This window comes from Synechococcus sp. MIT S9220 (genome assembly GCF_014304815.1).
Classification (GTDB): domain Bacteria; phylum Cyanobacteriota; class Cyanobacteriia; order PCC-6307; family Cyanobiaceae; genus Synechococcus_C.
Map to the genome: position 1 here is coordinate 1,694,128 of NZ_CP047958.1, position 53,435 is coordinate 1,747,562.

Genomic DNA, 53,435 nt, shown 5'->3' on the forward strand with positions numbered 1-53,435 from the left:
TGTTCGGGTCGTAAGTGGGCACCGATGCCAATGCCAGCAACTCACCGTTGGTGACGTCCATGACAATGGCTACTCCTTTCTGGGCTTTCCAGGTTTTGATCTGAGCAGCCAGGGCCTTTGCAGCAACGGCCTGAAGACGCGCATCGAGCGTGAGCTGCAGTCGCAGATCATCCCCAAAGAACACTCCGGCGTCCAGATTGTCGGGCAACGGAGTGCCATCGGCTCCTCGACGAAGACTTCGGGCCTGTTCATGGCGCTGAAGTTCGTCATGTCGGCTTTGTTCAAGCCCTGCCTGAGGCTCACGATCCTGATTGAGAAAGCCGACCACATTGGCGAACAAATCACCCTGGGGATACACGCGGTAGGGATAGGACTCAAGGTCAACGCCGGAGATGCCAGCGGAGCGGATTGTTGATGCAGTTTCTGGATCAAGCCCCTCGATCAACTTGATCCCGGAAGGACGGTCTCCGATTCGCTGAAGGATCTCCGCCTCGGTGAGGGTCAGTAACGGAGCTAAACGTGCCGCAACATCGGCAGGGGGGCGAATCAGAGTCGGGGCATCGCCGGGAAGATTGAAGTAACGCGGATGCAGCCAGAGTCGGTAGCGCTCTTCGTCAAGAGCAACAAGACGCCCGGTGCGATCAACAATGGGGCGACGGGTCCCCAGCGGCTGCGTGCGCTGGGTCTGCACTGAACGCGCACGAGCCTCGAGCTCGCTGGCCTGAAACACCTGCAGCCAGGCCATTCGTCCCATCAAGCCGACAAGGCCTAGACACAGCAGCGCGAAGACAGATCGCATGCGTCCGGCCGGGACTGGCTCCAAAGGCACAACTCTCCTGCGCTGACGGCCGGCTCCTGGCCGTGAAGACTTGGCGGAACGGCCCATGAATCAGTAGCCGTGATGAATGGTGCGCTCCAGGAGCGAACCGAGCATGGCCAGGTGGTCGATCCCTGGCTTGGTGGAAGCCGATGAGGGACGGTCGAGATACACCAGATTGGCCACCGTGGTGGGCACCATCTGCTTGGGGGTCTGAGAGCGCTCCAACAAATGACGTTCGAGCATGGCCGTGGATTCGGTCAGCCGATGGGCCTGCTCCCTGGTCATCTCAAGCTGACGGAAGGCGAGGGTCCACCGATGCTGCCAATGCAGCGTGAGCCCACTGAGGACAAGGACTGCCGCGAAGACTCCAATCAGGCTGCCGTCTGCCGTGCGGTGTAAACCGGCCAGTAGAGGGGACTTGCGTGCAACACGACGTGCGGAGAGCGATCCCTGAATGACCTCGAACGGACGTCTTGAGGCCGGACGTCTTGAGGCAGGACGTTGCGCGGAAGACGGTTGTGACTGCGGAACCGCGACCACGGACAAGGATGATCAATGCGCCAGTGAACCATCTGAGAGAGGACACCGCAAGCCTGAAACCTTGACCAGGACTGAAGATTGGCTCAGCTCCCCAACAACACAAGATTCAGGAAGGTCACGCCGTTCCAGAGTGCGTGCATCACCACGCAAGGAAGCAGCCGGCCGGTGCTGAGACGGAGCAGGCCAAGGCCGAGTCCGAGCACCAAAAGCGGAGCCAGTTCACCGATGCTGAGATGAGCGACTGCAAAGACCAGAGCACTCACCAGCACGCCTCCTAATCGACCGAGAGACTGGCCAAGCACAGGCAACAGCACACCGCGGAAGATGGTTTCTTCAAACAGCGGCGCCAGAACCACAGCCGTGAGAGACAGCAGCAACAAGGCGAGGGGGTCCTGACTATTGAGGACGATCTCAAGCAATGGGTTGCTGCCTCCCTGATCCCCGATCACACGAGTGATCAACCAACCGGTCAGAACAACGGGAGGCAAAACCATCAGCCAGCCTCGGCCCCCCTGAAGCAGGGCCCTAGCAACAGGCTGAATCCGCCACTGCAGCCATCCTTGCGGAGGCCTCTGTGCACGGTCCAGCTGCCCCAGCTGCTGACGCAAGATCAGCAGGGGAGGTGCCGCCAGGGCGACATAACCCAGAAAAACATTGATGCCCTGCGTCAGAGGTGCAGAAAGACCGCGCGTTAATGCCGAGGAGATCGGAATGACCAACAGAGGCATCAACACCTCACCGAGCACCACGAAACCGCCCGCCACCAGCAGAACCATGTCCAGAACACCGAGAGGAGGGGCAAGCAGAGCTGGCCAGGAGGGCAGTCGGCGTCGCAGCAATTGCCATAGATGGCGCAACAGCAAAAGTCCACCGAGCAGCAGGGCCAGCAGGGGAAGCAGCCCACTGATCACCAACCGGCGGGCAGCCCTTGTCGCCAAGGCCTGATCGAGACAGCTCTCCTCGTCACCACCCAGTGCTTCACAGGCGAGTCGACGGGTTAGCGGGTCGGCAGTCAGGAGCAGCAGCCTGGAACGCTCATCCGCTGAGACATTGCGCTTATCGCCTTCCGCGAGCGCTCTCTGAAGCTGCCGCAGATCACTGGATTCGAGATCCAATTGCTGGAGACTGCGCCGATGCTCGGGATCCGTCTCCAGGGCAGTGAACAAAATTTTCTGGCGGTCATCCAACCGCTCCAGCGGAATTTGCCGCAGGCTGTTGAGCAGGGAATCGGAGGCATCTGTTCCAAGCAGAAGGGATCGCAGAGGCGGGGGAATCTGCGGTTCTGCCAGCAACGTCAGTTCCTGTTGCTCCAGCGACAATGCAGGCGCAACAGAGGGTTTAGCGAAACTGTCCACCAGCCCTAGGGCCCAGATCGTGGTAGCCAGGACCAGCGACAAAATGGCAAGCAGCACCTTCCAAGACGAGGCCGCCGTTGATCGTCCGGAAGGTGGGCTGGTCACACAGAGCGGGCAATTGCCTTGAATTCTCGTCGGTAGGGCTGCCACAGCCGATGAAGAGTTCACCCTGGGCACGCTCATACGATGGCGGCGCTCTTTCAGCATGTAGCGGTGCCCCTGCGTCTTCTCCTCGTTCGCCACGGTCTCAGCAGCTTCAATGTGGAGCGGAGGATCCAGGGGCGAGACGATCTCTCCACACTCACTGCTTCAGGACAGGAGCAGGCTCGCCGGCTCGGGCAGGCGCTTGTCGATGTCCCCATTCAGGCGGTTTACAGCTCTCCGCTGAAACGGGCTGCATCCACAGCAGCGGGAATCCTCGAGAGCCGGGACGACAAACTGGAACCAAGCTTCGATGACGGCCTGCTGGAGATTGATCTCGAGCCGTGGAGTGGGCTGACTGCGGCCGAACGATCGGAACGCTTCCCAGAGGACTTCGCCACCTGGAAACAGAAACCGGAAGCTCTGGAGTTAATCAGAAAGGACGGGAGCCGTTATCGCCCTTACGAGGAGTTGATGAAGCAGGCCCGACGATTCCTGGAGGAATTGGTCAGGCGGCATCCCGTGAACAGTGATGACACCGTGCTGCTGGTGGGGCACAACGCCATCCTGCGCTGCCTGATCGTGAGCCTGCTGGAAGATCCGGAACGGGGCTTCCGTCGACTCCGCCTCGACAATGCTTCACTCTCGATTTTCAATCTCAGCCCATGCGAAAACGGCTATCAGGTGCAGATCGAGTGCCTGAACAGCACCGCGCACCTCGACCCTCCACTTCCTGCCAAAGGCGCAGGATCACGACTCATCCTTGTGCGACATGGCGAAACGAACTGGAATCGAGAAGGTCGCTTCCAAGGACAGATCGACATCCCTCTGAACAGCAATGGTCATGCTCAGGCGGAGGCTGCGAGGAGCTTTCTGCAAGACGTGTCCTTGCAAAAGGCCTACAGCAGTTCAATGTCACGCCCACGCGAGACAGCTGAAGGCATCCTGAAATCTCACCCAGGTATCTCCATCACGCTCACGGACGGACTCATGGAAATCGGTCATGGCCTCTGGGAGGGCAAGCTTGAATCGGAAATCAGCGCCGATTGGGGAGATCTGCTGGAGGAGTGGAAACGCTCACCCGACACAGTGCAGATGCCTGAAGGGGAAACAATCCAAGACGTCTGGAATCGCTCCGTTGACAGCTGGAACGCCATTGCATCCAGTCTCGAAGCCACGGAAACCGCCCTGGTGGTGGCCCATGACGCTGTGAATAAAACAATCCTCTGCCACCTGCTGGGGCTCAGTCCTGCTGACATCTGGGCCGTCAAACAGGGCAACGGAGGCGTCACGGTGGTCGACATGCCATCCGAACCAGGCCAGCCTGCAGTGGTTGCCTGCCTGAACCTCACCTCCCACCTCGGCGGTGTGCTCGATCGCACGGCGGCCGGAGCGCTCTAACACTGAATCGATGACCGAGATGATCCTGCTTGACCCCGTGAGGGTGCTGGTCGGGCCCGACCAGCCGCTGCAGGAACAGGGTGCAGCCCTGCTGCGCGAGGGACGTCTCGAGGCATTCGGCGACCAGGCCCGCGAAGCGGCTCGAACAGCGGGAATCGGCTCGACTGCTGCAGGACATCAGCTGCTTGCTCCATGCCTGGTCGATGTTCATTCCCTGCTGCCGGAGCCGTTCCAGGGCCAAGGCGAAACTCTGGAAAGCCTGGTGCGATCGGCCGCTGCAGGCGGTTATGGACAGCTTGCTTTGCTACCTGAGGCATCAGGGAACCGACGGGAACTGCCAGATCGACTTCGCGGATTTCAGCGATCCGACTGTGACGTGACTGTCCATCTCTGGGGAGGCTTCAGCCAGGGCGGGCAGGGCGAACAACTGACTCCCCATGCCGATCTGATCGAGGCAGGTGCCGTTGGCCTCTCGGATGGCAACAACATGCCGCCGGTTCCCTTGCTCGACCGCGCCTTTACCCTCGGAGAATCAGGGTTATCACCTGTTCTGATCCCACCCCTTGATGCCGTTCTGCGCGGGGAGGGCCTGTTGCGGGAAGGCCCCGAAGCACTACGGGCTGGCTGGCCCACCGATCCTCTCAGCAGCGAAACGCTGCCCCTCAGCCAGCTCGCTCAGCTTCAACAGGAGCACCCAGAGCGCAAGCTGACGCTGATGGGTTTGTCCACCGCCGCAGGAGTTGGTCTGCTGAAGCAAATGAGCTTGCGTCCTGCCGCGACCGTGAGCTGGTGGCACGTGCTGACGAGTAACAGTTCCAGTGCAGCCACGGCAGCCTCATGGTTTGTGTCACCGTCCCTGGGCAACAGAACAGATCGTGAGGCATTGGTCGAAGGCCTCAGCGAGGGCCTGATCCAGGCGATCGCTGTCCATGCATCACCGCTTGATGATGAAGAGTGCCTGCTGCCTCCTGATCAGCGCCAACGTGGGATCGCCGGTCATCAACACGTGCTTCCCTCCCTCTGGCAAACGCTTGTGGTGTCGAGCGGCTGGACACCTGAACGGCTCTGGGACGTGCTCAGCTTCGGGCCCTCCCGACTCCTGGGGGTTGAAGAGGAGTGTCTGACACAGGGAAGCAATCGCTGGCTTCTGTTTGACCCCGATTTGACCTGGAGACCCACGCGATCAGATCCATGGGCTTCGAAGGCCGCCAATCAGCCCTGCCTCGACCAGCCGTTAAGTGGACGCGTTGTGCAATGCGGGCTCAGGACCCCAGCGTTCCCAACCGATTGAGAGGCCAGAACCGCCAGAGCGCTCGGCCAATGATTTGGTCTTCAGGCAAGAAAGGACCTCCTGGCCAATAGCGGCCATCCCAGCTGTTGCTGCGGTTGTCACCAAGCGCGAGCACGTGCCCTTCAGGCACCGTCACATTCAGCGTGCGGCAGAGGCTCATCCCTTGTTCATCAACAGGGCAATACTTGGTCACATAGGGCTCATCCACGGGATCTCCATTCACGCGGACTTCACCTCGCGGGTTCACGGAGACCTGGTCTCCACCCACAGCGACAACCCGCTTGATGTAGGCATCGCATGCAGGATGGCTCAGGCCGGGGATCAGTCCCAGAAGAGGAAAGTTGGCCAGGGCACACCGGAACGTGGGGGGAGATCCAGCGGTTTTCAATGCTGGATCAAAAGCATGCGGTGAGTTGAACACCACAATTTCGCCGCGCTTGGGCCCTCGTCTGGCATAGGAGAGTTTTTCCACGAGCAGCCTGTCCTGGATCTGCAGACCAGGCAGCATCGAACCGGAAGGGATGAAGCGTGCTTCAGCCACGTAATGACGGATCCCGAGATACAGGGCCAGAGTGAAGATCACAGGCCCCCAGAAATCCCAGAACGGATGTCCTTTTTGGCCCTGTGACTGGGAGGGAGCCGCAGACGAATCCGATGGAGAATCAGCTTGTGAAGGCGAAGCGTCGTGCTGGGCGTCTGGCAACGGAAACCTTGCTGACCTTGGATCATCCAAGATAGGCCTGATGGCGATGGCCTCCTAGCCTCAGCTGAGAACGCTCACACCCATGGTCAGACCTCGGTGGCAAGGTGTGAAACCCTCCGCAAGCCGTCGCTTCTGGCTTGGCTGGGACCGATTGGTCGCGGGGATTGCAGCTCTGAACCTCGCCTGGGTCGTCTTCGACGTGACCTATGTGCCGCTGCGCAACTTCTGGCTGCAGCGCACTCTGTTTCCCCTGCCTTCGATCAGCCTTGCAGTTCCCCTGCCCTGGCTGCCTGACATCACACCCTTGTATGACCCGGTGAAGGGAATTGAGCCTCATCAGGACACTGAGGCCTACATCCAACATTTTCAGCGCTTGGAACGCACTGCCGCGGCCAGTGGTATCAACAGCCCTGCAGCCAAGCAGCTGCGTTTGGAAATGGTGGTGCGCAACAGTCAGCTGATCGATGAAAACCCTTTTGTCAGCTCCAACAAAACGGGAACGCTGGAGAAACTCAAAAGTCGCCTGAGGGCCAGGGCAGGCATGGATTCAGCCAAACAATCTGCCGCCCATCTGCTGGGAGACCGCTACCTCACGGATGAACGATGGGCAGCGGAACGAAGGTTCTGGCGCAACAGCATTCTTCCCCTTGCTTCCACGAATTACTGGCGCGGCACGGATGAAAACGGGCAGCCGATCGATCTGTCATGGAGGATCGATCTTCCTTTCCAGATTCTCTTCATGCTGGACATCATGCTGCGCGCCATTCGGCTGAAGCAGCGCTATCCCGCCATCGCCTGGAGAGATGCACTGCTGCGTCGATGGATTGATTTGCCACTGCTGATTCCGTTCTGGAGGCTGCTGCGCGTCGTCCCCGTTGCAGAGCGCCTGTCCAGCACACGCATGATCCAACTGGAACCCCTGAGAGCCGCTGTGAGCCGCGGCGTGGTCGCAGTACTCGCTCTCGAGTTGTTCGAAGTGATCACACTGCGCATCCTTGATGCTGCGCAGGATGCGGTGCGCTCACCCCATTGGCCCGACAAGATCCGTCGTCTCTGCAGCCATCAGAGCATCGAATCGGAGGGAGAGAGGGAGCTCGCTGAACTGCTGCGCCTCTGGCTTCCATTGGTGTTGACCCAGGTCGGGCCAGGCATGCGACCCCAGCTGGTTGCCTTGGTGAGTCATGCTCTGCGACGCAACCTTGAAGACAAAGCAATCCCAACGCCGCTGCGAGCACTGCCTGGGATTGACAAAGCCGAACATCAGCTCAGCCTTCAGCTCTCGACAGGCCTCGTTGACTCTCTGTTGAATCTCTCCCGCAACGCAGGCGATCGTTTTGCACAGAAGGATCCGGTGCTTCAGGAACTGGGAATTCAGACCATCGACCGATTCTGGGAGGAACTAGCGAAAACTCTTGAGCAAGGTCCAGTTCTTGAACGCAGCCAGGAACTCGTGGCGGCTTTTCTCGAAGATTTCAAGAGAAGCAGCATGAATCAACTGCGATTCCAGAAGGATGTCGATGAACTGATCACGGAGCTCGATGGATTGAACTTCAGTTCAGAAGCAGCTCAGACCAAGCCTCGGGCTTGAAGCCAACCAGAAATCGACCGTCCGGGCATTGCACAAAAGGACGCTTGATCAGCTTTCCATCGGCAGCCAATGCTTGAAGGGCCTGATCATCGGTCATGGCTTTGACCGCATCAGCACCAAGGGCCCTGTAGCTCTGTCCACTGGTGTTGAACAAGGGCTTGACCTGGCCAAACTGCCGATAAGCCTGATGCAGAAGATCAGATGAAGGAGGAACGAGCGTGATGTCGATCACCTCGTAATTGAGCCCTTCATTTTCAAGCCACAAAAGCGCTTTGCGGCAAGTGCTGCAACGGGAATAACTGAAGACTGTGAAACCGGCCACAATTATTGGTTCAGCAGGCTTTTCACAGCACCAATAAGGCTGTTGGAGCCTTGACCAACTCCATCTCCGGGACGTGAACGGATGGTCACATCGCCGTTCACCGTCGTGCGGCAGCTGAGTCGGTAATTGGCTGGTCGATCCGCCAGATAAACCTCTTCAACATCACTGAGAGGAGAAAGGTTCTGAGCTCCCTCAAGAACTTCGACGACGCAAGTTCCGCATTGACCGACACCACCGCAATTGTTGAGGTTGTTCAGACCTTTGTAAGGGTTGACACCAGCCGAGAGAGCCGCTTTGCGCAGGTTGGCACCCTCAATACAGCCAATTTGCTGGCCTTCCTGCTCAAAACGGATGGTGGGCACGGATCTTTTACATCAAAGTGTTGCTTAATTTACAAGCCTCATGGTTGCAACCGAGGATCTGCCGCCAACTCCTGCAGAGCGAGGTGTTCATTCTGAAGCGATGACTGATCAGGCGGAAGCCGCCTGAACGCAGGTCTCCAGAAGGGGCTGAACCGCATCCACGTCGCGCCAACCGCCGATCTCGGTCACACGACCTTCCATGTTTTTGTAAGTGCGAAAAAATTCAGCGACGTCCTCAAGCTGACTCGGCGCGATCTGAACAATGCTCTGAATGGCCTGCTGACGTGGGTCAGCCACAGGCACACAAAGAATTTTGCCGTCGTAATGGCCCATATCGGTCATATCAAGCACCCCAATCGGTCTTGCCTGAATCAGACATCCAGCGAAGGTGGGTTCCGCCATGATCACCATGGCATCAAGAGGCGATCCATCCTCAGCCAGGGTGTTGGGAATGAAGCCGTAATCAAATGGATATCTGACCGATGAATGCAGAACTCGGTCGAGGGCCATGACCCCAGCTTCTTCGAAGTATTCGTACTTGTTGCTGCTTCCCGCTGGGATCTCAACGATCAGATTCACCAGTCCTGGAGACGGAGATGGGGTAAGAGCCCTGAGATCCATAACTCTCCTGAACAGTGACGGAGGAGTGGGTGGGGCGATCGGTCAGCACAGCGGCCAATGGAATGCCTAGCCCTGTAACGGCGAGAGTGAACCCGAGAACAGCAAGAGCAGGGATGGCCACGAACTGCGCTGCATGCGCAGGGTGTCTGGGGGCAGGCTCAGGGTCCATTCAGTGGTGGTCGGGGACATCCCAGACTTCATGCGAAGTGCTCAGAAGTCGTTCAGGACGTCCGAAGACGGCCTTAAGGGAGATTGAGCTGTGAATCCGAAGAATCAAAACTCATCTGCATTCTGACACCACTGCAAGTCTTATGCAGCAGGACGTTCCTGCCGATCACGACGGGAGGCAAGATCAGATGGAGCTTCAGGGAGGCCATCAAGGCGGGCCCTGATCAGTCGCAACTCATCGAGAATTGCTCCAAGCACTTGCTGCGTAGCCGTGGAGGGTGAGTTGAGAACCTCAACGGTGACCTCCTTGATCCGCAAGACATCCTTGGCAAATCGAGCAACCTCGTTGGGATGGAACAGAAGCGGATCTTTCTGATCGCTTCTGTATTCAGGATTGAGCTTGCGGGGATTAAAAACAGGGTTGAGGTTGCGCGGATCGGTGTTGGTGTAGCGATACACAGATGCACGCGATCGATTCAACGACTTCTGAACATCGTCGATTCCAACCAACGCATCCGACTGAGAAAGAACAGCGGCAGCATCACTCCGAAAATCCGAAGATTCACTCACGGCCGGTACTGAAACGTCTAACGACCGAGGAAACATGAGACAGCGCTGGGACAGCTTGGATTTGGCAGACCATAGCAGCTGAGACTCAGGACGCCAGCATCGATCACAGCAAAAGTGACAGTTCCCCGATCGACCGTTTTCTTGGCGGTGATAGCTTCCTGACCCCCTCTATAAATTCCTGTCATGCGCGTCTCCCGCCTGTCGCTGGTGACGTTAAGGAACGTACCCGCTGACGCTGAAATCCCGTCTCATCAACTGCTTGTTCGAGGTGGTTACATCAGACGCGTTGGACCAGGCATCTATGCCTACCTCCCCTTGATGTGGCGGGTGCTGCGCAAAATCAGCACGATTGTTCGTGACGAGCTTGACAGCCTCGGTGCACTTGAAACGCTGCTTCCCCAGCTCCAACCCGCCGAACCATGGGAACGCAGCGGTCGATGGCAGGGCTACACCGCTGGCGAGGGCATCATGTTCCACCTGGAGGATCGCCAGGGCCGACGCGTGGGCCTTGGCCCCACCCATGAGGAGGTCGTCACGGAGCTCGCTGGGGAGCTGCTGCGCTCCTACAAACAACTGCCCGTCACGCTTTATCAGATTCAGACCAAATTCCGCGACGAGATCAGGCCTCGTTTCGGGCTGATGCGCAGTCGGGAATTCATCATGAAGGACGCCTACTCCTTCCATGCCGACGAAGCGGATCTGGAGCAGACCTATGCACTGATGGCCGGGGCCTATGCCCGCATCTTCAAGCGGTGCGGCCTCAACGCCGTGGGAGTGGATGCCGACAGCGGCGCTATTGGAGGAGCTGCGTCCCAGGAATTCATGGTGATGGCGAATGCAGGCGAGGACCTGATTCTCTCCACGCCAGATGGGAGCTATGCCGCCAATCAAGAGAAAGCGGTGTCACATCCGTGCCCAGCAGAAGCACTGCCTCCTGGCGAGGAACGAAGCCTTGACACGCCTGGACAGGCAACGATTGAGGACCTCTGCTCTGCCAACGACCTCTCCCCATCTCAGACCGTCAAGGTGCTGGTGCTGCTGGCCCGCCTCGACGATGGTCGAGAGCAACCGTTGCTGGTCAGCCTGCGAGGAGACCAGGAGCTGAATGACGTCAAGTTGACGAATGCCGTGACCCAGCGGATGGGGTCCTCCGCACTGGAGATTGCACCGATCAACTCAGAGCAACTCCGGAAGCAGGGTCTTGCATCCCTGCCCTTCGGCTCGATCGGGCCCGATCTTTCCGACAGCACACTGAAGGAGTCGCGAAGCTGGGAAACCCGATTTGAACGCCTGGCGGACCCAACCGCCCTGGATCTTGAGCGCTTCGTCTGTGGTGCCAACAACGCCGATCAGCATCGCTGGGGAGCGACGTGGAGCTCCATGCCCGCTCAGATCCAAGCTGATCTGCGCAATGCCAGAGCCGGAGATCGGTCTCTCCACAACCAGGAGCAGATCCTTGAGGAGCGGAGGGGCATTGAGGTGGGCCACATCTTCCAGCTCGGCAGCAAATACTCCGACGCACTCGAGGCTCGCTTCACCGACAAGGAAGGCAAACAAGCGTCGCTGCTGATGGGCTGCTACGGCATCGGCATCTCCCGCCTCGCCCAAGCGGCAGTGGAACAGCATCACGATGACGCGGGGATCTGCTGGCCAGTGAGCATTGCGCCCTTCCAGGTCATCGTTGTTGTCGCGAACGTGCAGGACGCGACACAGCTGGCCCTTGGAGAGTCTCTCTACGGATCGCTGCAATCCGCAGGAGTTGATGTCCTCCTGGATGACCGCAGCGAACGTGCCGGAGTCAAATTCAAAGACGCCGATCTGATTGGAATCCCCTGGCGGGTCGTTGTCGGTCGCGAAGCCGAAGCCGGACGGGTCGAAGTGGTGGAGCGCTCCACCCGCTCAAACAGCACCATGTCGCATCAGGACGCATTGACCCAAGTGCTCAAGGCCGTCCAAGCTCGCCCCATGGTCTAGCGAGCGATGCTTCGCCTTAAAGTTCATCAAAATTTTCCTGTTATGCGAATAGAGCTGCAACGCCTCAGCCGCCAACTCAGGGGGTTCACCTTGGCCCTATGCCTTGGCCTGACCCTGATGCTCTCCGCCTGTGGCGACAGCATTTCAACGATGACTGGCGATTACGTCGAAGACACAGTGGCCGTTGTTCAGTCGCTGCAGACCACGCTTGCACTCCCCTCTGATGCTGAAGGATTACAGGAGTCGGAGCAGGCAGCCCATGACCTCATTAATGACTACATGTCGAGGTATCGACCAAGGCCCCGGATCAATGGCCTCAGCTCCTTTACCACCATGCAGACAGCCCTGAATTCTCTGCAAGGTCACTACAACACCTACACCAACCGTCCGGTACCGGAAGCACTGCGGACTCGTGTTGAAAAGGAGTTGAGCAAAGCCGAGAAATCCGCTCTCCGAGGCACCTGACCAGCTCAATCCGGGAGGCGTTTCAGAATCCAATCACAATTTCGCAACTCTCTTTGACCTCAGGCAGGTGAATCTGAGAGAGTTCCGGATTGTGCAGAATGGCGGCTTCGGGCCGCGGTGTCTTTGGCCAATGTTGTCGTCATCGGTGCGCAGTGGGGTGACGAAGGGAAGGGAAAGATCACAGATCTCCTCAGCCGTTCCGCTGATGTCGTTGTTCGCTATCAGGGCGGAGTCAACGCTGGCCACACCATCGTTGTGGACGATCAGGTTCTGAAGCTTCACCTGATTCCCTCTGGAATTCTTTATCCCGACACCGTTTGTCTGATCGGTTCAGGAACCGTCGTCGATCCCAAAGTGATGCTTGGCGAACTCGACATGTTGATCGAGAACGGGATCGACATCGCTGGGCTGAAGCTGTCCTCCACGGCGCATGTGACCATGCCCTACCACCGCCTGCTCGACCAGGCGATGGAGAAGCAGCGCGGCGATCGACGCATCGGCACCACGGGACGGGGCATCGGTCCCACCTACGCGGATAAATCTCAGAGAAGCGGCATTCGGGTCATCGATCTTCTCGACGAAGCACGTCTGCGTGACCGCCTTGAAGGCCCACTGAAGGAGAAGAACCAGCTTCTGCAGACCATCTATGACATGGAACCGCTCGATGCGGAAGCGGTGATCAGTGAATATCTGGCCTACGGCAAACGGCTGGCTCCCCATGTGGTGGACTGCACCCGCGAGATTCACAAGGCAGCACGCGGTCGCAAAAACATTCTCTTCGAGGGCGCACAGGGAACCCTGCTCGACCTTGACCACGGCACTTATCCCTATGTGACGTCTTCCAACCCTGTGTCAGGCGGCGCCTGCATTGGGGCTGGCGTGGGTCCGACCCTGATCGACCGAGTGATCGGTGTGGCCAAGGCCTACACAACCAGAGTTGGGGAAGGGCCATTCCCCACCGAACTCGATGGCAGCCTCAATGATCATCTCTGCGACCGAGGTGGTGAGTTCGGCACCACCACCGGCCGCCGCCGCCGCTGCGGTTGGTTTGACGGTGTGATCGGACGGTACGCCGTTGGCGTGAACGGCCTGGATTGCCTGGCCGTCACCAAGCTCGATGTGCTGGACGAACTCGACGAACTTCAGGTTTGTGTGGCCTATGAACTGGATGGGGAAAGGATCGAATACTTCCCCTCCTGCGCAGAGGCGTTCGCACGCTGTCAACCGATTTTCGAAACGCTCCCGGGCTGGCAGTGTTCAACCGCTGAATGCCGCACGCTTGAGGATCTCCCCGAGAAAGCCATGGCGTACCTGCGCTTCCTGGCCGATCTGATGGAGGTTCCGATCGCCATCGTGTCACTGGGTGCCGGTCGCGATCAGACCATCGTTGTTGAGGATCCAATCCACGGTCCAAAACGGGCACTGCTCAGTGCCTGATTCCGGCAGAGCCCATCAGGCGTAAGACTGCCGCAGTCAACACCATTTTGTTCATGGCCGATTCCTCCCGTTTCCAGCCCAACGCGTCCCTGGATGTGGTGGGAATCGGCAACGCCATCGTGGATGTACTGGTCCAGACAAAAGACGGTTTTCTCAGTGAGCACGGACTGCAGAAAGGAGGAATGTGCCTGATCGATGAACAGCAGGCAGAAGCTCTTTACAAGTCCAGTGGTCCTGGACTGGAAACCTCCGGCGGATCGGTCGCCAACACCATGGTCGGCATCGCTCAGCTTGGCGGCCGAACCGGGTTCATCGGTCGGGTGCGAGATGACCAGCTTGGATCGATCTTCAGCCACGACATTCGTGCCGTAGGAACTCGATTTGAGACCCCCTCCGCCACCACAGGCGCGACCACCGCACGCTGTCTCATTTATGTGACACCGGACGCAGAGCGCACGATGTGCACCTTCCTCGGTGCATCAACTCAGCTTGAGCCGGAGGATCTCGACCTTTCCATGGTCAAGGAGACGAAAGTGCTCTACCTCGAGGGCTACCTCTGGGATAGCCCTGCTGCCAAAAGGGCCTTCATTGCGGCCGCGGAGGCTTGCCGTGCCGCCGGCGGGAAAGTCGCGCTATCCCTCTCCGATGGCTTCTGCGTGGATCGCCACAGAGAAAGCTTTCTCGAGCTGGTGAACGGTCATGTCGATGTGCTGTTCGCCAATGAAGTGGAGATCAAATCCCTCTACCAAACCGAAGACTTCGACACCGCAATCGAGAAGGTCCGCGGTTGTTGCTCGGTGACGGCGGTGACACGCGGAAGCGACGGTTCCGTTGTTCTCAGCGGCGATCAGCGCTGGGACATCGGAACCTACGGTCTCGGCGAACTGGTTGACACCACTGGTGCCGGTGATCTCTACGCCGGAGGATTTCTGCATGCCTTCACCCAGGGCCATTCACTGGAGCGCTGCGGTCAGCTGGGAGCACTGTGTGCCGGTCAGATCGTCACCCAGCTGGGAGCTCGTTCCCAGGTCTCGCTTCCAGAGCTGCAGAAGCAGCATCTGGACTGAGAGCACCCAGCGCCCACGCCGCATAGGCTGCTCCAGCCTGTGCGGCCATCAGGAGAATTTCGGGAGTGTCGTAGCTGTGCAGTGCCTCCAGAGCTGAAAGCAGCTCTTCCAGTCGATCAGAGCTTGTCTTGATCAGCAACTGCACTTCCTCCGCACGCTCAATCTTCCCCTGCCAGCGGTAGCAGGACTGCACTGTCATCGAGGTGATACAAGCAGCCAACCGACGGGTGATCAATTGCTCAGCAAGCGCATCGGCCTTGATCTGATCAGCCTCCGTGGTGAGGACCACTCTCAGGTCCGTTGACATGGGCATCCAGCTGTCGACACAACTGCTTCACGCTATGAACCACGTCAACTCCGGGCATCGGGTTGGGTCGTTTCAGCTTCCAGAGACGAATGGACTGGCGACGGGCCAGATCACTCCAGAGTTGATCCGCAGCTCCACCCGACTGACGACAAAGCACATCGCTGATCTGCCAGCGACGGCAGAGTGCCGCTTCCAACCCCCCAGTGCGATCACCGGTCCCAGGCCTCAACACAGCCAGCCGTTCGCCAGACAAGCCCGCAAGACCAGCCTGGCGGATGGCTTCAGGTGTGGGCAGGACCCTGGCATGAACCAAGGCTCCTGCCAGCCTGGCTGCCGTCGCTGCGGCGGCCAGCTGCCGCGCGCCGACGGCAAGAAGCAGATGGTGGCCCGCAAGAGCACAGTCCGAGAGATCACTAACTGTTGCGAGCAGTGATTCATCCGACACGGCGTGGTCAGGCCGTTCGAACCGAAGCAGCGGCAGATTGCACCTGGAGCAGGCCAACTGGAGTTGAGCACTGATCTGCAGAGCGAAGGGATGGGTCGCGTCCAGGACCAATGTCACACCCCTCGCCGCCAGATGTTGCTCGAGAGGGTCTTGAGATGGGAATGGCCCCACATGCAGGTCATCCAGATGCATACCGGCATAAGCCCTTGCCGCAGCTGCACTGACAACACTGATACTGACGCGGTGACCAGACTCCAGCAGAGTCCTCGCGATTCCTGGTCCCTCGCCGGTTCCGGCAAAGACCAGCACATGGTTCTGGCGATTCCGCCAGCGGTGCATCAGGATGGCGCTCACCGACCAGGCCGAGGATGAATCACTGCGTACTTGAGGTGGATGTTCTTCAGGCTCCCACCCTGCGATACACCCAAGACAATCAGACGCCAATCGCTGAAATGGAGGTTGGTTTTGATGCGTTGCGTCCCGATGATCCCAGAGGTCAACTGAAGGTGGTGGGATGGGGCAATCTTGCCCAGGATCTGCAAAATCGCGTGCAGGTGGGCCAGCGCCTACTTATCGAGGGCAGGCTTCGGATGAACACGGTGCCCCGTCAGGACGGCACCAAGGAAAAACGCGCTGAATTCACGCTCGCCCGGATGCACCCGGTCTCGGCTGGTGCAGGCTCCACAGCTCCAGCCCAACCTGCAGCGTCAGCTCCTGCGAAACGGACTGAAGCTGCTGCTGCGCCCGCAGCTGCGCAAGAGCCTGCAGCGCAGTGGAATACCGCGCCGTTGGTTCCAGACACGGATGACATCCCGTTCTGAACCACAGCAAATTCTGTTCAGCGCTGATCGGCGCCGTAGCTGAAATGCTCTGAGGCACGCTGTAACAGCTGGCCCAGCTCACGCTCGAGTGCGGCAAGGTCCAGGCGGAATTCCTGCCATCGCCCCCGGTCAATCTGTTCCAGCAACCAGGCCCTGTCCTGCTCAAGCTGCTGAATCAGCGCCGTTGCATCCTCCATTGCGTTCTGATCCTGGTCTTGCGCTCGGGTGCTGTCCATCAACTGCGGCCGCAGGCCCATCCATCCTGAACCCCGCACGGTCAGAATGGCGCCACTTCCAATGCCGCATGAACGATCTGCTCTCGCCAGGAAGCCTGGTCACCATCGCCGGAGGTGTGCTCACCGTGGTGGGTGCTGTGGCCTACGGGACCGGCGCCGCCAACTTGAGCCTTCCGACAATTTTTTACGGCATTCCGATCCTGCTTGGTGGACTGGCCTTGAAGTCATCGGAATTACCACCGGCCAAGCGCGTCACGCCAAAAGCGCAATTCAAAGGAGAACGTGAGGCTGCCACTCCAGAACTGGGAAAACTTCTCGGCGATGTCACGCGTTGGCGCTATGGCCAGAAAGCCCATCTGGAAAGCTCTCTGGAATCTCTCAAGCTCTGGGATGAAGACAACCCTCCTCAGCTGCTGGAGATTGAGGAGATCATTCAAAGCGGCCATTACGGACTGCGATTGCGTTTCGCCTGCGAGGCCGTTCCTCTTGAGATCTGGCAGGAGCGAAGAGACCGACTGAGCCGCTTTTTTGCCAAGGGCCTCGAGGCAACCATCAAACCTCTGAGTGGAGACCGACTGGATTTGCTGCTTCTGCCAGTGGGTGTGTCGACATCGGATCAGCAAGGTGAATCCGGAGAAGTAGCGAATGGATGATGCCCTCAGGGTCTCTGTTCTGAGTGAGGCTCTTCCGTATATCCAGCGATTCGCAGGCCGCAGGATCGTGGTCAAGTACGGCGGTGCAGCCATGGCCCATGCCGAACTGCAATCCGCCGTATTCAGAGACCTGGCGTTGCTCTGCAGTGTCGGAGTTCAGCCGGTTGTTGTGCACGGCGGTGGGCCAGAGATCAATCACTGGTTGAAGCGACTGGCCATCGCGCCGGAATTCAGAGACGGTTTGCGTGTGACCGACCCTGAAACGATGGACGTGGTGGAAATGGTCCTGGTCGGGCGAGTCAACAAACAGATCGTGAACGGACTCAACCGACTTGGCGCCAAAGCGGTCGGCCTGAGCGGCAGTGACGACAGTCTGGTTGAAGCCCGCGCCTGGGGAGATGGCAGCCACGGGATGGTCGGCGATGTGGCCAAGGTCAACCCCGACGTGCTCGAAGCCCTGCTGGAACGCGGTTATGTGCCCGTGATCTCCAGCGTGGCCGCCAATCCCGATGGAGTGGCCCACAACATCAACGCCGACACGGTGGCTGGCGAAGTTGCTGCCTCCCTGCAAGCCGAAAAGCTGATCTTGCTGACCGATACTCCAGGCATCCTGCGCAACCGAGAGGATCCAGGGTCTCTGATCCGTCAGCTGAAGCTTTCAGAAGCCAGGCAGTTGATTCACGAGGGCGTAGTGGCCGGGGGGATGACACCTAAGACCGAATGCTGCATCAGAGCTCTCGCCCAGGGAGTTTCCGCTGCCCACATCGTGGATGGGCGCGTTGCCCATGCCCTGCTGCTGGAAGTGTTCACCGATGCAGGCATCGGCACCATGGTGGTGGGACGCAGCTGAGGGATGAGCACAGGGCTTGCGGCAGCCGAACGGGCACTCGAACGGGGTGATTACGGCCTGTGCCTACGCCTGCTGGAACCGCTCGCCGCCGCCAACCCGATCACTGAACCCGAAGGAGCTGCCATCCGCATGGTGATGGTGACGGCCTGGATGGGACAGGGCGATGAACGCAAAGCGATCGCCACCTGTCGTCTGCTCACACGCTGCAAGGATCCTGATCTACGCAACCGGGCTCGTCAGTTGCTGAGTGTGCTCGAGGCTCCAAGCCTTGAGCGTCCTGCTCGCTGGTCGATGCAGTTACCGACGCTGGACATGGCTCCCCGCATGGGGAAAGGGAGCCCCAGCAGCAGCCGACGGCGCAAGCCCACTCCACCCCCTCCTCCACCAACCGGTCCCACCCAGGCCCCATCAGCAGGTTTTGCCGTGCTGGTTCTGACAGTGCTGCTCGGGCTGACCTTGTTGCTCAGCGGATGCGTGCGCGTCAAAGCAGAGATTGATCTGGCGGGTCCCGATCGCCTGGCGATGAGCTGGCGGATCAACAGCCTCAGTGGCCACAGTCTTCCCTGGCAGCAGAACTTCGCCAAGGCGCTGCGTACCGAAGGCCTGAACTGGACAGTGCAGAAAGACCGAACGGGCTCTCTCAACCTGATCAGCCCCACCCTGGGATCCGACCAGGCCGCCAGGCTGATGCGCAGCAGTGTGGAGCTGGCTGGACGCAGCGCGGGCGTGACCCTTCCCAAACCCGACCTGTCAATCGTGGAGAGAAACTGGTTGATCGGAGTGCAGCAGCAACTGAATCTGCGCCTGGACCTCTCACCCCTCGGCGAGTTCCCCGCAGGAGATCTGCAGGTCAGCATCACCCCTGTCCATGACCTCCAACAGGTCAACAGCAGTCCCATGACCGGTCGGTTGAAGGGGGATGTTCTGCTCTGGGTCCTCGACAGCGGCAGCGTCAATCAACTGCAGATCCGCCGCTGGCAGTGGAGCCCGCTCGGGCTTGGCACTGTGCTGATCGGACTGCTGCTGCTGCTGAGTTTTCTGCTGCAGTCCATGCGCGTGCGACTCGGCTTCGGCTATCCCGAGCTGCCGTCCTGATTCAAAGCTGCAGAGGATCCGGGTCAACGGCAAGGGAAACATCTTTGGGGAGCCCTTCCCAAAGACCGGTACCGGGGGGCAGGGGGATCTCACTGTCCTGGGGACCATGGAGAAGCAGCTGCCAGCGACTGCGGCCCGCCACCCGAGCCACAGGCGCAGGTGCAGGACCCAGCAGTTGCCAGCCTGCAGCGGCACAGCCTGCACGGATCCGTTCAGCCAGCAGGGTTCCCGCAGTCGCCGTATCGCTCGCGGACTCTCCCGAAAGGCGAATCAGGCAAGCCCGCGCGAAGGGAACCAATCCGGCTTCGCGGCGCAGGGTCGATTCCTCCTCCAGAAAACGTTCGTAACGACCATCCACCAGGTGTCGGATCACTGGGTGGTCAGGGCTGTAGGTCTGAACCAGCACCTCACCGGGCTTTTCCGCGCGCCCAGCCCGGCCAGCGAGTTGAAGCAGAAGTTGCAGGCACTGCTCTCCAGCCCTCAGATCGGGTCGATGCAAAAGACCATCGGCGGCAAGCACTGCTGCCAGAGTCACGCGTGGCAGGTCCATCCCCTTGGCCAGCATCTGCGTTCCGACCAGCACATCGGCCTCACCCTCCGCAAACTGGTCCAGCAGTCTGCGGTGGCCATCACGACCGCCTGTGGTGTCGCGATCGAACCGCAGCAGTCGCAGGTCACTGAGTTCCTCGCCAAGACGCTCCAACACCCGTTGTGTGCCTGCACCAAAGGGTTTGAACGCCAGGGAACCGCATGACGAGCATGCGGGTGTTATGGGTGCTCGATGGTCACACCAATGACAGCGCAGCCACTGCTGCGCGCCCCGACTGCCGTGAACCGTGAGAGGAACGTCGCAATGGGGACACATCACCACCTCTCCGCAGCTGCGACAGCTCAGAAAGGTGCTGTATCCACGCCTCGGCACCAGCACGACAGCCTGCTCCCCTTTCTCTGGGAGCTGTGCCAGCCGATCCATCAGGGCACGACTGATCAAGCGTTTATTGCCCTCTGCTAATTCATGCCGCATATCGATGATCCGGACAGGTGGCAGTGGCTGGCTGGAAATCCGCGAGCGCAGCCGTGCAAGAACCAAAGATCCGTGAGGCTGGAGACGACTCCAACTCTCGAGCGAAGGTGTCGCGCTGCCAAGCAGCAGACGGCCGCCCTGCAGCTTGACCCGCTCTGAAGCCATGACCCTGGCGTGATAGCAGGGCATGGGTGAGTCCTGCTTGTAGGAGTTGTCATGTTCTTCATCCAGCACCAAAAGGCCTAGCGGGCGCAGGGGAAGAAACACAGCGGAGCGCGTGCCCACCACCACCACGGGATCGCCGCTCTCGAGACAGCGACGCCAGGTGCGAACCCGCTCACGGGGGGTACAACCGCTGTGATATTCCAGAACCCTCTCTCCGAAACGATGACGGCAACGATCCACGAGCTGGGGAATCAGGCCGATCTCGGGAGTGAGCAGCAGAACGTGACGGCCAGCCACCAGCTCTGCTGCTGCCAGCTGCAAGTAGACCTCGGTCTTGCCGGAGCCGGTGATGCCCCAGAGCAGCAGACCTCCACCCTCAGGAAGTGATTGAAACCTGTCGACCACAGACTGTTGCTCATCGGTTAGCGAGCGCGGTGACTCCAGCTCAGCAGCCCTGGCTGCTGACTGGTCTGATGCACGAGGGCCGCTCTCCGATTTGCGTTGCCGGCGGATCAGGCCCTTGCTCTCCAGGCTCTTGACCGTGCCCGACTGAAACCCCTCCGCCAGCAGGTCACGCTGCCAGGCGCCACCGCCTCGGCGTTCGAGCTCTGTAAGCAGTGCGCTCTGCCTGGTGGCCTTCGGAAGAGCAGAGGGATCAGCAGCCTCAAGCCGCTCAATCCACCAGAGCTGGCGCAAGGCAGGGGCAGAACCGGGCCGTTGGCCCAGCCATCCCGGAGGCAATGCCGCCTTGAGCATGCGAAAGGGACTGGTATGACAAAGGACCGCCATCGCATCGAGCCATGACCGCCAGGATGGGTCGACTGCAGCGCGCTGCACCAGCTCTTCAACGGGGTTGAGCTGTAGACCATCGCTGTCAGCAGAATTCGCCTCTGCTGTGATCAATCGGCAGCCCGTGACCAACCCCTGCAGTCGACGACCTCGCAGCCGGACCGCCACAAGATCACCCAATCCCACGCCGAGACTCAGGCTGTCGCAATAGCTAAAAGTACGCCCGTCACGACCGGCCTCCAGCCAGACATCGACTTCCGAGAATGACTGCGCGGCAGGAGGACTGGAGGATTGGTTAACAGGGGTTGCCGACATCACATGTTTTTCTTAAGATACAGATGTTGGACAGCTCAACAGCTGTTGTCGGAACAGAGCAGAGTTCCGTCCAGTGGGAAGACACGAAGCTCGAGCCAGGGTTCATCCCGTCGGCCGACCGGTCTGCGAACGCCCCTGACAGCCCTGCCCCAGCCCAAAGCCCACCAATTGATTCTCGATCACTTCTTAGTCGTCTACCCCTCTGTTTGGGGCAGATCTGTAAGCCGTGATGCGCCTCCAGGCCGAGCTTGGTTGCGTTTTAGTTGACTGCGTTAGTTCCGTACACCCTCACCATCCCAATCCCCATGAGTCCTGCTGCGAGCAAGTCAGCTCAGCCCACCGCTGCAGCGCCCAAGACGGCCTCTTCCAAAGCGGCGGCGTCCAAGGCGGCTCCATCCATCGTGATGCTGGCGGATTCCAAAGGTCTGGCGAAGGGTGTGAGCAAGAAGACCAAGTCGGAGTCCAAGACTTCAACTGCAAAGTCGTCTGCAACGAAGGCCGCCGCGAAATCGAAACCGGCCACCAAGAGCAGCGCAGCCAAGAGCGGGACAGCAGCCAAAAGCACAACAGCTGCCAAGACGACCAAGACAACGAAAAGCGCAAAAACCTCTGCTGCGGCAACTAGTGCCAAGAGCAAGGCCGCTGTCAAGCCCGCTGATCTTGATGCTGCCGCTGATCAGTTGCTGGCCAAGACCTCCGGCAACCCTTCTGCAAGCAAGGAGGAGAAAGCCAAAGCAGACGCCAAGGCAAAGGTTTTGGCGAGCATCAAAGTTGGCCCCAAAGGGGTCTACACCGAAGATTCCATCAGGGTTTACCTGCAGGAGATCGGCAGGATCCGCCTGTTGCGCCCAGACGAAGAAATCGAACTGGCCAGAAAAATCGCCGATCTTCTCTACCTCGAGGAGCTGGCGGCTCAGTTCGAAAGCGACAACGGCCGCGAACCTGACAACAAGGAGTGGGCGGCATTGGTGGAGATGCCGTTGATTCGTTTCCGCCGCCGACTGATGCTCGGCCGTCGGGCCAAGGAAAAAATGGTTCAGTCGAACCTGCGTCTTGTGGTGTCAATCGCCAAGAAATACATGAATCGGGGCCTGAGCTTCCAGGACCTCATCCAGGAAGGCAGTCTGGGCCTGATTCGTGCCGCGGAGAAATTTGACCACGAGAAGGGCTACAAATTCTCCACTTACGCCACTTGGTGGATTCGCCAGGCCATCACACGGGCCATCGCTGATCAGAGTCGAACGATTCGCCTCCCGGTTCACCTCTACGAGACCATTTCCCGCATCAAGAAGACCACCAAAGTCCTCAGCCAGGAGTTTGGCCGCAAACCGACGGAAGAAGAGATCGCAGAATCAATGGAAATGACCATTGAAAAGCTGCGCTTCATCGCCAAGAGCGCCCAGCTTCCGATCTCCCTTGAGACTCCCATTGGCAAAGAAGAGGATTCCCGCCTTGGCGACTTCATCGAAGCCGACATCGAGAATCCGGAGCAGGACGTCGCCAAAAACCTCTTACGTGAGGATCTGGAAGGCGTGCTGGCCACCCTCAGTCCGAGAGAGCGCGACGTTCTACGCCTGCGTTATGGCCTTGATGATGGACGCATGAAAACCCTTGAGGAGATCGGCCAGATCTTTGATGTCACCCGTGAGCGGATCCGCCAGATCGAAGCCAAGGCATTGCGCAAGCTGAGGCATCCCAACCGGAACGGGGTCCTGAAGGAATACATCAAGTGATTGCATCACAGCAGCTCTCAGATCAATAAAAAAGGAGGCCATTGGCCTCCTTTTTTATTGGAATCTTCCTCAGGCCTCAACCATTCAGTGCGACTCAATGCTGTCGGTAAATTCCTGAAATGCCTTCTTCAAGCGCTCAACGGGCGTTTCCGATGGAGGACATTCCTGGTTCGTGGAACGGGTATAGGCCTGAAGAATGCGTGCTTCAGGTTCTAGCAGTGCTGCGACTGCAGCCTTAAGCATCACAACATTGCGCTGAGGCGTTAAGCCAGCCAGATAGGAGTGCAGGGACCACGGTCCTGAGTCATCCTGCTTTTCCAGCCGCAGGGGCCGGATCAACTGATAAGCCCGATCGCCATCGGAATCAGTGGTCTGCCTGAGGCGTGCCACCAGCATCACCCCGCTCGTTAGCAAGACCAGTCGAATCGATCCCTCACTCAACAAAGGCAAGAAAGGTACCGATTCATCCGCCTGAGCCAAAGAGGAGCCGGCGGATGACTGGCTCAGCTTCACCCCGTTGACCACAGGACCAGGCATTGCGACCCTCGAAAACGCCTAGATCGTAAAGCTGCTCGCCTTGGAGAGTGGGCGATGCCGCTGAGCTGGAAGGCCTGGAAGCGACCGCGGGCCTGCATTCTGTGAAATCTTGAACGGAACTGGGCCTTCGACTCCGTAGGCTGAATGGCTGTTTCAACGTGCCCATGGCTCTCGAGCAACTGCGCATCGCCTCCCGCCGCAGCCAGCTGGCCATGGTGCAGACCAACTGGGTGAAAGCCGAACTAGAGAAAGCACACCCAGGCCTGGCGATCTCGGTGGAGGCCATGGCCACTCAGGGCGACAAAATCCTGGATGTGGCCCTGGCGAAAATCGGCGACAAGGGCCTGTTCACCAAGGAACTGGAGGCCCAGATGCTGGTGGGTCGAGCGGAGATCGCCGTGCATTCGCTCAAGGATCTACCCACCAACCTGCCCGATGGTCTGATGCTCGGTTGCATCACAGAGCGGGAAGATCCCGCGGATGCCCTGGTTGTGAACAGCAAGAACGCTGATTACACCCTGGAAACACTGCCGGAGGGATCCGTCGTCGGCACCAGCTCATTGCGCAGATTGGCTCAGCTGCGGTACCACTTCCCCCATCTTCAGTTCAAGGACGTTCGCGGCAACGTCATTACCCGACTCGAGAAACTGGATGCTGGTGGCTACGACTGCCTGATCCTCGCGGCGGCAGGCCTGAGTCGACTCGGATTCGGAGATCGGATCCACCAAATCATTCCTGGCCACATCTCACTCCATGCCGTGGGACAGGGAGCACTGGGCATTGAATGTGTCACAGACAACAAAGATGTTCTCAACATCATTCAAGTGCTTGAGCATGGCCCCACCAGCGGACGATGCCTGGCGGAGCGGGCTTTCCTCCGGGAACTTGAAGGCGGCTGCCAGGTGCCGATCGGAGTGAACAGCCGCATTGATGGCCATGAACTGGTGCTCACCGGGATGGTGGCCAGCTTGGATGGCAAGCGAATGATCCGTGATGAACGCCGTGGCCCCCTCGGCAATCCTGAGGATGTGGGCCTGAAGCTCGCAGCAGACCTGAAATCTCAAGGTGCAGGCGAGATCCTGAAGGAAATCTTTGCCTCGGTTCGCCCCGAAGCCTGACAAAAATCAGCGGGTGATCATCACTGGCGTGCCCACGTCCACCAGCTCGTAAAGCTTCTGGACGTGGGCATTGAGCATGCGGACGCAGCCATTAGACACCGCCGCGCGGATTTTCACCCAATGAGGCCAGGGGGTTCCATGAATTCCGAATTGGTTGGGTCCCTGCTGTAGGAAGCCGATCCAGCGATGCCCAAGTGGGCTCGCAGGCCCTGTCACAGGATGAACCCGGCCGGATTTCGTGCTTTCGTACTGAGGATTGACAAGCTTGGTCTCGACCCGGAACACACCCGTCGGAGTTGGAGTCTTGGGATCACCAATCGCCACAGGCCAGCGCCCGATGGACTCACCAGCGCGGATCACACTGATGCGTCGCTGCTTGAGATCGAGGTGAATGCTGGTCTCAGCATTCACGGAATGCACTGTCGCTGAAGCAAACAACGGTGTCTGCAGCTGAGGCGAAGCAACCGCTGGACCCGATGCAGCCAGAGCCAAGGAAACGGCCCCAAAAGCCGCCAGGGAAGAACAGCCAACGCACTTGAGACGCATTACTAGACAGCCAAGACTCACTGGTCTCAACGTATCCACTGGTCGGAGGAAAAACCGCACACCAGTGGAGGACTTTCTGAAGAAACCTCTTCAATCCATCACTGACTGCAGCAAAGCCTGCGGCGTCCCGCCTCTTCAGGGCAGCACCGAAAAGGCAAACCAGAGCAGACAAACAGCAAAGGCAAGATTGATGAGATGGCGTCCTGCTCTCAGATGCTGAGGATTGCGCTCACGGTCAAAAAGATGCAACACCGCGGCCTGCAGCATGTAGATGCCGAACACCAGGATGAGCGAACCAAGAGTCATGGTTCCCCAGTCCAGACACGAGGCGACCAAAGCGACCACACCCCAGGCGAGATTGGCGAATCCCACCTCGATCTGGAAATCATTGCGCTTGCCGAGATCCCAGCCCATCCGCACCGCATCGCTGCGATGAAACACGGCATGACGGACGAATGACAACAGCCCCACACCACCAACTGACCAGAGCGCTACCCACTGAACGGCAGCAGCAATCTGGCCTGAAGACAGGGCATTAAATCCAAAGAAGAGACCGATGCCACCCACAATCCAGGTGACTTGCATCAGCACCTTGGCAATCCGGGGATGGGTGGGCAGCATCATGTTGAACTCGCAGAACGCGTAGATCAATCCACGAGCTTGGGATCGATCTCAGCCAGATAACGAGCCTCACAGGTCTTGATGATCTCAATGGCTTTGTCGGTACCGAAGAATCCGTTCACGGTGCAGGTTCCTGGCTTCTTCAGATCCTTGTAATGCTCCCAGTAATAGGTGGTTTCCTTTTTCCAGTGATCACCAAGATCCTCAAAGCTCTTGATGTGATCCATGCGCTTGTCATCAGCCAGCACAGCGATGACTTTGTCATCAACCTCACCACCATCATCAAAGGTCATGATGCCGATGATTCGAGCTTCAACGATCGAACCTGGCACCAGAGGCTCAGTGACATTGACGATCTCAATATCAAGTGGATCTCCGTCCTCATCCCAGGTCCGAGGAATGCAGCCGTAAGCGAAGGGATAGGCCAGAGAGGAATAACCAACCCGATCCAACTTCAGATGACCGGTCTCGGTGATCAGCTCGTACTTGTTGATCGTGTTCGAGTTGAGCTCCACGATCGTGTTCAGACGCAACTCGGATTCGTCAGCAAAGGCCGGCAGCACATGCAGCAGGTTCGGCATGCTGCGGCTCGGAGCCTGGTCGAGATTGGCCATGGAAGACGGCGTTCGGAGCGGTGATATTACGAGCACGTCTCAACGCAGGCTGATTCAGCACAAAGCTCGGGCCAGAGGGTTAAGCCCGGATGGTGAACAACCGCTCCAGCTTCGCTTCCAGGTAGTTCAAGAAGGGATCACTTGAGAGAGATCGGCCGGAGACCTGCTCGACGAGCTGTTCAGCATTGAGGGCTCGCCCGATGGGATGGACGTTGTCTCGAAGCCAACCGAGCATGACACTGAGATCACCACGGCGAACATGCTCTTCGGGAGACCCAATCGCCGACGTCATTGCCTCGCTCAACTGCGCGCTCACCAGGTGCCCAAGCAGATAGGAGGGGAAATAACCAAACAGACCTTCGCTCCAGTGCACATCCTGGAGGCAGCCCTGCGCATCATCTGCAGGGGTGACCCCCAGCAATTCGCGATAACGACGGTTCCATTCGCTCGGGAGATCCTCCACCGGCAGACCCTCTTCCAGCAGAGCCAGCTCAAGATCGGTTCGCACAAGGATGTGAAGTCCGTAGCTGAGTTCATCCGCTTCCACCCGGTTGCAACCGGGTGCCACCGGATTCATCGCCTTCCACAGATCCGACGACGATCCCAGAGGTGCACCCGCAGCGGCAAAGCGTTCCCACCAGAGTTCTGCAAAGGGTTGACTGCGGGCTACCCGGTTTTCCCAGAACAGCGACTGACTTTCATGCACGGCCATCGACGTGGCCTGACCGAGAGGCCAGGCGAACCACTGATGCGCAGAGGTCGGCAGTCCCTGCTCGTACAACGAATGGCCCCACTCATGGGCTGTGGCCAGAAAACAGGACAAAGGCTGACCAGCCACCACACGCGTGGTGATGCGGAAGTCACGAGGACCCAATGTGATTGAAAAGGGGTGTGGCGACGCCGCGACGCATGTGATCCCTTTGTCCCTGCCCCAGTCGCTGAGGAGCTGATCACAGAGTTGCTGCTGAGTCGATGCGGGCAAGTCCCAGCTGAGAGACGACGGTCTTGGACTGCCCTTGAGTTGCTCCAACAACTCAGGCAAACGTCTACGCAGCGGCGCGAACAGATCCCGAAGCCGCTGAAGCGTGAGGTCAGGCTCAAACGGCTGCGCGAGGGTTTCCCAGCAACTTCGCGGTTCTGCCAGCTGACGGGCCTGTTCCTGCCGCAGCTCCACCATCAGACGAAGAGCTGGTGCAAACAGACCAAAGTCAGAAGTCCTGCGGGCCTGTTGCCAAAGGTCGTAACCCTGGGATTTTGCAGTGGCCAGAGCACTGACAAGATCAGGATCCAGTGCCTGCTGCCGCTGGAGATCCTGCTCAAGCAGATCCAGGTTGCGGGCCTGGCCAGTGACAATCTCAGGGGGATCTCCACTGTTGGAGCGGGTTCGCCACTCATCACGGGCTTCCGCGATCAGCTCCGCATAGTGCTCAGAGCTCTGGCGTGCATGGAGCTGGCGAGCCAGCAGAGCCAGTTGCTCACCCCGCCAAGCTGCACCACCGCTTGGCATTCGGGTGTTTTGATCCCAGTAGAGCGTCCTGGTTATGGAATCCATAACCTGGGTTTCGTGAAGGTGCGAGCCAAGACGATCCCAAGCCGTTGTCCCGGCAGCCATTGGCTTCATCGATCTAAAAAGACCTTAACCAGCTTCCAGATCGGAGCACAGAGACCAGAACGGAAATGCCTGATCGATCTGGCTTCAAGCCATCAACCGTCAGGACAACTCCTGATCTTCACTTGCACTGGAATCAGGTTCCCCACCTTCAGCTCGCAGAGCCCTCTCGAGGGCATTGACCTGGGCTGTTCGTTCAGGGGATTCAACAATGACGTTGACTTTTCGGACAGCGACGAGCTTGCGCCATAGCAGAGCGATCAGCCAGGAGGCCGTAGCGAAAACTGCTGCGAAATACAGGAGTCGCATGATCTCCCAAGATCCGGCGGGAACGCTGTTCTAATTGAAACGGCGGTTCAAGGGCGGAGTCGAGATCGACAGTCCGCTTATGGCAGCTCTCCATCGTCTTCAGGAGAGCTGCTCTCCTGATCCCTTTGTTCCTCGAGCGTTAGCCGTTTCAACTGGCGCTGGGCATCCTGGCGCCTGAACAGCTCGTGAAATCGATTGATCAGATAGTCGACGTCTGTCATGAACCAAGCCCTGCTTCGCAAGCTGACCGCACACTCAACACATTGTCCCGCGGATCTGGCGATTGGTTCAGTCCTTGCGGCAATAGCCACCGCCCATGGGGTTCCAACCAGACGGACAGTTCTCATCCATCGCCGGGCGCAGGGTGTAGCTCATCAATCCAAGAGCGCTGCACTTGCCGTTTGACATATCGATGTAACCCATCGGGCACTCAGCAGTGAGTTTCTTGACCACGCGTTGCGCCCTTGCCGGAAGCGGTGAAACGCTGACCATGGGAACAAGAATCAGCAGAGGCCAGGCCAGTCTGTTGAACATCGAATGACCAGAACCGCTGCTCACGCTCCAGGCTAGAGCTGAAGTTCAACGATGATGTCCAATGGCAGCACTGCTCAGCCTTCAGGAACGCGAAGACCTTCGCGCCAATCTGACGCAGTGGCAGGTGGGGGATGAGCGCCTCAAGCGCCAGTGGCAGTTCAGCGATTTCAGTGAGGCATTCGCCTTCATGACCAGAGTTGCCCTGCTGGCGGAATCGATGCAGCACCATCCCAACTGGAGCAACGTCTACAACCGGGTGACGATCGAACTGACCACGCACGACCTGGGAGGGCTCAGCAATCTGGATGCCGAGCTGGCGCGATCCATCGACGCCTTGCTGTAAGCCGCTGCCAGAATGATTTTTAGGCAGGTACTTTTCCTATGACATCCAGCGTGAAACGAGCCGCTGTGCCGGTAACGATTCTCACTGGCTTTCTTGGAGCAGGGAAAACGACGCTTTTGAACCACATCCTGAGCAATCAGGAGGGTCTGAAAACAGCTGTTCTCGTGAATGAATTCGGGGAGATCGGCATCGACAACGAGTTGGTGGTGAGCACCAACGAAGACATGGTCGAACTGAGCAACGGTTGCATCTGCTGCTCCATTAACGGCGAGCTACTCGAGGCCGTTGACCGCATCCTCAACAGACCCAAACCGGTCGAGTACCTGGTGGTGGAAACCACAGGCCTGGCTGATCCGCTGCCCGTTGCCATGACGTTCCTAGGCAGCGAGCTGCGTGATTTGACGAGGCTCGACTCGATCATCACCTTGATTGATGCTGAGAACTTCGGAGCAGAGGCCATTGCCAGTGAAGTCGGCCGATCACAAGTGATCTATGGCGACATCCTGATGCTCAACAAGACCGATCTTGTCGATGAAGGGCGCGTGAAGGATGTCGAACAACAGCTGCGCGACGTCAAAAAGGATGCACGCATCCTGCACTCAGTACAGGGGGATGTACCGCTGCCCCTTCTCCTGAGCGTGGGTCTGTTCGAATCCGACCGAGTGGTGAACGAAAGCCATGACCATGAGCATGACCACGGTCACAGCCACCATGACCATGACCACGGCCACAGTCACCACGACCATGGGCACAGCCATGACCACGACCACGACCATGACCATGGGCACAGTCACCACGACCATGGGCACAGCCATGACCACGGATCCGCGGATCATCTGGCCATCGAAGGCTTCACGTCACTGTCCTTCTCAAGCAGTGATCCCTTTGATCTAAGAGCCTTTCAGAATTTTCTCGACAACCAGCTGCCTGAAAGCGTTTTTAGAGCCAAAGGAATCCTCTGGTTCAAGGAAAGCGAACGACGTCACGTATTCCATCTAGCAGGCAAACGCTTCTCAATCGACGACAGCGACTGGACCGGAACCCGCAAGAACCAACTGGTGCTGATCGGCCGTGGACTCGACCATGACGCCCTGAGACATCAGCTTCAAGAATGCGTTGTCGTGCCTGTTGATCAGTAAGTGCAGGCGAAGTTGCCCCGTATTCAGCAAACACGATTAGGGTGGCATGCAATGAGGAGAGGGCATGGTTGAAGTTCTCGCGGCAGGTGGTCTGTTAATGGCTCTGGCGCTTGCCTTCTGGCTGCTGCTCGATTCCGATGACGACAACGGTGGTGGTGGCTTGATGGAACCCGCCCTTGTTCCGATCCCAGTACGTCGCAGTGATCGCTGAACAGCACGTTTGAATTTGATTCACTGCTCAAACCCTCGCTTTGCTGAGGGTTTTTTTATGCATGCAGCCAAGTTATTGAATACCCTTCTCAAAAATGCAGCTGCGCCTGTTTTGCCAGCCTTCCTTCCTCGACGCATCAGATTCGGTCTGGATGGAAATCCCCACCCTGGCTGGATTCAAGCAACAGACCCGAAAGCGTGCTCAGCCCCTGAACACCCGTCGTTGCCAGTAATTAAAACGTGAACAGCGACAGATCTTCCACGGCAGACCCTCTGGATCAAGGAGTTCTCGCCAGGACACGCCGCATGGTGTCAGGCCGCTTTTTGCTGGTCGCGGGAGCCGTTGCGATTGCGTTCCTTGCCCTGCTGCCGGTCATCGGTTTGCTGGGCGAAGGCCTGCGAGGCTTCAGCACGGGAAACGCCAGTCTGGGCCCAGACGGACTGCTTCAAATCCGTGGAACGGTCGTGCTCCTGCTCGGCACGAGCCTTGTGGGAGGGGTGATCGGTACCGCCAACGGCTGGCTGCTGGCGAACTGTCGTTTCCCAGGTCGCCGCTGGCTGCGGATCGCCCAGCTGCTACCGCTGGCCAATCCGTCGTATCTACTGGCGGCGACTCTGGTGGATATCGGCAGTCTGGAGGGAATCACCATCAACGGGATGGGATGGGGAATCGCGGTGATGGCGCTCACCACCTACCCCTATGTGTTCTTGCTCAGCACCGAAAGCTTCACCATCTGTGGACGCCGGCAGCTGGAAGCCTGCCGCTCACTAGGAGTGGGGCCATGGAACAGTTTCCGCCGGATTGCACTACCCATGGCCCTACCAGCAATCGGAGCCGGCATTGCCCTGATGGGCATGGAGGTCGTGAATGAGCTTGGGGCCGTGGAACTGCTTGGCATTCCCAGCCTGTCGGCCGGAATCGTTCAGGCCTGGAGGATGGAAGGCAATCCCACGGGAGCTGTGGGACTCGCCCTGATCACCCTCTGCATCGTGCTGATCCTTCTGTTCGGAGAACGTCGCCTGCGCAGCCGCAGCCGACGCTGGTCCGAAGGGGTCGCAGGAGGAGAATCTCCGGCATGGATGCTGAGCGGCGGACGGGCCTTCTCAGCCCAGGTGCTTGGAGCGATCCCGCCGCTGATCACAATTGGCATTCCGTTGGTGTGGGGCGGAATGAACTGGCAGCAGTTGGCCACCGGCCTGACACCCGAATTGCTGCTGCTCACCCTGCGCACTCTGGGACTCGCGCTGGCAGCGACCCTGCTGGCGGGCGTAGCAGCCCTGTTGCTGGCCATTGCCAAACGCTGGAGTCGTGCCAGATGGCTCAGAGGTGTGACGTTTCTGGCGGGCATGGGATATGCGATTCCGGGCGCTGTTCTGGCGCTCGCCCTGCTGGTGATTGGCGGACCCTGGCAACTGTCTCCAATCCTGCTTCTCCTCTGGGGATACAGCGACCGCTTCCTCGCAGTGAATAAGGGTGGAATTGATGCAGCTCTGGAGAGGCTTTCTCCCAGCCTTGACGAAGCGGCAACAGGGCTGGGCTTGCGTTGGCCGGCCGTGCTCAGACGGGTTCACCTGCCACTTCTACGAGGCCCAATCCTTGTTGGCAGCCTGCTGGTGTTCGTGGACACCGTGAAGGAGCTTCCGCTCACATTCGCGCTACGACCTTTCGATTTCGACACGCTCGCTGTGAGGGTTTATCAGTACGCAGGCGATGAACGACTGGCTGCTGCTCTCTGGCCGGCACTGATGATCCTGGTTCTGGGTCTGATTGCTTCATCAGCCCTGGTTCCCCGATTGGATCGGGATACGGAGTAATTGCCGAGCTCAGAAGGCGAATCGCTCGGGAGCACAGTCCGGTCCATGCCGCGGTGCCAGAACGGACAGCCAGCTGCTCTGCAAAGGGTGAAAACCATCGTCACTCACCAGCACCAGCGAAATTCGACCGTCTTTCATCACCGGCCCCCAGGTCATGCCCTCCCAGTTGGCTGATGGCAGAGCAGCTGATGGCAGACCGTCGGCCAACAGATCCCAGCTTTGCATCGCTTGAATCGGCGGAGCTGACGGTGACTTGCTTCCCGGCAGACGCAGAACCTGAAGATGGGCAGACCAACCAGCTGGCAAAGCAAAACTGCGCAACAGGCCAAGAACTGCTGCATCACCATCAAGGGCCAGTAGTTCGGTCAAACCGAGCTTCCGACTGGTCGATGCACCTGCAGGTCCAATCTCGAATCTGCCAAGGGGCTCGAGCCGCTGATCCGGACCGGGGCGGAGACGAGCGATCCGCACCCAGTCCTTGTCCTGCTGTGCCCTGTCCTGAATCAGTGGAGCTTCGGCTGCCATCACCAGATCACCGGATGCCATCTGCGTGAGCGCTTCAGGTCCTCGATTGGAGGCAAGTCCCTGCCCCTCCCTCTCTTGCCAATCAGCAAGGAGCGGGACCTCGCGCTGCAGGCGTCCGTTCAAGAGGTTGTAACGCTGCAGTCCTGCCCTTCTCTGAGGGCTTCGACGCCCCTCACTGACAATCCAGACCTGATGGCCATTAAGCACCAGGCCCTCACCGTCAAAGTCAGCCGGCAGAGGTGCCCCCTTTCGATCCCTCAACAGCAGACGTCGACCACCCTTCAGCGATGCCTGCTCACCCTGCAACAGACGGCTCAGGCCAGTGAAAGAAACCAAATAGCCAGTGGTTGCGTCGCTCAGTAACCAGAGGCGGTCATGCTTTCGCTGATAGGCCACAGCGGAGAAGCCACCCACACGCGCTCCATCCAATCCTCGGTCTGGGAGTTCAACGTTGTGAATCAATTCCCAGCCAGCCGCCAGAGGGCAGGGAAGTGCCTGTGCTGGCGATGGTAAAGCCGGCAAGACTGTGACCATCATGGTTTTAGGTGCCAGGGTCGACTGGAACATCATCACCACCACAGCCACAGCCGGCAGGCATTCCGCTTAACGGTTGTGCTCAATGCCTGCCTGAGCGGTTTGCAGATCGCCGTGGGGATTGGCTTCGGATCGATCGCATTGATCGGCGATGCCCTGCACAACGTCGGTGACGTGATGGGCCTCCTGTTGGGCTGGGGCGCGGAAAGCCTGAGCCAGAAACCTGCAAAGGGGCGATTCAGTTATGGATTCGGACGCTCGACCCAGCTGGCAGCCGTCGCCAACGCCGTGTTGATCCTGATGGCCTCCGCGGTGGTCTGCGTGGAATCCGTCCAACGGTTCCGTCAACCAGAGCTAGTGGTGGCCTGGCCGGTCGCCATTGCCGCAGGCGCTGGTCTGTTCGTGAACCTGGTCTCTGCCCGTCTATTCGGTTCCGATCATCATGGGGATCTGAACCGTCGCGCAGCAGCTCTTCACCTCCTTGGCGATGCAGCCGTCTCCGCTGCGGTGCTGCTGAGCGCGTTGGTCGCCGGAATCACCGGCTGGAGATGGATTGATCCACTCACAGGTCTTGGAGTCGGGCTGAGCGTGGGATGGCTCGGAATCATGTTGCTGCGCGATGGTCTGGCCGAATTGATGGATGAGGTTCCCCATCGGATCGATCCGGCAGCCGTTCTGGCCGATCTGCAAGCCATGCCTGGCGTGCAGGGTGTCCACCACCTGCACATTTGGTCCATCGGCGGAACGCGCATTGCCCTCACTGTTCACCTCCAAAGGGCTGCTGACCTGAGCCACCAGGATCCGCAGCTGCTGAGCAAAGTCAGGCAAGCGATGCGCCAGAAGGGCATCGAGCACTGCACTGTTCAGCTGGAAGAGCCCGGCGAAGACTGCGGGGAAGCGCTCAGCTGATCCCAACGATCGGCAATCAGCCGGTCCAGCTTCACACCTGCCGCGGCGAGCAGATCCGCAAGAGTGACCACAAGGCGATAACTGAGTGCCACTGCAAGCAGTGCTGCCTCCGGCACGGACGAACCCAGGCGCAGAAGCAACACTGCCTCAAACACACCCAAACCCCCTGGAGCAGCAGGGACTACAAGTCCTGTGGCCCACGCCAGGGCAAAGGCTGCCATCCAGTGGCCAATCGGCAGCACCGAGGTCAGCCCGAACACCTGAATGCAGCACCAGAAACCAGAGAAGCGTGAGGCGATGAACACCAGCTCGGCCATCAGCGGTGCCCAGGGATAAACATCACGCCCACTGCCCAGCTGTTCCAGAGGAGGCAAGGAGCCCAGATCAGGATCAGAGCGGTTGAGTTGCCTTAAACGGCTGCGTTCAAGCCTGCAGAGCAAAGGTTCTCTCCAGCGTGGCAACAGCAGCAAAGCGGGGAGCGGTGTCAGCAAGGCCAGGCCGTTCTGCCAGCCACCGAAGGGGACCCAGAGCAGGGCAGCCACCGCCATCAACATGGGCTCAAGCAAAACGGACACAAGTGCCGGCCCCGTACCAATGGAAGGCCCCAAGGTCCGCACACGCTGAAGGAAATGCCACACTCCGCCGGGCAAGTATTTGAGCAAATTGCTGCTCAAGTACAGAGAAACAAGCGGTGTTGAACCTGAGCCATGGCCCAGCCATCGCACCAGAACCTGCCAAGCACCCGCATTCGCAACCAAACTCAGCCAACTGAGGCCGAGAGCAAGCACAAGCCACCACCAGCCCTCAGACGTGATCGACAAAGAGCGCAGTCCTACGGCATGACCCGCCAGCGCCCAGCCCACAAATCCGAGCGTGATCAGGGTGATCCACAGCTTCAGGCCTCCGGGGGGCTTCACCGACAGCAGGGATCGGAAACGCTTCAGCATGTCCACTCCTGCTGGGCATTGAACTCAAGGGTGTCCTGGGAAAGCTGCTGCCAGAGATTTTCCGGAGAGAGACCGGCGCGCTGTGCAAGCTGCTGAAGGGCATCCCGCTCGGGCTTCAAGGACTGGGTTCCATCCGGCTTCAACACCTGCTTAGCCGCCAGCTCGCCCCATGGAGTGTGGAGGACTCCTCCACGACGCGGCAGCACCCAGCGCCCCTGACGCCGTTCGCGCAGTCCCAGCGTTGGACTATCCCTCCACCAGATCCGGCGCAGATCCGCTGCCTGATCAGGAAGCACCAGGGCCGTGACGGCAGTTCCTGGACGACCCTTCTTCATCTGCAACGGACAACAGGCCACGTCTAAGGCACCCGCATCACGCAGCTGCTGGATCAGCCATGCCAAGGCTTCAGCCGACACATCATCAATCCAAGCCTCCTGAATGATCAGGTCCTGCCAACGGGGCTGGCTGGTTTCAACAGGAGGCTGAGGGTGCTGGCGAATGAGGCGCAACAGGTTGGGACGGTCCAGCTGACGATGGCCAAGGCCAGTTCCCACCAGCTCTGGAGCCAACTGATCTGGCCATCCGAACCCATCAGCAAGCACTGCCATCAAAGCCAGACCGGTCGGAGTTGTGAGCTCAGCTTCCGGCCAGTCATCGCCCCAGCGCAGTTGCACACCATGACGTCGCGCCAGCTCGAGAACTGCTGGAGCAGGGACCGGCAACCGCCCGTGAGCTGTGGCAACTGAGCCCCGTCCCGCTGGAGGGGGGACGCACCAGATCGACAGCGGCTGGAGATGCTCCATGGCAGCGCAGACACCAACCACATCCACCAAGCTGTCAATGGCTCCAACTTCGTGGAAATGCACCTGGTCAGCGGGAATGCCGTGAACGGCTGCTTCAGCGTCAGCGAGAGCCGTAAACACTTTCAGCACCCGCGCCTGCAATGAAGGAGCAAGCACGGCATTGCCGATCCTTTGGCGCAACTCGCCCCAGTGTCGATGCGATGGATGGGGGTCTCGCCCTTCAACATCCACACGGAGTCCACGCAAACCGCCGTTTCGCGCCTCCTCAACACGGAGCACATAGGCGTTCTCAAAGCCAAGCTCCCGCAGAGGGGCATGAATCACCTCAGGGGGGACCCCCAGATCAAGACAGGCCGCCAGCAGCATGTCTCCGGCCAGACCAGTGGGACAGTCCACCACGTAGGCAGCGGCATTGCCAGGGGTCATGTCAGCTCCGGATCGAGGCCCTCCAGCAGCCTGTCCGCGATGACATCCAGATCCTCAAGACGCTTTTTCAAAAGCTGTTCCACCTCACGTCGAGCACGGCGCTGCTCGCGTTGCGCGGTGGCCACATCCTGACCTGACAATCCCCAGATCCTGCCGAGCAGTGCCCGATCATCAGCCCCGCCACGAGCGGATCCCTCCAGGAGGGTCTCAGCCACCATCCCTGCCTGAAGGACACGACTCCAGCGGCGCAGGTCTTCCAGGGGTAATCGAACCTGATCCGGAAGCTCGAATTCGGTGGCTCCATTGCTACGCAGCCCTGCTTCCAGACAGGGACGTGTGCCCACCAGAACGCGACGCACCTTCATCTCCTCCTCACGCGCAACCAGCCAGTGACCTGCCTCATGGCGCGCCACCCGTCGCAGACGCATCTTTCCACCAGGGAGAGCTTCAGCCAGAAGATGCCCGCCCATTCCCTCCAACTGCGAGGCATCGATGGTGAGTCCAAGCAAGCCGCCACCCACGAGCAGAGCGATCCAGGCAGGCGAGAGACCTACGAGCGGTCCGAACACCGCGAGCCCTGTGCAACCGGCCACCGCCAAACCGGCAGTGGTACTGGAGACCGGAGAGGCATTCATCAGCTGCTAGCCGTCCGACTGCGGTCTGCGGGGCGGCGGGAGGCACCACCACGCCCCTTGCCACCACGGGTGGGCATCGGTGCGATCACCTCGGCGGACTGAACTTGAAGCATCTGTCCCTGGCGACGCACGTCGAGGCTGACAAAATGGCGCAGGTGCGCAAGCTCAATCTCACCACTGAGTTGCAACTTGAACGGCAAGGGCCGAAAGCCATCAGCGCGGGGTTGCTGACGCACCTTGACCACAACCTCCGAAGCTTCCGGCTTCGTATAGATGAGCTCGCCCCTGATCGAGAAATAATCGTCACCTTCAGGCAACGCATCGATGGATGTGTCACCAGATTCCGTCTCCGCATCCGAAGCTGAAAGAGTGCTCGGCTCCCAGATTCCAGCGATCTGGAGATGCAACTGACCGGCCTCCCTGCACCGCGGGTACACCACCCAGAGGTGAGGCTTGCCCATATCGAGATGACGGCGCATCAACGTCAGCATGCGGCCCAGAACAACGGCATCAATCTCATGGCCGTCGCCATCAATCAAGTGGCCACGGGTTCTCTGATCTTCAGATTCGGGCCGGAATAGTCCGCGCACGACGCCGATTGCCCGGTACTGCAGCGGCTCGGTCACCGCGGGAATGGGATGGTCGCGCATCAGATTCAGGGGCATCCACTGGCCCGCGGCAACTCTAGCCAGCTTCGACAAAGAGCCTCAGACTGGTCGGGCGTTCCCACGACACGGTGCCGGGTTACAGCCGTCAAACAACGGAAACTCTGGCCAAGCTGGGCGCAGTCGCCTGCCTTTGTTTGATCGCAGGCTGGATGGTGACCCAGATCTGGCCCGAGACGCCCTCTGCAAACACTCTCCAGAGCCAGTCCTCCGACAGCGACGTCTCAGGGCTGGAGATTCTCAAAATCCAGGTTCAGGATCATCCGAGCGACTGGCGCTGGGCACTGTTGCTGGCTCGCACACACTACGAGAACGGAAATCGCGAAGCAGCGGTTCGCACCCTGAGACCTTTGCAGCGACTTCACCCCGATCGGCTTGAGGTGATGACCCTATGGGCTCTTCTCGCGCAGGAGACCGACCAGGTCACAGAGCCAATGAAGCAATTGAACAAACGTTTCGACTCCCTGCCAGCTGAACGGCGACTGAAACTGGGGTTGTTGTTGGCCGATCTCGAGCGCTTGTCCGGAGAATCAAAAGCTGCTGCCAATCGCTATCGCAATCTGATCAACGACAACCCCAAACGACCTGAACCATTACTGGCATTTGCCCTGTTGAAACGGGATCAAGGTCGAGGAGACGATGCCATCGCTCTGCTGCGCAAAGCCATGCCCTTGAGCAAAAATCTGGCCTCAACGGGTATGGATCTCGAGACACTTGAACTGCGCTGGGCGCTCGAAGCGGCTCGCAATCGACCGGCAAGCCCAGGCCCTAAGGCTGTGACAACTCCCTGAGTGCCTCATCAATGGCATCAACTGGATCGGTGGCATCGTTCATGGACGTTGCTTGACGCAGAGACCGCATCAACTCCATGGGATTCGTGACATCAAGCACCGATCCCTTCTGCTTGGATTCACCTGGAAGAGTATTGAAGATATCGCGGTCTTCGTTGCGCTCGAGCACAGTCGGCTGAGACATCGTGGTCTGAGACTGAGCAGCAGGGCCAACCGAAAGCAAGCCGCTGCAGATAGCGAACGCCAGACCAGAGGTCACACGGAGCGATTGCATGAGATCAAATGCTCGGTTCCGGGTGATGCTAAGGGTCTCCAATCAGGTGCCTCAGGGTCTCAGTGCAGATCGCAAGCTGGAATGTCAATTCGATTCGCACGCGACTGGATCACGTCCTCCGCTGGTTGGATCAGAGCGGGGTTGATCTGCTGGCCCTTCAGGAGACCAAGGTTGATGATCCGCTCTTTCCGCTCGAGCCCTTCCGCTCAAGGGGTTACGAGGTCAGCTTCCATGGTCAGAAGTCGTACAACGGCGTGGCCCTGATCAGCCGGCAGCCTCTGGAAGATGTGCGCTTGGGGTTCATGGGAGAACTGGAGGCTGATCCTGAAGCGGAAGAACTGAGCCAGCAGAAGAGGGTAATCAGTGCTCTGGTGGATGGGATCCGGGTGGTCAACCTCTACGTGCCAAACGGCTCCAGCCTCCAATCCGAGAAATACGACTACAAACTGAAGTGGCTCTCATGCCTTGAGAGATATCTGCGGGCAGTTCAGACCAGGGATGAGCCCCTCTGCATGGTGGGTGATTTCAACATCGGACCGGAAGCCAAAGACCTGCATGACCCTGATCGTCTCAGCGGCGGAATCATGGCTTCAGACGCCGAACGCAACGCCCTTGCTCAAGCGCTTGGAGATGATCTCAAAGACGCCTTCCGGCTGTTCGAATCGGGCAGCGGTCACTGGAGCTGGTGGGACTACCGCAGCGGTGCATGGAACCGCAACAGCGGCTGGAGAATTGATCACATCTATCTCAGCTCCGACCTGCAGGAGCTTGCCCTGAGCTGCCAGATCGACAAACAGGAGCGCGACCGCGAGCAACCCAGCGACCATGCACCCGTGGTCGTTGACCTCTCCTGGGAGCTGGAGGAGGAGTGCGAGGACGATCCGGACAGCTTCGGCATGGATTAAGCCACAGGCTGTTTCCAAGCAATCTGATCGCAAAAAGGCGCTTCCCAGGCGCTGTTGCTTCGTTCTGAAGCAAGGGAGGGCAAGTTCATGCTCGATCCGTCACAGTCTTAAACAAGCCGTTCTTGCGCAGGTGATGCAACGCCGCATGAGGCTGAAAATCGGCTCAAATCCAGGTCAGACGCTGTTCATAGACGGGTTGATCAGGAGCTTGATCACGATGCCGAGGCTGGTATCACAAGTTCCGGAATCCGCTCTTCGTACACAGATCAGCCGTTTTGGCACGTTCTTGGGTCAGGATGTGGCACGGTTTGCATCGGCCCTTTGGCATCCGCCCCCGTGACAGCACCAAGCTTGAACACCAGTCGCTCCCAGGAGCTCTTCAGTGCCGCCCAGGCTCTGATGCCTGGTGGCGTGAGCTCCCCAGTGCGTGCATTCAAATCTGTGGGTGGCCAGCCGATCGTCTTCGATCGGGTCAAGGGCGCTTACGCCTGGGACGTTGATGACAACAAATACATCGACTACATCGGCAGTTGGGGACCCGCGATCTGCGGTCATGCCCATCCAGAAGTAATCAGTGCGCTGCAGGAAACGATTGAGAAGGGCACCAGCTTCGGAGCTCCCTGCGCACTTGAAAACACATTGGCGGAGATGGTGATCGACGCCGTCCCCAGTGTGGAGATGGTTCGCTTCGTGAACAGCGGCACCGAAGCCTGCATGGCTGTGCTCCGTCTCATGCGCGCCTTCACAGGTCGCGACAAGGTCATCAAGTTCGAAGGTTGCTACCACGGCCACGCGGACATGTTCTTGGTGAAGGCCGGTTCCGGTGTGGCCACCCTCGGCCTGCCTGACTCACCTGGCGTCCCCCGCAGCACCACCGCCAATACCCTGACCGCGCCTTACAACGATCTGGAGGCCGTCAAGCAGTTATTCGCTGAAAACCCTGATGCCATTTCAGGTGTCATCCTTGAACCCATCGTTGGCAATGCAGGGTTTATCCAGCCTGAGCCTGGTTTCCTCGAGGGTTTACGCGAACTCACCAAGGAAAACGGCGCTCTGCTCGTCTTTGACGAAGTCATGACAGGCTTCCGCATCAGTTACGGCGGAGCCCAGGCCCATTTCGGCGTGACCCCTGACCTCACCACCATGGGCAAGGTGATCGGTGGAGGTCTTCCCGTAGGGGCCTACGGCGGTCGACGCGAAATCATGGAGATGGTGGCTCCTGCAGGCCCCATGTACCAGGCCGGCACCCTGAGCGGAAATCCCCTTGCCATGACGGCGGGCATCAAGACACTTGAGCTTCTGAAACAGCCCGGTAGCTACGAAAAGCTCACCGCCACCACTGAAAAACTGGTCGCTGGCATCAAGGAAGCAGCAACCTCTGCAGGCCTTCCGATCACGAGTGGAAGTGTGAGCGCCATGTTCGGCTTCTTCCTCTGCGAAGGACCTGTACGCAACTTTGAAGAAGCGAAGGCAACAGACGCTGAACGCTTTGGCAAACTGCATCGCGCCATGCTTGAGCGTGGTGTTTATCTAGCTCCGTCAGCCTTCGAAGCAGGGTTCACCTCCCTTGCCCATTCGGACGCAGACATCGAAGCCACGATTCAGGCGTTCCGCGACAGCTTCGCTGCGATCGCCTAAAGCCTGAATCTGGGTCACTGCCGATGCCACATTCCAGCATCGGCATGGGCAACCAGTTCCAAAAGGCGTTGATCGGGCTGACCCTCGTGGTTGCATCACTGCAGACCCAGGTGAAGCCTGTGGTGACACCGTGAGCTTGGATCCTGCCAATAACCTTTATCCAACATTTATCGCAGGTGGCTCGCGGAGCCAAGGCATCATTCCTGGCCGACCACTTGACGTTCTTGCTTTGGAACTGGGTCGAACCAGTTTCAGCCCAACCATCAACCCTTTGGCTGAGTCACGAGTGAGCGATTGAATTAAATGATTCCTTTGATGTTTCAGAAATCTTGCAAATTGAACCAGTCGTGCAATGGCTTATCAATCCAGGTGGTGAGGGCGAAGTTCCAGGAATCTGGGCCGGAGGCTTACAGATCAATTTGAGTCTCTAAAATTCAGCGATAATTCTCGAACTGAAGAGGCACATCCAGCTCATCCTCTTTTGACCGCAACAACTGAATCACCTGCTGGAGATCATCCTTACTCTTGCCTGTCACCCTGAGACTGTCTCCCTGAATCGCCACGGTGACTTTCTTAAGCTCGTCACGGACAATTTTGCTCATTTTCTTAGCAAGTTCCTGACTGAGTCCCTTCTTCAATTGAACGGTCTGCTGCACACGATTCCCACCCACTGTCTCCGCCGTCTGGAAATCAAAGATCTTCAAAGAGAGATTTCTCTTTGTCGCCTTGGCTCGCAGAATATCTTCAACAGCTTGAAGAGTCATGTCACTGGCCGTAGTGATCACAATCGCGGCGTCTTCAAGATCGATCTCTGTACCAGAATCCTTAAGGTCATAGCGCTGAGAAACGTCCCTACGAACTTGATCAAGCGTATTCACCAACTCCTGACGGTCAAAATCAGAGACCACATCAAATGAATACGAAGCCATTGAACAATCGTTAGTGGTTAAAGGTTAGCAACGCTCTTGAAGCCGCTCTTAACAGGAGATCTAACAACAGACGGATAGCCATAAAAGCGTCACTTCAATCAGCAACTCCGTTCCAAACCCCGCTTCAGGCAGCCAGAAGGACAACGGACGCAGACGACTTAGCGATCCAGTTGGGTTAATCGCGTCGATCGAGAGTCGATCACTATCGTTTCAACCGCGATTGCCTTGATTGTGTTCATCACGGACTTTCTCACCCAGACAGCCTCGGCGCCCTATGCCTTGTCGCTCGTGTTCTCGGGAGCTGTAGTGATCGCCAGCATCATTCCCCTGGGTGCTGCCCGTTCACAGGCGGACTTCACCCTGGACGACATGAAAGCTCCGAGGGCCATGTTCGAACGCCTTCCAGACTGGGGGAAACGAGCCAGCTGGGCCCATCAGAACAGCTTCGAAGCGTTCAGCCTGCATGCTCCAGCAGCACTTCTAGCCCTGATCGCCGTGCTGCAAATCGGAGAGCTTCAGGGCCTTGCCATCCCCGCAGCTCTGCTCCAGCCCGTGCTGCGTCTGATTTATTTGCCGGCCTATGTGGCTAATGTTCCGCCCCTGAGAGGACTGTGCTGGGCCGGTGCTCTGCTTTGCACCGGAATCCTCTACATCGAAGGAGTCAGAGCTCTACTAGCTGCCTAATCCTTGCCTTGCTGGAATTGCTTCAGAGCAGCCAGCAGTGAAGCAGGTGACTGAGGATCGACCATCAGCACGCTGCCGGCCGGCGAGTCAGCCATGCGCTGCCCCATGGCCATCCAGTTTTCAGCCAGCATCAGCCGTACTGCCTCTTCCGCTTCCGGGCTCTCAGACAGTGCCCTGGCCATGACGCGTGCCGCTTCGGACTTCGCTTCAGCCATCACACCTTGCTGCTTCGCCTGGGCTTCGGCCTCCAGCAGAATTGCCTCCTTCTGGGCACGTGCGTCAAGCACGAGAGCCTCCGCACGGCCACGCGCCTCATTCAACTGGGCTTCCTTTTCTCCTTCGGAACGCAGAATCGCAGCGCGCTTCTCCCGTTCGGCAGTCATCTGAGCCTCCATCGCTTGCTTAACGCCGGGCGAAGGATTGATGTCGCGCATTTCAACGCGAGTCACTTTCACACCCCATGGATCGGTGGCCTCATCAAGCTCCTTCAACAGCAGCTCATTCACCTCACTGCGAGTGGTGAAGGTCTGGTCGAGATCCAGCTTGCCCATCTCGGCACGAATCTGGGTTAACACCAGATTCACCATCGCTGCCTGCAGATTGTCCACTGCGTAATACGCCTGGGAATGCTCGAGCAACTGCCAGTACACCACCGCATCGACCTCGATGGAGACGTTGTCTCGCGTGATGCAGAGCTGGGGGGGGATATCCAGAACCCGTTCCTTGAGCGACTCATGACTCACCACCCGTTCGACAACGGGAATCACGACAGAGAGCCCAGGCTGCAACTCACGGTCGAACTTGCCAAGCCGCTCGACGAGACGCGAGCGGCCTCCGCTGGTGACCTTGACGCTGCCACTTCCCAGAAGTGCGATCAGGATCAGTGCAGGCAGGCTCAGCAGCGCTTCCATGACGAATAGATGTCTGAAGCGACGCTAGTCCCCAAAGTGAGGGGAAGCAGCCACCAGACATGCCACCTCTTTGGAGTCCTTTGATCTGGTTGCTGTTGGCTGGTGTTCTGCTGGTGGTGGAGCTGGTGCAGCCCAGTTTCGATGGCTTGATGTTTGGCGTCTTCGCCGGTCTTGTCGTGTCCGTACTGACAGCCTTGCTGCCGCTGCAGGTTTGGATTCAGATCTTCCTGTTCATTCTGATCACAGTGCTGGGAACGCTTTGGCTGAGCAAGTGGTCTGCGCAACGCAATCCACGGCCCGGAGGGCGACTGCTGAAAGACAACACAGCCGAGGTCCTGGCCCCGATTCAGCCCGGAGGAGAAGGCAGGGTTCGCTGGCATGGCCAGAGCTGGGCTGCCAGTTCACTGGATATCGAGACTCCTCTGCAGGCCGGAGATCGCGTGCTTGTGATCAGCAGGGAGGGAACCAGGCTCCAGGTTCTGCCAACCCCGCCTTCGCCTTGAACATCAGTCAAAAAAGAGCAGGCTGACCACCTTGCCCATGTCTTCGGCATTACGACAGCTGGCAAGCAATGTCTCGCTGTCATGGAAAGCCAGGCAAATCAGTTGGTCACAACGACTGATGATGTCCTGGTTGCAGAGGCTGCTGGCCATCGGCAAGGGCAGATCGTCGTGTTCGGGCTTTTCAATCAGGTGCAGAACCGTCTCCAACTGATCACGGATCTCTGGCCCTTGGCGACTCAGACTCTGCGGCAGAAGCACCGTGAGCTTGGAGGCATCCACAGCCAGGACGCCTCGAATTACGGCTGCATTGACCCCCTGCGCACCTGATGTGACGAGAGAGTGGCCTTCCTGAGCAAGCGATCGGGCGATCAGCTCGATCAGGTGGATGGCGACCACGGGAACATGACGACTTCCGAGGATGGCAATCCTCCTTGCTCCCTTGTCTTGGAGCAAGGCCAATTCCTGGGCAAGGGTGTCGACCCTGTCCATTGCAGGAAGATCAAGGGATCGGCTCAATGACTACCTGCGAGCGTTCCTAGACGCTAGCAGCGGTGAACCCTGTCGGGACCATCACTTTGAGCCGATCACAAGGTGTTCCAGTCCCACGGCACTGAGCAGGTCTGCAAGCCGGCAGTGTTCTTCCACAAGACGGAAGGCATAAGTCGCTTTCACCGCTTCGTGCAGTCGAACGTGACCGAACGCCTGCTCGATCACTTCAACGGTCCCGAGTGTGTCCTGCTCGACCTTGAGCAGGGGAACTTCCAGTTCATCCGCTCGACTGATCAACTGAGGGAGTGGATCTCCAGCACCGGTCAAAATCAGACATTGCGTGGAAGCCTCCAGGGCTGCCAGCTGGATATCGGTGCGATCTGCTCCTGTCACCACAGCCATGTTGCGGCGGCGGCGGAAGAACTCCATTGCTGAATTCACATTCATCGCCCCGATGCTGAGAGTCTCCACCAACAGGTCGAGCTTCTCTCTGCAGCAGATCACCCGAGCATCGAGGCGACGCACGAGTTCTCCCACCGTGACGCTGCGCAGTAGAGGAGAACGGGGCATCACACCAAACACCTTGATGCCAAGCGCCTGAAGAGACGGCACGACATCACGTTCCAGGCTTTCCACATCATCAGGAGTGACTGCGTTCAGCACCACCCCGCGGAGTCGATCACCGAGCTGCTGGCTGGCCGCCAGCAACGCATCGACGCTGCGACTGTCTTCCCAAAGATGCACGAGCACCACCGGTGCGTCGAGATCGCGGGCCAGTTGCACCAAACTCAGGCCGTAGAGCAAACCCTCATGGAGATTGCCGGCGGCTTCCAGCAGGGTGACACTGTTTTCTGACTGCTCAAGACTGGTCCTGAGTTGCTCAAGACCTTCTCCAGCAGCCAAGGTTCCCTTCGCAAGCCGTTGCTGTGCAGTCTCGGGAGATAGGAGATGCAGAGAGGGGATTAGGTCCTGATGAGGAAGACCGAGGGTCTCTCCGACGAAACGGACATCGTCATCAATTAACGGCGAAGGCGGAACGCCTTGATCAGACTCCCAGTCCAGACTTGTGGCAAGCGGTTTTCCAAAAAGAACCCGAATGCCGACCGAGCGCAGATGCCTTGCAACCCCGAGCACTAGGGCGGACTTGCCGCTGAAGGGTTCACAGGATCCGATCAGCAGCGTTGAGCCCATCAGGGAGATCTGAGGTTAATTCCCACAATTTAAGGGGAACCATCCTCCTCGATCTGCTCGAGCAACAACCACTGCCAGAAGCTGTCCGGCAGATCCTGACGGCCAGCTTCCACAACTTGCATCAGCCAATCGAGCAGTTGATGCGCAGGGCATTCGAACGGATACAGCTGATCACCCTGTTCCTGAAATCGCAACTCACAGCGGCACGTCTGCAGCGGGGCATTGGCAGGACTCCAGGTCAGCAGGTATCGATGGGGCTGAGAACCACTGCGGATACGCTCGCCATCGAACTGGCCGAGGGGCAGTTGTTCAAGAGCATGCCTGAGGGACTGCTCTCGACGAAGCCCCCCGCAATAAGGAGCGAACAGCGCCAGTTGAGCGTCACTGGACGGACTGGACAACGTCATACCGTCGAGCTGTTCCAAGCATGCACCAGTTCACCGCCATGGCCCAGCCTTTGCGAAGGACCTCCGACTCAAGCTCCATGGCAGAGACCTGGTCAGGTCGCAGGGTGGGAATCACTGGAGCAGGAGGTGAACTGGGTCGTGCACTCACGCGCCGACTCAGACAAAAGGGCGCCTGGGTCGTTGCTCTGAGTCATCGCCCTAAGCCAACGGAACTGAACAGTCTGACCGGACCACAGGAGTGGGTTTGCTGGAACTGCGGAAAGGAAGAGGAACTCGATCCCACCCTGAGGGGTCTCGATCTACTTGTGCTCAACCACGGCATCAACCCCGGAGGCGACCAGAGCCCCGAGAGCCTAAACAACGCACTTGAGATCAATGCCCTCAGCCAATGGAGGCTTCTGCAGCGCTTTGAGCAGCTGGAGAGGAACCTCCAGCAAGACTCATATCCACCGGAACTGTGGGTGAACACATCGGAAGCCGAGATCCAACCGGCCCTGAGCCCTGCTTATGAACTGAGCAAGCGCTTGATCGGCCAACTCGTCAGCCTGCGCTGGAGTGCGCCGCGTCAGCAACGGACCAGGCTGCCGACCCTACGCAAGCTGGTGCTCGGTCCGTTCCGTTCTGACCTCAATCCGATCGGTGTGATGTCAGCTGATTTCGTGGCAGGTCAGATTCTTTGGCAAGCCGACTTGGGACTGCCACTGATCATCGTGACCCCCAATCCACTTACCTTGCTGGCGATGCCTTTGGTTGAGCTGGGACGGTTGACCTACAACCGACTGTTGTGGGCTAATCGCCACGATCCGTGAGGATCTCGCATCCGTCGGATGTCACGACAATCGTGTGTTCCCACTGCGCGGACAGGCTGCCATCGCGGGTGACCACAGTCCAGCGGTCCTTGAGCGTGCGACAGGCTTTGCTGCCGGCGTTCAGGATCGGTTCCACAGCCAGGGTCATGCCAGGACGCAACTTCACGTTCGGCAGAACGTCCGTTCGGAAGTTGAACACGGAAGGTTCTTCGTGGAGATTGCGGCCAACACCATGACCCGTGTAGTCCTCCACCACACTGAAACCACCTTCATGGACACGATCCTCAACGGCTCCAGCGATATCGAGCAGCGTGTTCCCCGAGCGGATCTGAGCCAATCCGGCCATCAATGATTCCTGAGCCACCTTGCTGAGGGCTGCCGCCTGATCACTGACCTCTCCCACACAGATGGTGACGCAGCTGTCGCCGTGATAGCCCTCGTAAAAGGCTCCCGTGTCCACTTTGAGCAAATCGCCGGCATGAATCACCTTCCTGTTGTTGGGGATGCCGTGCACCACCTCATCGTTGATGCTGGAACAAATGCTGGCGGGGAACCCGTGGTATCCCTTGAAACTTGGGGTTGCTCCCATTTCCCTGATGCGCCGCTCGGCATGGGCATCCAGATCGGCGGTGGTCTGACCGGGCTCGACCATCTCCATGATTTCCCGGAGCACAGTCGCCACGATGCGACTGGCCTTGGCCATGATTTTCAGCTCTCTCGCCGACTTGATCTCCACTCCCCGACGCTGCTGGATGCGCGGGCCTGTGGCAGTCACGCTGCCGGTTTTGGTTGAAGCAAGCAGATCAGCGAACAAGTTCATCGGTGATTCCTTCGGGCAGTCCCGACGTCCTGCTGTCACGCTATCAATGGTGACGAGCTAATGCCGGTGGCTCTCTGGATGGCACGACTGCGGCGCTGGCACAGCAGGGTGGCGCCTTTGGTTCTTCTGCCGTTGATGACCACAGTCATCACAGGTCTGAGCTACCGGGTGGCGCGCGATTGGTTCGGAGTGAGTCGAGACAGCGCCCACTGGCTGATGAGCCTGCATGAAGGGGAATGGCTGGGACCGCAGCTTGAACCCGTCGTGGTTGTTCTCAATGCACTGGGAGTGCTCTGGATGTTGATCACCGGGGGAGGAATGATGTTGCAGTCCTGGAGAAACGCTTGGAAGAAACGCTCAGTAGACGGCGGGCCGGCAGGGTAAGCTGGTTGTTTGGCGTGATTACCCGGAGCTGGGATGGCAGCGGACCAGAAAGACACATCTGCACAAGACAGCGCAGACGTCACAAGCACTGAGAACGAGTCCCCGAAGACTGCTGCTCCAGCCGCAAAGAAGGCTGCACGCCTCAAACCTGCTGAGCTGATCAGAGAGTTTGAGCAAGCGCAGCAGAAAACCGACCTTCCCGACATCTATGTCGGGGACACTGTTCGTGTCGGCGTTCGCATCAGCGAGGGCAATAAGGAACGCGTCCAGCCCTACGAAGGAGTGGTGATCGCCAAGCGTCACGGCGGGGTCAATCAGACCATCACGGTCCGTCGGATCTTTCAGGGCATCGGCGTTGAAAGAGTCTTTATGCTGCATAGTCCTCAAGTTGCCTCCATCAAGGTGGAGCGCCGCGGTAAGGTACGTCGGGCGAAGCTTTTCTATCTGCGGGAACGGGTGGGCAAGGCCACCCGCGTGAAGCAGCGCTTCGATCGCTGAGGCTTAGGCCTCGTTCAATCCAATGCCATCGCCTTTGTGATGGTCGAGGGGCCCATCGCCTTGCGCCGTTAGTTCAGTTGGTAGAACGCAGGTCTCCAAAACCTGATGTCGGGGGTTCAAGTCCTCCACGGCGCGTCCGATGGCCCCTTCTGCAGTTTCCTAGTTTCGAGCATGGAGTTGGATCTTCAACCTGGTGATGTGGTCAAGGTCCTCGAATCAGCCGCCCTCGGCTGGGTTCGTGCCCGTGTCATTCGCGTCAAATCCGGAGGACGTGTGGTCGTGCAAAGCGACCAGGGCCGTGAGTTCACTGCCCGTGGCAATCAAGTTCGCTTAATTGAGCCTGCAGGTTTCCGTCCCTGACCAAGCTGAATTCATCCCTTCATGGGATCACTGAGGCCGGTGGCTGCTGCCACCGGTTTTTTATGGCGTCCGCGGGTGTGCTGTCGGCATGAATCGTTGTTGGTGGTTGAGCAAAGATTCAAGTCCGATTCAGAACGCTGCCAGAGCTTGAAAAAGAACCCATGCTCTGCATGCCATCGACACGAGGGATCCATTGAGCGGAATCTGAAACACGAACGGATCGCAACGGCTGGTGGCAATCCAGGCGTGGTGGGTTCTGAAGCCAGTTGTTCAGAACCCGACCAACGCGCTTATTGACGGAGGGCAGGGCAACAGTCGATACTTTCGATGTCGCGCGAGCGACACAGATCAGATTCCAACGGACGAGCACCGTCGATCTGAATCCGATCTGGGACCGTAGTTCAACCGGTTAGAGCACCGCCCTGTCACGGCGGAAGTTGCGGGTTCGAATCCCGTCGGTCCCGTTCTTCATCCCGAGCCCCGCAATGGTGCGTGTTCGTCTGGCCCCAAGTCCAACGGGCACTCTCCACATTGGAACGGCGAGAACAGCGGTCTTCAACTGGTTGTTCGCGCGACACCAGAAGGGTCAGTTCCTGCTGAGAATTGAGGACACTGACAAGGAGCGCTCCAAGCCGGAATTCACCGCGAACATCCTCGATGGACTGGCCTGGCTAGGCATCGACTGGGATGAAGATCCCACGATTCAGAGCGAGCGGGTCAACGAGCATCGCGCTGCCATCCAGCTGTTGCTCGACCGCGGCCTCGCCTATCGCTGTTACGCCAGCGAAGAGGAGCTCGCAAGCATGCGAGAGGCCCAGAAAGCTCAGAACAAAGCACCTCGCTACGACAATCGACATCGGCAGCTCACGGCCGAGCAGGAGGCGTCGTTCCAAGCCGAGGGCCGTGAAGCGGTGATCCGCTTCCGGATCGACGACAGTGAAGAGATTCAGTGGCGTGACCTTGTCCGAGGGCCAATGCATTGGCGCGGAGCTGATCTCGGCGGTGACATGGTCATTGCCCGACGTGCTCCAGCCGATCAGATCGGAGACCCTCTTTACAACCTTGTGGTGGTGGTCGATGACGCGTCCATGGCGATCACGCATGTGATCCGAGGCGAGGACCATATTGCCAACACCGCCAAGCAACTTCTGCTTTACCAGGCTCTCGAGCTAGCCGCGCCGGTCTTTGCCCACACCCCGCTGATCCTCAATGCCGAGGGACGCAAACTCTCCAAGCGTGACGGCGTCACATCGATCAATGATTTCCGGTCCATGGGTTACACGGCGGAAGCGATCGCCAACTACATGACCCTGCTGGGCTGGTCCGTTCCCGAAGGCATGGGGGAACGCTTCACCCTCCCGCAGGCAGCCGAGGTGTTCAGCTTCGATCGAGTGAACAAAGCAGGTGCGCGTTTCGACTGGGACAAGCTCAACTGGCTCAATGCACAGGTTCTGCATGGCCTCACACCGCAGCAACTGCTGGATGACATCTCGCCGCTCTGGAGAGAGCAGGGATGGAACCTGCCTGAGGACGTGAGCTGGGGCCTGGCTTTATGCGAACTGCTCGGCCCTTCTCTCACCCTGCTGAAAGACGGCATTGACCAGGCACAACCCTTTTTTGTTTGCCCTGAGCTTGAGGACGATGGCCTCAAGCAACTGGAAGCCGATGGAGCCAAGGTCGCGATCGGTCAGCTTTTGGAATCACTGGAGAGTGATCCATGGGACGGCAGTGACACCGCAGAGGCTCAGTCACTGCTTGCAGATGCCGCAAACAAAGCCGGCGTAAAAAAGGGCGTTTTGATGAAATCGTTGCGTGCTGCTCTACTAGGCCGTCTCCAGGGGCCGGATCTGATCACGACCTGGTCATTGCTGGCCAGGATCGGGCAAGACCTGCCCCGGCTCAAGCGCTGCCTCACCTGACGCCTCAGGCTCGGATTGAATCAAACCCAAAACGCGTGCCAGGGGTTGGGCTGTCAGACCCTGGAATCCCACAGTCATCAGGATCGTAAGGAACACCAGACCCTGAAGTCGTCCTGCGCCGAGAATCCCGGCCTGCTCAAGACGAATCGAAAACAGGGATGCCACGGCGGCCGTGACAATTCCTCGCGGCGCCAGCCATCCCATGAACAGGCGTTGGCGCCAGTCCAATGGCAATCCAATCGTGGCCACGCCCACTGCCGCCGGACGCACCAGCAGCATCAGGACCAGAACACAACTGATACCTCCCCAACCCAGCGGACTGAGTTCAGCCCACGACACATCAGCCGCCAGCAGCGGGAACAGCATGGTGATCGCCAATCTGGCCAATTCGCGGATCAGCTCGTCGAGCTGTGCCGCCTGTGTTGAGGGACGACGGCCCACCACAACGCCTGCAGCGACTGATGCCGGCAAACCGGACTCGGGTAACAGCCATTCGCAAATGGCAAACATCAGAAACAGAACGCCAAGGGTCAACTGCAGCCGTAAGCCCACGGCATGCTCTGAAGGCAAACGTCTCAACAGCTCCGCCAGCAGCCATCCAACCGCAACTCCGATCAGTACCCCACCACCGAGGCGCGACAGCAGACCAATCGCAAGACCTCTCCAGCCGTAGAGATCGCCAAGCAACAGCTCAAGCAGCAGCAGCGCCAGAACGGCTCCCACAGGCTCGAGCACCAGTCCCTCCGCTTCGAGAACATCCCCAAGGGGAGGAGCCAGGCGAATCTGTTGCACGATTGGCGTGACCACCGTGGGCCCCGTTCCCAACACGATGGCGCTGTAGACGGCAGCTACGGACCATCCCAGTCCGGCCAGCCAATGCGCTGCCAGGATTCCCGCACCCAGCGACAGCAACAAACGCAGCACGGAAATCCGCAACACGGTCGCCTTGATGGTGTCGCCGGGCAAGCGCAGATTCAGCCCTCCATCAAACAAAACGAGACTGACAAGCAGGCCAACGGTTGTCTCAAGCCCCTCTCCCAGGTCCAGAGGCTCCACAAGGCCGAGGCCAGAACGTCCAATCAGCAGTCCTGACAACAGCAACAGCACCACCCCTGGCAGTCCTGACAGGGCGGCGAGCAATCGCGCACCGGCCCCGGCAAACACCGTGATGCCCCAGAGCAGTCCGAGCCTCTCAGGCGTCATCGATGGATGCGAATTGCGGTTCCACACGCACGCCGATGATCGCTTCGGGACGGATCACCAGATATTCCCCTTCGAGATCGCCGAGTGGGATGTTGACGAAAGCCTGACCACTCCCGCCGTTAACCAGACCCTGATACCACTCTTGGAATGTCTCGAGAGTCGGGAAATGCACCACCTCTGTTTGACCTCCCGAGAGATGAAGCGAAATCTTGTAGCGGCGAGGGGTGCGTGTCATCAGCGAACCGTACAGGCCCAGGGGAAAAGCTGGCTCCCCGCAGCCATATAGAGCGGGTGACGAGGTTGCCCGCTGCGGGTGGTTCCGATCACGAGAGGAGGAGCCCCCTGCAGACGCACAGCCAGAGCCTTGGCGAGCATCAGCAGCACCTGCTGATCACGGCAGTGCAGGGAGCCCGACGCACCCCAACCCAACCAGAGGTCGCAGGTGGGTGAGCGGGACCATCTCTCAAACCAGCGCGTCAGCACGTGGTCGGAATGCTGCCCCACGGGATCACTGCAACGACGCAAAGCCGTTGGGGATGCTGAGATCCTCCCGAACAGATTGAGGACCACCAGCTGGTGATAGCCCCAGTTTCGAGCAAAACCCTGAAGTCGCCTCAGCGTGG

At 58.9% G+C, this 53,435-nt stretch carries 65 protein-coding genes and 2 tRNA genes (2 of these 67 only partly in view); 30 read left to right on the forward strand and 37 right to left on the reverse strand.

The window, feature by feature from the left end; translation table 11 throughout:
• The 3 genes from SynMITS9220_RS09380 to SynMITS9220_RS09390 all read right to left on the reverse strand — a co-directional run.
• Window positions 1-886, reverse strand: partial view of a penicillin-binding protein 2 gene (locus SynMITS9220_RS09380; protein ID WP_115125048.1) — the 5' end (the start) only. The gene continues 920 nt to the left of window position 1, outside the view; only the first 886 of its 1,806 coding nucleotides appear in the window; the start codon lies at window positions 884-886; its stop codon lies off the left edge, out of view.
• 3 nt (window positions 887-889) lie between these two features.
• Entirely contained in the window at window positions 890-1,360 is a 471-nt protein-coding gene (locus SynMITS9220_RS09385; RefSeq protein ID WP_186988849.1) for a hypothetical protein, read from the reverse strand.
• An 83-nt stretch (window positions 1,361-1,443) separates the two neighbouring features.
• Window positions 1,444-2,958 (reverse strand): CPBP family intramembrane glutamic endopeptidase, encoded by a 1,515-nt coding sequence (locus tag SynMITS9220_RS09390; protein ID WP_255483019.1) that lies wholly within the window; start codon window positions 2,956-2,958, stop codon window positions 1,444-1,446.
• Here SynMITS9220_RS09390 and SynMITS9220_RS09395 point away from each other — a divergent pair.
• Window positions 2,929-4,257 carry a histidine phosphatase family protein gene (locus tag SynMITS9220_RS09395; RefSeq protein ID WP_186988851.1) on the forward strand — a complete coding sequence of 443 codons (1,329 nt, stop codon included), beginning with the start codon at window positions 2,929-2,931 and terminating at the stop codon, window positions 4,255-4,257. The two genes, SynMITS9220_RS09390 and SynMITS9220_RS09395, sit on opposite strands and share 30 nt — an antisense overlap.
• A gap of 10 nt (window positions 4,258-4,267) precedes the next feature.
• On the forward strand, window positions 4,268-5,548 hold the full coding sequence (locus SynMITS9220_RS09400; RefSeq protein ID WP_186988853.1) for a dihydroorotase: 1,281 nt from the start codon (window positions 4,268-4,270) through the stop codon (window positions 5,546-5,548).
• Here SynMITS9220_RS09400 and lepB read toward each other — a convergent pair.
• Window positions 5,520-6,251, reverse strand: a complete 732-nt coding sequence (lepB, locus tag SynMITS9220_RS09405; protein WP_186988855.1) for a signal peptidase I — start codon at window positions 6,249-6,251, stop codon at window positions 5,520-5,522. The two genes, SynMITS9220_RS09400 and lepB, sit on opposite strands and share 29 nt — an antisense overlap.
• Before the next feature lie 82 nt (window positions 6,252-6,333).
• Here lepB and SynMITS9220_RS09410 point away from each other — a divergent pair, with 82 nt between their 5' ends.
• Window positions 6,334-7,839, forward strand: coding sequence for a hypothetical protein (locus tag SynMITS9220_RS09410; protein WP_186988857.1), 1,506 nt, complete (start codon window positions 6,334-6,336; stop codon window positions 7,837-7,839).
• On the opposite strand, the gene SynMITS9220_RS09415 is transcribed toward SynMITS9220_RS09410, so the two are convergent.
• From SynMITS9220_RS09415 to SynMITS9220_RS09435, 5 genes are all read right to left on the reverse strand, one after another.
• Entirely contained in the window at window positions 7,802-8,161 is a 360-nt protein-coding gene (locus SynMITS9220_RS09415; RefSeq protein WP_186988859.1) for a Spx/MgsR family RNA polymerase-binding regulatory protein, read from the reverse strand. The two genes, SynMITS9220_RS09410 and SynMITS9220_RS09415, sit on opposite strands and share 38 nt — an antisense overlap.
• 2 nt (window positions 8,162-8,163) lie before the next feature.
• Entirely contained in the window at window positions 8,164-8,523 is a 360-nt protein-coding gene (locus tag SynMITS9220_RS09420; RefSeq protein WP_067092888.1) for a 2Fe-2S iron-sulfur cluster-binding protein, read from the reverse strand.
• Window positions 8,524-8,631: 108 nt separating this feature from the next.
• A complete protein-coding gene (locus SynMITS9220_RS09425; RefSeq protein WP_067092887.1) occupies window positions 8,632-9,144 on the reverse strand; it encodes an inorganic diphosphatase in 513 nt (170 codons plus the stop codon).
• Window positions 9,086-9,313 (reverse strand): hypothetical protein, encoded by a 228-nt coding sequence (locus SynMITS9220_RS09430; RefSeq protein WP_186988861.1) that lies wholly within the window; start codon window positions 9,311-9,313, stop codon window positions 9,086-9,088. The genes SynMITS9220_RS09425 and SynMITS9220_RS09430 overlap by 59 nt, the downstream gene beginning before the upstream one ends.
• Window positions 9,314-9,453: 140 nt before the next feature.
• On the reverse strand, window positions 9,454-9,918 hold the full coding sequence (locus tag SynMITS9220_RS09435) for a resolvase (RefSeq protein WP_186988863.1): 465 nt from the start codon (window positions 9,916-9,918) through the stop codon (window positions 9,454-9,456).
• Window positions 9,919-10,065: 147 nt separating this feature from the next.
• On the opposite strand from SynMITS9220_RS09435, the gene SynMITS9220_RS09440 reads away from it, so the two are divergent.
• The 4 genes from SynMITS9220_RS09440 (at window position 10,066) to SynMITS9220_RS09455 (ending at window position 14,825) form a co-directional block, all read left to right on the forward strand.
• The gene (locus SynMITS9220_RS09440) at window positions 10,066-11,856 is read left to right on the forward strand and encodes a proline--tRNA ligase (protein WP_186988865.1); all 1,791 of its coding nucleotides are present in this window, start codon (window positions 10,066-10,068) and stop codon (window positions 11,854-11,856) included.
• Window positions 11,857-11,898: 42 nt separating this feature from the next.
• Window positions 11,899-12,321, forward strand: coding sequence for a photosystem II protein Psb27 (psb27, locus tag SynMITS9220_RS09445; protein WP_186988867.1), 423 nt, complete (start codon window positions 11,899-11,901; stop codon window positions 12,319-12,321).
• Between the two features lie 117 nt (window positions 12,322-12,438).
• Entirely contained in the window at window positions 12,439-13,758 is a 1,320-nt protein-coding gene (locus SynMITS9220_RS09450) for an adenylosuccinate synthase (RefSeq protein WP_186988870.1), read from the forward strand.
• Window positions 13,759-13,811: 53 nt separating this feature from the next.
• Entirely contained in the window at window positions 13,812-14,825 is a 1,014-nt protein-coding gene (locus SynMITS9220_RS09455) for an adenosine kinase (RefSeq protein WP_186988872.1), read from the forward strand.
• Here SynMITS9220_RS09455 and cutA read toward each other — a convergent pair.
• Complete coding sequence (gene cutA / locus SynMITS9220_RS09460; protein ID WP_255483020.1) at window positions 14,761-15,132, reverse strand: divalent-cation tolerance protein CutA; 372 nt, start codon at window positions 15,130-15,132, stop codon at window positions 14,761-14,763. The two genes, SynMITS9220_RS09455 and cutA, sit on opposite strands and share 65 nt — an antisense overlap.
• On the reverse strand, window positions 15,092-15,931 hold the full coding sequence (locus SynMITS9220_RS09465) for a precorrin-6A/cobalt-precorrin-6A reductase (protein ID WP_186988876.1): 840 nt from the start codon (window positions 15,929-15,931) through the stop codon (window positions 15,092-15,094). Before SynMITS9220_RS09465 ends, cutA begins: the two co-directional genes overlap by 41 nt.
• A 14-nt stretch (window positions 15,932-15,945) precedes the next feature.
• On the opposite strand from SynMITS9220_RS09465, the gene SynMITS9220_RS09470 reads away from it, so the two are divergent.
• Window positions 15,946-16,398 carry a single-stranded DNA-binding protein gene (locus SynMITS9220_RS09470; protein ID WP_186988878.1) on the forward strand — a complete coding sequence of 151 codons (453 nt, stop codon included), beginning with the start codon at window positions 15,946-15,948 and terminating at the stop codon, window positions 16,396-16,398.
• Between the two features lie 17 nt (window positions 16,399-16,415).
• On the opposite strand, the gene SynMITS9220_RS09475 is transcribed toward SynMITS9220_RS09470, so the two are convergent.
• Complete coding sequence (locus SynMITS9220_RS09475; protein ID WP_370594330.1) at window positions 16,416-16,634, reverse strand: hypothetical protein; 219 nt, start codon at window positions 16,632-16,634, stop codon at window positions 16,416-16,418.
• A 68-nt stretch (window positions 16,635-16,702) separates the two neighbouring features.
• On the opposite strand from SynMITS9220_RS09475, the gene SynMITS9220_RS09480 reads away from it, so the two are divergent.
• The 3 genes from SynMITS9220_RS09480 to SynMITS9220_RS09490 are packed head-to-tail and all read left to right on the forward strand — an operon-like array spanning window position 16,703 to window position 19,232.
• The gene (locus SynMITS9220_RS09480; RefSeq protein WP_186988880.1) at window positions 16,703-17,287 is read left to right on the forward strand and encodes a DUF2854 domain-containing protein; all 585 of its coding nucleotides are present in this window, start codon (window positions 16,703-16,705) and stop codon (window positions 17,285-17,287) included.
• Window positions 17,280-18,137, forward strand: a complete 858-nt coding sequence (argB, locus tag SynMITS9220_RS09485; RefSeq protein ID WP_186988882.1) for an acetylglutamate kinase — start codon at window positions 17,280-17,282, stop codon at window positions 18,135-18,137. Before SynMITS9220_RS09480 ends, argB begins: the two co-directional genes overlap by 8 nt.
• 3 nt (window positions 18,138-18,140) lie before the next feature.
• On the forward strand, window positions 18,141-19,232 hold the full coding sequence (locus SynMITS9220_RS09490) for a DUF3153 domain-containing protein (RefSeq protein WP_186988884.1): 1,092 nt from the start codon (window positions 18,141-18,143) through the stop codon (window positions 19,230-19,232).
• A 1-nt stretch (window position 19,233) separates the two neighbouring features.
• Here the strand turns inward: SynMITS9220_RS09490 and priA are convergent, their stop codons facing one another.
• A complete protein-coding gene (gene priA / locus SynMITS9220_RS09495; RefSeq protein ID WP_186988885.1) occupies window positions 19,234-21,525 on the reverse strand; it encodes a primosomal protein N' in 2,292 nt (763 codons plus the stop codon).
• Between the two features lie 305 nt (window positions 21,526-21,830).
• Here priA and rpoD point away from each other — a divergent pair, with 305 nt between their 5' ends.
• Complete coding sequence (rpoD, locus tag SynMITS9220_RS09500; RefSeq protein WP_186988887.1) at window positions 21,831-23,258, forward strand: RNA polymerase sigma factor RpoD; 1,428 nt, start codon at window positions 21,831-21,833, stop codon at window positions 23,256-23,258.
• An 84-nt stretch (window positions 23,259-23,342) separates the two neighbouring features.
• Here the strand turns inward: rpoD and SynMITS9220_RS09505 are convergent, their stop codons facing one another.
• Window positions 23,343-23,795, reverse strand: a complete 453-nt coding sequence (locus SynMITS9220_RS09505; RefSeq protein ID WP_186988890.1) for a DUF6561 domain-containing protein — start codon at window positions 23,793-23,795, stop codon at window positions 23,343-23,345.
• Between the two features lie 164 nt (window positions 23,796-23,959).
• Here SynMITS9220_RS09505 and hemC point away from each other — a divergent pair, with 164 nt between their 5' ends.
• Entirely contained in the window at window positions 23,960-24,913 is a 954-nt protein-coding gene (gene hemC / locus SynMITS9220_RS09510) for a hydroxymethylbilane synthase (RefSeq protein ID WP_115125070.1), read from the forward strand.
• 6 nt (window positions 24,914-24,919) lie between these two features.
• On the opposite strand, the gene SynMITS9220_RS09515 is transcribed toward hemC, so the two are convergent.
• The 7 genes from SynMITS9220_RS09515 to SynMITS9220_RS09545 all read right to left on the reverse strand — a co-directional run bounded on the left by SynMITS9220_RS09515 (window position 24,920) and on the right by SynMITS9220_RS09545 (window position 29,170).
• Window positions 24,920-25,405, reverse strand: coding sequence for a L,D-transpeptidase (locus SynMITS9220_RS09515; RefSeq protein ID WP_255483022.1), 486 nt, complete (start codon window positions 25,403-25,405; stop codon window positions 24,920-24,922).
• Between the two features lie 189 nt (window positions 25,406-25,594).
• The gene (locus tag SynMITS9220_RS09520; RefSeq protein ID WP_186988892.1) at window positions 25,595-26,083 is read right to left on the reverse strand and encodes a DUF6790 family protein; all 489 of its coding nucleotides are present in this window, start codon (window positions 26,081-26,083) and stop codon (window positions 25,595-25,597) included.
• Window positions 26,084-26,106: 23 nt separating this feature from the next.
• Window positions 26,107-26,694 carry an inorganic diphosphatase gene (locus tag SynMITS9220_RS09525; protein ID WP_067092871.1) on the reverse strand — a complete coding sequence of 196 codons (588 nt, stop codon included), beginning with the start codon at window positions 26,692-26,694 and terminating at the stop codon, window positions 26,107-26,109.
• A gap of 79 nt (window positions 26,695-26,773) precedes the next feature.
• Complete coding sequence (locus SynMITS9220_RS09530) at window positions 26,774-28,306, reverse strand: carboxypeptidase M32 (protein ID WP_186992071.1); 1,533 nt, start codon at window positions 28,304-28,306, stop codon at window positions 26,774-26,776.
• Window positions 28,307-28,405: 99 nt separating this feature from the next.
• The gene (locus SynMITS9220_RS09535) at window positions 28,406-28,612 is read right to left on the reverse strand and encodes a hypothetical protein (protein WP_186988894.1); all 207 of its coding nucleotides are present in this window, start codon (window positions 28,610-28,612) and stop codon (window positions 28,406-28,408) included.
• A gap of 77 nt (window positions 28,613-28,689) precedes the next feature.
• Window positions 28,690-28,833 (reverse strand): hypothetical protein, encoded by a 144-nt coding sequence (locus tag SynMITS9220_RS09540; protein WP_170951739.1) that lies wholly within the window; start codon window positions 28,831-28,833, stop codon window positions 28,690-28,692.
• 67 nt (window positions 28,834-28,900) lie between these two features.
• Window positions 28,901-29,170, reverse strand: a complete 270-nt coding sequence (locus SynMITS9220_RS09545; protein ID WP_244276776.1) for a hypothetical protein — start codon at window positions 29,168-29,170, stop codon at window positions 28,901-28,903.
• A gap of 37 nt (window positions 29,171-29,207) precedes the next feature.
• On the opposite strand from SynMITS9220_RS09545, the gene SynMITS9220_RS09550 reads away from it, so the two are divergent.
• The 4 genes from SynMITS9220_RS09550 (at window position 29,208) to SynMITS9220_RS09565 (ending at window position 32,653) form a co-directional block, all read left to right on the forward strand.
• On the forward strand, window positions 29,208-29,489 hold the full coding sequence (locus tag SynMITS9220_RS09550; RefSeq protein ID WP_067092868.1) for a 4a-hydroxytetrahydrobiopterin dehydratase: 282 nt from the start codon (window positions 29,208-29,210) through the stop codon (window positions 29,487-29,489).
• Window positions 29,490-29,527: 38 nt separating this feature from the next.
• Window positions 29,528-30,628 (forward strand): GTP-binding protein, encoded by a 1,101-nt coding sequence (locus SynMITS9220_RS09555; RefSeq protein WP_186988896.1) that lies wholly within the window; start codon window positions 29,528-29,530, stop codon window positions 30,626-30,628.
• Window positions 30,629-30,692: 64 nt separating this feature from the next.
• Window positions 30,693-30,839: a hypothetical protein gene (locus SynMITS9220_RS09560; protein WP_186988898.1), complete on the forward strand. Its 147-nt coding sequence runs from the start codon at window positions 30,693-30,695 to the stop codon at window positions 30,837-30,839.
• A 305-nt stretch (window positions 30,840-31,144) separates the two neighbouring features.
• On the forward strand, window positions 31,145-32,653 hold the full coding sequence (locus SynMITS9220_RS09565) for an iron ABC transporter permease (RefSeq protein WP_067093133.1): 1,509 nt from the start codon (window positions 31,145-31,147) through the stop codon (window positions 32,651-32,653).
• Window positions 32,654-32,662: 9 nt separating this feature from the next.
• Here the strand turns inward: SynMITS9220_RS09565 and SynMITS9220_RS09570 are convergent, their stop codons facing one another.
• Window positions 32,663-33,700: an esterase-like activity of phytase family protein gene (locus SynMITS9220_RS09570; protein WP_255483027.1), complete on the reverse strand. Its 1,038-nt coding sequence runs from the start codon at window positions 33,698-33,700 to the stop codon at window positions 32,663-32,665.
• A gap of 90 nt (window positions 33,701-33,790) precedes the next feature.
• On the opposite strand from SynMITS9220_RS09570, the gene SynMITS9220_RS09575 reads away from it, so the two are divergent.
• Window positions 33,791-34,621 (forward strand): cation diffusion facilitator family transporter, encoded by an 831-nt coding sequence (locus SynMITS9220_RS09575; RefSeq protein WP_255483029.1) that lies wholly within the window; start codon window positions 33,791-33,793, stop codon window positions 34,619-34,621.
• Here SynMITS9220_RS09575 and SynMITS9220_RS09580 read toward each other — a convergent pair.
• Genes SynMITS9220_RS09580 through SynMITS9220_RS09595 form a run of 4 tightly spaced genes read right to left on the reverse strand, consistent with a single transcriptional unit; the run spans window position 34,576 to window position 38,082 of the window.
• Entirely contained in the window at window positions 34,576-35,568 is a 993-nt protein-coding gene (locus SynMITS9220_RS09580) for a lysylphosphatidylglycerol synthase domain-containing protein (protein ID WP_186988900.1), read from the reverse strand. The genes SynMITS9220_RS09575 and SynMITS9220_RS09580 overlap by 46 nt on opposite strands.
• Entirely contained in the window at window positions 35,562-36,797 is a 1,236-nt protein-coding gene (larC, locus tag SynMITS9220_RS09585; protein ID WP_186988902.1) for a nickel pincer cofactor biosynthesis protein LarC, read from the reverse strand. Before larC ends, SynMITS9220_RS09580 begins: the two co-directional genes overlap by 7 nt.
• Window positions 36,794-37,432, reverse strand: a complete 639-nt coding sequence (locus SynMITS9220_RS09590; protein ID WP_186988904.1) for a hypothetical protein — start codon at window positions 37,430-37,432, stop codon at window positions 36,794-36,796. Before SynMITS9220_RS09590 ends, larC begins: the two co-directional genes overlap by 4 nt.
• Window positions 37,432-38,082 (reverse strand): hypothetical protein, encoded by a 651-nt coding sequence (locus SynMITS9220_RS09595; protein ID WP_186992077.1) that lies wholly within the window; start codon window positions 38,080-38,082, stop codon window positions 37,432-37,434. Before SynMITS9220_RS09595 ends, SynMITS9220_RS09590 begins: the two co-directional genes overlap by 1 nt.
• Window positions 38,083-38,168: 86 nt before the next feature.
• On the opposite strand from SynMITS9220_RS09595, the gene SynMITS9220_RS09600 reads away from it, so the two are divergent.
• Window positions 38,169-38,888, forward strand: coding sequence for a lipopolysaccharide assembly protein LapB (locus SynMITS9220_RS09600; RefSeq protein ID WP_186988906.1), 720 nt, complete (start codon window positions 38,169-38,171; stop codon window positions 38,886-38,888).
• Here SynMITS9220_RS09600 and SynMITS9220_RS09605 read toward each other — a convergent pair.
• On the reverse strand, window positions 38,866-39,162 hold the full coding sequence (locus tag SynMITS9220_RS09605) for a hypothetical protein (RefSeq protein ID WP_255483031.1): 297 nt from the start codon (window positions 39,160-39,162) through the stop codon (window positions 38,866-38,868). The genes SynMITS9220_RS09600 and SynMITS9220_RS09605 overlap by 23 nt on opposite strands.
• Before the next feature lie 62 nt (window positions 39,163-39,224).
• On the opposite strand from SynMITS9220_RS09605, the gene xth reads away from it, so the two are divergent.
• Window positions 39,225-40,067 carry an exodeoxyribonuclease III gene (gene xth, locus SynMITS9220_RS09610; RefSeq protein WP_186988908.1) on the forward strand — a complete coding sequence of 281 codons (843 nt, stop codon included), beginning with the start codon at window positions 39,225-39,227 and terminating at the stop codon, window positions 40,065-40,067.
• A 336-nt stretch (window positions 40,068-40,403) separates the two neighbouring features.
• The gene (gene hemL / locus SynMITS9220_RS09615) at window positions 40,404-41,705 is read left to right on the forward strand and encodes a glutamate-1-semialdehyde 2,1-aminomutase (protein WP_067093130.1); all 1,302 of its coding nucleotides are present in this window, start codon (window positions 40,404-40,406) and stop codon (window positions 41,703-41,705) included.
• Window positions 41,706-42,139: 434 nt separating this feature from the next.
• Here the strand turns inward: hemL and SynMITS9220_RS09620 are convergent, their stop codons facing one another.
• Window positions 42,140-42,634: a YajQ family cyclic di-GMP-binding protein gene (locus SynMITS9220_RS09620; RefSeq protein ID WP_186988910.1), complete on the reverse strand. Its 495-nt coding sequence runs from the start codon at window positions 42,632-42,634 to the stop codon at window positions 42,140-42,142.
• Between the two features lie 231 nt (window positions 42,635-42,865).
• Here SynMITS9220_RS09620 and SynMITS9220_RS09625 point away from each other — a divergent pair, with 231 nt between their 5' ends.
• The gene (locus SynMITS9220_RS09625; RefSeq protein ID WP_255483289.1) at window positions 42,866-43,318 is read left to right on the forward strand and encodes an MAPEG family protein; all 453 of its coding nucleotides are present in this window, start codon (window positions 42,866-42,868) and stop codon (window positions 43,316-43,318) included.
• On the opposite strand, the gene SynMITS9220_RS09630 is transcribed toward SynMITS9220_RS09625, so the two are convergent.
• Window positions 43,315-44,229 (reverse strand): SPFH domain-containing protein, encoded by a 915-nt coding sequence (locus tag SynMITS9220_RS09630; RefSeq protein ID WP_067092857.1) that lies wholly within the window; start codon window positions 44,227-44,229, stop codon window positions 43,315-43,317. The genes SynMITS9220_RS09625 and SynMITS9220_RS09630 overlap by 4 nt on opposite strands.
• 59 nt (window positions 44,230-44,288) lie before the next feature.
• On the opposite strand from SynMITS9220_RS09630, the gene SynMITS9220_RS09635 reads away from it, so the two are divergent.
• A complete protein-coding gene (locus SynMITS9220_RS09635) occupies window positions 44,289-44,732 on the forward strand; it encodes an NfeD family protein (RefSeq protein ID WP_186988912.1) in 444 nt (147 codons plus the stop codon).
• Window positions 44,733-44,735: 3 nt separating this feature from the next.
• Here the strand turns inward: SynMITS9220_RS09635 and SynMITS9220_RS09640 are convergent, their stop codons facing one another.
• The 3 genes from SynMITS9220_RS09640 to ebsA all read right to left on the reverse strand — a co-directional run bounded on the left by SynMITS9220_RS09640 (window position 44,736) and on the right by ebsA (window position 46,819).
• Complete coding sequence (locus SynMITS9220_RS09640) at window positions 44,736-45,221, reverse strand: DNA-protecting protein DprA (RefSeq protein ID WP_255483032.1); 486 nt, start codon at window positions 45,219-45,221, stop codon at window positions 44,736-44,738.
• Between the two features lie 81 nt (window positions 45,222-45,302).
• On the reverse strand, window positions 45,303-46,412 hold the full coding sequence (locus tag SynMITS9220_RS09645; protein WP_186988914.1) for a phosphotransacetylase family protein: 1,110 nt from the start codon (window positions 46,410-46,412) through the stop codon (window positions 45,303-45,305).
• A gap of 29 nt (window positions 46,413-46,441) precedes the next feature.
• Window positions 46,442-46,819: a type IV pilus biogenesis protein EbsA gene (gene ebsA, locus SynMITS9220_RS09650; RefSeq protein WP_186988916.1), complete on the reverse strand. Its 378-nt coding sequence runs from the start codon at window positions 46,817-46,819 to the stop codon at window positions 46,442-46,444.
• A 20-nt stretch (window positions 46,820-46,839) separates the two neighbouring features.
• Between ebsA and SynMITS9220_RS09655 the strand changes: the two genes are divergently transcribed.
• Window positions 46,840-47,628, forward strand: coding sequence for an SDR family oxidoreductase (locus SynMITS9220_RS09655; RefSeq protein WP_186988918.1), 789 nt, complete (start codon window positions 46,840-46,842; stop codon window positions 47,626-47,628).
• On the opposite strand, the gene map is transcribed toward SynMITS9220_RS09655, so the two are convergent.
• Window positions 47,609-48,448, reverse strand: coding sequence for a type I methionyl aminopeptidase (gene map, locus SynMITS9220_RS09660; protein ID WP_115125094.1), 840 nt, complete (start codon window positions 48,446-48,448; stop codon window positions 47,609-47,611). The two genes, SynMITS9220_RS09655 and map, sit on opposite strands and share 20 nt — an antisense overlap.
• Before the next feature lie 60 nt (window positions 48,449-48,508).
• Here map and SynMITS9220_RS09665 point away from each other — a divergent pair, with 60 nt between their 5' ends.
• The 4 genes from SynMITS9220_RS09665 (at window position 48,509) to SynMITS9220_RS09680 (ending at window position 49,690) form a co-directional block, all read left to right on the forward strand.
• Window positions 48,509-48,832, forward strand: a complete 324-nt coding sequence (locus tag SynMITS9220_RS09665) for a peptidase (RefSeq protein WP_082824963.1) — start codon at window positions 48,509-48,511, stop codon at window positions 48,830-48,832.
• Between the two features lie 33 nt (window positions 48,833-48,865).
• Window positions 48,866-49,330 (forward strand): 50S ribosomal protein L19, encoded by a 465-nt coding sequence (gene rplS, locus SynMITS9220_RS09670; RefSeq protein WP_186988921.1) that lies wholly within the window; start codon window positions 48,866-48,868, stop codon window positions 49,328-49,330.
• Window positions 49,331-49,392: 62 nt separating this feature from the next.
• Window positions 49,393-49,465, forward strand: a tRNA-Trp gene (locus tag SynMITS9220_RS09675).
• A gap of 36 nt (window positions 49,466-49,501) precedes the next feature.
• Window positions 49,502-49,690 (forward strand): hyperconserved protein Hcp, encoded by a 189-nt coding sequence (locus SynMITS9220_RS09680; protein ID WP_006043540.1) that lies wholly within the window; start codon window positions 49,502-49,504, stop codon window positions 49,688-49,690.
• Window positions 49,691-49,701: 11 nt separating this feature from the next.
• Here the strand turns inward: SynMITS9220_RS09680 and SynMITS9220_RS09685 are convergent, their stop codons facing one another.
• Window positions 49,702-49,884, reverse strand: a complete 183-nt coding sequence (locus SynMITS9220_RS09685; protein WP_186988923.1) for a hypothetical protein — start codon at window positions 49,882-49,884, stop codon at window positions 49,702-49,704.
• A 196-nt stretch (window positions 49,885-50,080) separates the two neighbouring features.
• Here SynMITS9220_RS09685 and SynMITS9220_RS09690 point away from each other — a divergent pair.
• Window positions 50,081-50,154: transfer RNA gene (locus SynMITS9220_RS09690), tRNA-Asp, on the forward strand.
• 21 nt (window positions 50,155-50,175) lie between these two features.
• Window positions 50,176-51,609 (forward strand): glutamate--tRNA ligase, encoded by a 1,434-nt coding sequence (gene gltX, locus SynMITS9220_RS09695; protein ID WP_186988925.1) that lies wholly within the window; start codon window positions 50,176-50,178, stop codon window positions 51,607-51,609.
• On the opposite strand, the gene SynMITS9220_RS09700 is transcribed toward gltX, so the two are convergent.
• The 3 genes in view from SynMITS9220_RS09700 to SynMITS9220_RS09710 are tightly spaced (each overlapping or abutting the next) and all read right to left on the reverse strand, a layout consistent with a single transcriptional unit that may run on beyond the window.
• On the reverse strand, window positions 51,553-52,812 hold the full coding sequence (locus SynMITS9220_RS09700; protein ID WP_115125098.1) for a sodium:proton antiporter: 1,260 nt from the start codon (window positions 52,810-52,812) through the stop codon (window positions 51,553-51,555). The two genes, gltX and SynMITS9220_RS09700, sit on opposite strands and share 57 nt — an antisense overlap.
• Entirely contained in the window at window positions 52,802-53,047 is a 246-nt protein-coding gene (locus tag SynMITS9220_RS09705) for a hypothetical protein (RefSeq protein WP_067092835.1), read from the reverse strand. Before SynMITS9220_RS09705 ends, SynMITS9220_RS09700 begins: the two co-directional genes overlap by 11 nt.
• On the reverse strand, window positions 53,047-53,435 hold the 3' portion of the coding sequence (locus tag SynMITS9220_RS09710; RefSeq protein ID WP_255483033.1) for a DUF1643 domain-containing protein. 169 nt of this gene lie beyond the right edge of the window; the window shows 389 of its 558 coding nt (coding positions 170-558); its start codon lies off the right edge, out of view; its stop codon occupies window positions 53,047-53,049. The genes SynMITS9220_RS09705 and SynMITS9220_RS09710 overlap by 1 nt, the downstream gene beginning before the upstream one ends.

Coding starts and splice junctions, on each gene's coding strand:
- SynMITS9220_RS09400 (WP_186988853.1), top strand. CDS start 4,268: ATGACCGAGATGATCCTGCTTGACCCCGTGAGGGTGCTGGTCGGGCCC.
- SynMITS9220_RS09410 (WP_186988857.1), top strand. CDS start 6,334: ATGGTCAGACCTCGGTGGCAAGGTGTGAAACCCTCCGCAAGCCGTCGC.
- SynMITS9220_RS09425 (WP_067092887.1), bottom strand. CDS start 9,144: ATGGATCTCAGGGCTCTTACCCCATCTCCGTCTCCAGGACTGGTGAAT.
- SynMITS9220_RS09430 (WP_186988861.1), bottom strand. CDS start 9,313: ATGGACCCTGAGCCTGCCCCCAGACACCCTGCGCATGCAGCGCAGTTC.
- SynMITS9220_RS09435 (WP_186988863.1), bottom strand. CDS start 9,918: ATGTTTCCTCGGTCGTTAGACGTTTCAGTACCGGCCGTGAGTGAATCT.
- SynMITS9220_RS09440 (WP_186988865.1), top strand. CDS start 10,066: ATGCGCGTCTCCCGCCTGTCGCTGGTGACGTTAAGGAACGTACCCGCT.
- psb27 (WP_186988867.1), top strand. CDS start 11,899: ATGCGAATAGAGCTGCAACGCCTCAGCCGCCAACTCAGGGGGTTCACC.
- SynMITS9220_RS09455 (WP_186988872.1), top strand. CDS start 13,812: ATGGCCGATTCCTCCCGTTTCCAGCCCAACGCGTCCCTGGATGTGGTG.
- cutA (WP_255483020.1), bottom strand. CDS start 15,132: ATGTCAACGGACCTGAGAGTGGTCCTCACCACGGAGGCTGATCAGATC.
- SynMITS9220_RS09470 (WP_186988878.1), top strand. CDS start 15,946: ATGAATCACTGCGTACTTGAGGTGGATGTTCTTCAGGCTCCCACCCTG.
- SynMITS9220_RS09475 (WP_370594330.1), bottom strand. CDS start 16,634: ATGGACAGCACCCGAGCGCAAGACCAGGATCAGAACGCAATGGAGGAT.
- SynMITS9220_RS09480 (WP_186988880.1), top strand. CDS start 16,703: ATGAACGATCTGCTCTCGCCAGGAAGCCTGGTCACCATCGCCGGAGGT.
- argB (WP_186988882.1), top strand. CDS start 17,280: ATGGATGATGCCCTCAGGGTCTCTGTTCTGAGTGAGGCTCTTCCGTAT.
- SynMITS9220_RS09490 (WP_186988884.1), top strand. CDS start 18,141: ATGAGCACAGGGCTTGCGGCAGCCGAACGGGCACTCGAACGGGGTGAT.
- priA (WP_186988885.1), bottom strand. CDS start 21,525: ATGTCGGCAACCCCTGTTAACCAATCCTCCAGTCCTCCTGCCGCGCAG.
- rpoD (WP_186988887.1), top strand. CDS start 21,831: ATGAGTCCTGCTGCGAGCAAGTCAGCTCAGCCCACCGCTGCAGCGCCC.
- SynMITS9220_RS09505 (WP_186988890.1), bottom strand. CDS start 23,795: ATGCCTGGTCCTGTGGTCAACGGGGTGAAGCTGAGCCAGTCATCCGCC.
- hemC (WP_115125070.1), top strand. CDS start 23,960: ATGGCTCTCGAGCAACTGCGCATCGCCTCCCGCCGCAGCCAGCTGGCC.
- SynMITS9220_RS09520 (WP_186988892.1), bottom strand. CDS start 26,083: ATGATGCTGCCCACCCATCCCCGGATTGCCAAGGTGCTGATGCAAGTC.
- SynMITS9220_RS09525 (WP_067092871.1), bottom strand. CDS start 26,694: ATGGCCAATCTCGACCAGGCTCCGAGCCGCAGCATGCCGAACCTGCTG.
- SynMITS9220_RS09530 (WP_186992071.1), bottom strand. CDS start 28,306: ATGGCTGCCGGGACAACGGCTTGGGATCGTCTTGGCTCGCACCTTCAC.
- SynMITS9220_RS09535 (WP_186988894.1), bottom strand. CDS start 28,612: ATGCGACTCCTGTATTTCGCAGCAGTTTTCGCTACGGCCTCCTGGCTG.
- SynMITS9220_RS09540 (WP_170951739.1), bottom strand. CDS start 28,833: ATGACAGACGTCGACTATCTGATCAATCGATTTCACGAGCTGTTCAGG.
- SynMITS9220_RS09550 (WP_067092868.1), top strand. CDS start 29,208: ATGGCAGCACTGCTCAGCCTTCAGGAACGCGAAGACCTTCGCGCCAAT.
- SynMITS9220_RS09555 (WP_186988896.1), top strand. CDS start 29,528: ATGACATCCAGCGTGAAACGAGCCGCTGTGCCGGTAACGATTCTCACT.
- SynMITS9220_RS09560 (WP_186988898.1), top strand. CDS start 30,693: ATGGTTGAAGTTCTCGCGGCAGGTGGTCTGTTAATGGCTCTGGCGCTT.
- SynMITS9220_RS09565 (WP_067093133.1), top strand. CDS start 31,145: ATGGTGTCAGGCCGCTTTTTGCTGGTCGCGGGAGCCGTTGCGATTGCG.
- SynMITS9220_RS09580 (WP_186988900.1), bottom strand. CDS start 35,568: ATGCTGAAGCGTTTCCGATCCCTGCTGTCGGTGAAGCCCCCCGGAGGC.
- larC (WP_186988902.1), bottom strand. CDS start 36,797: ATGACCCCTGGCAATGCCGCTGCCTACGTGGTGGACTGTCCCACTGGT.
- SynMITS9220_RS09590 (WP_186988904.1), bottom strand. CDS start 37,432: ATGAATGCCTCTCCGGTCTCCAGTACCACTGCCGGTTTGGCGGTGGCC.
- SynMITS9220_RS09595 (WP_186992077.1), bottom strand. CDS start 38,082: ATGCGCGACCATCCCATTCCCGCGGTGACCGAGCCGCTGCAGTACCGG.
- SynMITS9220_RS09605 (WP_255483031.1), bottom strand. CDS start 39,162: ATGCAATCGCTCCGTGTGACCTCTGGTCTGGCGTTCGCTATCTGCAGC.
- SynMITS9220_RS09620 (WP_186988910.1), bottom strand. CDS start 42,634: ATGGCTTCGTATTCATTTGATGTGGTCTCTGATTTTGACCGTCAGGAG.
- SynMITS9220_RS09630 (WP_067092857.1), bottom strand. CDS start 44,229: ATGGAAGCGCTGCTGAGCCTGCCTGCACTGATCCTGATCGCACTTCTG.
- SynMITS9220_RS09635 (WP_186988912.1), top strand. CDS start 44,289: ATGCCACCTCTTTGGAGTCCTTTGATCTGGTTGCTGTTGGCTGGTGTT.
- SynMITS9220_RS09640 (WP_255483032.1), bottom strand. CDS start 45,221: ATGGACAGGGTCGACACCCTTGCCCAGGAATTGGCCTTGCTCCAAGAC.
- SynMITS9220_RS09645 (WP_186988914.1), bottom strand. CDS start 46,412: ATGGGCTCAACGCTGCTGATCGGATCCTGTGAACCCTTCAGCGGCAAG.
- ebsA (WP_186988916.1), bottom strand. CDS start 46,819: ATGACGTTGTCCAGTCCGTCCAGTGACGCTCAACTGGCGCTGTTCGCT.
- SynMITS9220_RS09655 (WP_186988918.1), top strand. CDS start 46,840: ATGCACCAGTTCACCGCCATGGCCCAGCCTTTGCGAAGGACCTCCGAC.
- map (WP_115125094.1), bottom strand. CDS start 48,448: ATGAACTTGTTCGCTGATCTGCTTGCTTCAACCAAAACCGGCAGCGTG.
- SynMITS9220_RS09665 (WP_082824963.1), top strand. CDS start 48,509: ATGCCGGTGGCTCTCTGGATGGCACGACTGCGGCGCTGGCACAGCAGG.
- rplS (WP_186988921.1), top strand. CDS start 48,866: ATGGCAGCGGACCAGAAAGACACATCTGCACAAGACAGCGCAGACGTC.
- SynMITS9220_RS09680 (WP_006043540.1), top strand. CDS start 49,502: ATGGAGTTGGATCTTCAACCTGGTGATGTGGTCAAGGTCCTCGAATCA.
- SynMITS9220_RS09685 (WP_186988923.1), bottom strand. CDS start 49,884: ATGGATCCCTCGTGTCGATGGCATGCAGAGCATGGGTTCTTTTTCAAG.
- gltX (WP_186988925.1), top strand. CDS start 50,176: ATGGTGCGTGTTCGTCTGGCCCCAAGTCCAACGGGCACTCTCCACATT.
- SynMITS9220_RS09700 (WP_115125098.1), bottom strand. CDS start 52,812: ATGACGCCTGAGAGGCTCGGACTGCTCTGGGGCATCACGGTGTTTGCC.
- SynMITS9220_RS09705 (WP_067092835.1), bottom strand. CDS start 53,047: ATGACACGCACCCCTCGCCGCTACAAGATTTCGCTTCATCTCTCGGGA.